Here is a 57671-nt window from a genome sequence, read left to right on the forward strand (position 1 = left end):
AGCGAAATAGCGATTTGCAAAAAATGTGGCGGTGGCAAACGATGCCGATAGTTTATGATGCCCTGCGAGGGTAGGAAGGGGTAGTAAAGCTGGGTGGATTCTACGTATTTGCCGCTTTCCACCTCTATTGGTCCCTATGCACTACCCACATTCCTACCTACTACTAGGCGCCTTGCTCAGCCTAGCTGCCTGTGAATCGAATAGCACCAAGCAGCCCGAAACCGCTGCCGCTACTACTACCACAACGGCCGCTGCCGACTCGAGCAAGTACCTGACACAGCCGCTGGTGCGCGACATCTACACGGCCGACCCCTCGGCGCACGTGTTCAACGGCAAAATCTACGTATACCCGTCGCACGATATCGAGACGGGAATGCCGGAAAACGACAACGGTGACCATTTCGCCATGCGTGACTACCACATCCTGTCGATGGATAGCGTAGGAGGGAAAGTGACTGACCACGGCGTGGCTCTCGATGTGAAGGATATTCCCTGGGCTAAGCGCCAATTGTGGGCACCCGATGCAGCCTTCAAGAATGGTACTTACTATCTATATTTTCCTGTAAAGGACAAGCAGGATATTTTTCGCATTGGGGTAGCAACTAGCACTTCGCCTACCGGCCCGTTCAAAGCCGAGCCGCAACCCATCAAAGGCAGCTACAGCATCGACCCAGCCGTGTTTACGGACACCGACGGCAAGGTCTACATGTACTTCGGCGGGATATGGGGCGGACAGCTTCAGCGCTGGCGCACCGCCCAGTACGACTCTACGGTAGCGCCCAGCCAGCCGGCGCAAGAGGTAGCCATTGGTCCCCGCGTAGCCGCCATGAGTGCCGACATGAAGGAGTTTGCCGGCCCAGTGAAGGAAATTCAGATTCTGGGTAAAGACGGCAAGACGCTACTGGCTGGCGACAACGAGAAGCGCTTTTTTGAGGGTGTTTGGATGCACAAATACAACGGCAAGTACTACCTGTCCTACTCCACCGGCGACACGCACCTGCTGGTATATGCCACCGGCGACTCGCCCATTGGCCCCTTCACTTACCAAGGCGTCATCATGGAGCCCGTACAAGGCTGGACTACCCACCATTCCATCATCGAAAAAGACGGCAAGTGGTACATCTTCTACCACGACACGCAGTTATCTGATAAAACTTGGCTGCGCAACGTGAAAGTAACGGAGCTAAAGCGCAATCCGGATGGCAGCATTCAGACTATTCAGCCGATGGGGAAATAGTGAAGTTGTGAGTTTGTAAAGTGTGAAGTGAAAAGCGTCTGTCATCCTGAGCATTCCGCGAATCAAGCGGCGACGAAGGACCTTCTCCCGTAAGAACGAGTCGTTGGTACGCTTGTCGTTCACGCGTGAGAAGGTCCTTCGTCGCCGCTTGATTCGCGGAATGCTCAGGATGACAGACGCTTTTCACTTCACCATTTCCTCCTCTTATTCCTCTTCTAAACTCTCCTTAGTCAAAACGTCAACCAAACCATCTTCACTGACTACAATGGCCATGCAGGGGTAGGGGGAGCTTTGCACGTAGCGGATAGCGGAATTGTAGCGGGCGCCGCGGGTGCTATTGCCGCGCCCCGTGGCCGTGCCATCCAGAATCACGCCGATGGAGTAGCAGTAGGAGTCGGGGTCGAGGAGAACGGCGCCGTCGATGGCCGTGACCAGACGGGTGATGAGGGGCGTAAGCGGCACCGGCTCGATGAGCGTGCATTGCAGCTTCAGGCGGTCGGCTTCGGCCAGGGCCTCGGTGGTGATGACCAGCAGCGTGCCGTGCTTTTGGCGGCTGGCTTCGGCGGCCACTTCCCAAAGGCGTTCCACCTTTTCGGGGTTGGTGAGGTCGAAGGTGCGGCGCAGCTCCTTGCGGAAGCTGCTGCGGTTGAGACGCGCCCGCGCCAGGCTAGGCTGCCCGTAGTGCGTGCGCATCAGCACCTTGCCCGCGTGCTGAAACTCCCAGGCGTAGTGCGTCACGAAGCTAATAACGAATAAATCCTCGCGGCTAGCGTCGTACTGACCAATTTGCCGGCCCAGGGCGTACACGTTTTCACCGTCGGCGAGCAGGCTCACGTCGGGGGTAGTCATTTCCAGCAACTTGCGTACGGCCCGGTAGTCGCTGAGCGGGGTAGGGCAGGTGAGGGCAAACACTTCTTCGAGGTTGGGATGGTGCCGGGCCGCCAGCATCATTTTGCCTACCCCCTCCATGCCCTCGTAGCGCAGCGAGGAAATGGTGTTGAGCGTAGCGTAGAGCTTAGCCTCGGCCTTGCTGATACCCAGGTCCTGGGCAGGCGTCTGCATAAACAGCGTGCCGGCGGCGCGCACCAGCTCGTCGGTTTCGCGGGGGCGCATCAGCAGGCCTGCGCCAGGCTCCGGCTCGCTCAACGACTTGGCACACTCCTCGTGAAAGCGAATAATAGCCGCCTGAATCAGCGACGGTATCACCGGCCGGCCGTTGGTATAGAACCGATCGGGGCGCAGGGTAGGGTGGCGCCGAACGGTCTTGCGATTTAGTTGCAAGATGGGCAGCACATGAAAGCCGTTGATGAGCACTGGCCAGCCGGCAAAAGACGCTCTGGTATGGTGAACCTTATCATGTTCATCCAGAATCTCCTGAATGGCCAAGCGCAGCACATAGCCCTCATAGCGCCGCCGTACGGGCTCCTCGGGCGTCTGCTCGGTGCGCTCGGTCAGGATCCAGCTGCCCCGGTCGTGCAGGCGCTGGCAGCGCGTATGCGCATCGGCAAACGTTACGGGGTCGTAGTCAGAGGTATCGGAGCCGAGCAGGGAGGCCAAGCCAGTGGCGTTATCAATAGCCGGTAAGGCCAATAGCTGCACACGGGGCTGCAAATCTTCGTCCAGTGCGTCAAATACGCCATCCGCAATAGTCTGTGCGGCCTGGCGGAAGTGCGCCTGGTAGGGCCAGATGAGGGTAGGGTCGGGGCTGGGGGTAGGAAGACCTGGCGCGACGGGCGGAGCGGCAAGCAAGGGGAGGGTCGTCAGCATACAACAGCGGGGCAAAAGCGCCGCCTGATACGTAACGGGCAGCGCCCACCGCAGGGAAGCGCGGCAGTTAGATAGCAACCGCCAAAAGCCCCTTCTGGTTGCGCCTATAGCTGAAATACTATGGGGAGTACCATTTTCTGGCGCATGGGCTTGCCCTGAAACCGGGCCGGCTCCCACTTGGGTGCGACTTTGATCAGGCGGATGGCTTCCTCATCTAGCCCCGAGCCCAGACGTTTAGCCACCTTCACATCGGTGAGCGAGCCGTCGGGCTGAATCAGGAACTCCACCATTACCCGGCCCTGAATCTTGCGCTGCCGGGCCAGGGCAGGGTAGCGCTGGTTTTGCTGCACCCACTCAAAAAAAGCATCGGTGCCGCCCATGGGTCGGGCCGGCGAGTCGGGCTTCACAGTGATGGGGCCACCGTTGGGATTGGGGGTAGGAGCCGCGGCCCCCGTGGCATCCGTCGGAATCTGGAACATAACGGGTACCGTGACACGCTGGCGCACTTTCTGGCCTTTGTGCTCGGCGGGTGTCCAGCGCGGGGCGGCGGCAATCAGCCGCATGGCTTCGGCATCTAGGGCCGGGTCTACGGGCTTCTCTACCTTCACCTGCGAGATGCTGCCCGTTTTTTCTATCACAAACGACACCGGCACCGTGCCTTGCTTGCCCGCCTGCAACGCCTGAGTAGGGTATTGCTGATGCTCAGCCAGGTACTGCGCGTAAGCCTCCACGCCCCCGGCCGGAATGGCGGGCTTCTCTACTTCATCGTAGATTTCCTGCGGGTCAGCTTTCGGGTATTTCAGCTTTTGCTGGGCTTGGGTGGTGAGGCTGGCGGCGCTAAGGGCTACTATAAAAGCGAAGCGGGGTAGGAGGCGAGGCATGGGACAAGCAATGAGAAACCAGGTAGGGCGGGCAACAACCGCACCAGCCATCCGGCACGGCGCACCCCGTATCTTTGAACAAAACCTGCTCCCATTACCGTGCCCGAAACCAGCTTCCGCCCGCTTACTGTTGCCCCTGTTGATGTTTTCACCGAGAACGTAACCACGCACGCCGCCCGCGAGGCCTACTTCGCCGGCCGCCACCGAGTAGTGGCCTGGGTGCGGGTGGCGGCCTTTGCAGCCGCTGGGGTAGGGGCCTACTACTTCCTGTCGGAAGGTAAATTGGTACCGGCGCTAGCGGTACTTTTTGCGCTGTATCTGGTGTTTCTGGCCCTAGTACGCTGGCACGACACAGTAGGCTACCAGCGTGAGCAGCACCGCCTGTTGGCCCAGCTCAACCGTAATGAGCTGGCCCGCCTGGACGGCAAGCTCGATAAATTCGACGCGGGCCTGCGCTACCTCGACGCCGTCCATCCCTACGCCGCCGACCTTGATGTGTTTGGCGCGCATTCGCTCTACCAGCTGCTCAACCGCGCCACCTCCCGCCTGGGCCACGACTGGCTGGCCGGCTGGCTGCTCGCGCCCGCGCCGGCTGCCGAGGTGGTAGGCCGGCAGCAAGCCGTGGCCGAGCTGGCACCCGATGTGGCCTGGCAGCAGGAGTGGCAGGCGCGGGCGCGGCACTTCCCTCAGCAAGAAACGGATCCGCGCACCTTCACAGCCTGGCTCCGGCAGCCCGATTTCTTCGCTGGCCGGGCCTGGCTGAAACCCCTGTTGGTGCTGCTGCCTGCGCTGGCCGTGGGTAGCATAGTGGGCTGGCTGCTGGACTACTGGCCAATCTGGCCGCCGGTAGCTGTTGTTGGTCTGATTGGCTTATTGAACGCCCAGTTCCGCGCCGCTCGCGACGAGTATTATCAGCACAGTGCCACCGTGCGCGACGCCTTGCGCGCCACCCGCGACCAGTTGCCGTTGTTTGAGCAACGCACCTGGCAGGCGCCTCGGCTGCGGGCACTGCACGCTACCCTGCACGCAGGCGGCACCGCCGCATCCCAGCAGATTGGCCAGCTGGCGCGCATTGCCGGGCTATTCTCAGCCCGGCAAACCCCCTTCGGTAATTTGTTTATGAATAGTCTGTTTGCCTGGGACTTACAGTGCATGTGGCGTCTGGAAAACTGGAAAGCCCAGGCCGCTACCAACCTCGATGCTGTGCTAGAAGCCAGCGCCGAACTGGAGGCACTGGTGAGCTTGGCCGGTTTCGCTTTTGCCAACCCTACCTACGTGGTGCCCGAACTGAGCCCGGCCGAGCTGGAATGCACGGCCACGCAGTTGGGCCACCCGCTCATCTTCGCCCGCCAGCGCATCACCAACAATTTCAGCATGATGGGAGTAGGGCACACCGCCGTGATTACCGGTTCCAATATGTCGGGCAAAAGCACGTTTCTGCGCACCGTTGGGCTCAACATGGTGCTGGCGCAGGCCGGAGCCGTGGTATGCGCTGCCGGCATGCGCCTGAGTTCAGCGCAGGTGTATACGGCCATGCGCACCCAGGACAATCTGGCTGAAAGCACCTCGTCGTTCTACGCCGAGCTGAAGCGCCTGCGCCTGCTACTGGAGCTGACCAGCACCGGACAACCCGTGTTCTACCTACTCGATGAGATTCTGCGTGGCACCAACTCGCTGGACCGGCACCGGGGGGCGCACGCCCTCATTCATCAACTGCACCAGCGCCGGGCTAGCGGCCTCATTAGCACCCACGATCTGGAGCTGGCCGCCCTTGCCGATGAGCTGCCTGGCGCTGTGCAGAACTTCAGCTTCAATAGCACGATCGAAGGCGACGAAATTCGCTTCGACTATCAGCTGACGCCAGGTGTGTGCCGGGCCTTCAACGCCAGCAAGCTCATGCAACTCATGGGCATAGCCGTTGGGGATGAGAAATAGAAGACGAAAGCGTCTTAATCTATGCAGTAGGGTAGTGTAGTTTGCTTGTATCTACGCAACTTTCGGCAACAATACCGGTAGAAGACCAGTGCGTGGGCGCACCGGTGTGTAGCCTGTATAAACCACTGCACTACGCTGGAAAGACGTCTGCTGTCTATCTTGCTTTCCCGCGGCCCTATCCTCTCCTATGTATATTCGCGAAAACCTACGCTGGCGCGTCATCTGGAAATACGCCTGGCCGAGCCTGCTGTTCTTTACCATCTACGACACAGCTATCTGCTACCTGTACGGGCCACTAGGGTTCCGCTCGCTGGATATTCCGTGGCAGCCGGTGGGTACGCTGGGGGTAGCAGTGGCGTTCTACGTGGGCTTCAAGAACAACGGCTCCTACGACCGTTTCTGGGAGGGGCGCAAGATGTGGGGCGGCATTGTGAACTACAGCCGTACCTGGGCCATTGAGGCGCTGGAGTTTGTGACATCGGTGGTCGATGCACCCGATGTGCAGGCGCCGCCCGCCTCGGGTCAGGAACTAACCGAGCGGCACCGCCGCCTGGTATACCGCCATATTGCTTGGGTGAATGCCGTGCGCCTGAACTTGCGTCGCCAACCGGAGCTGTGGGACGAAGCCGTAGCCCCATTCCTGGAGCCGGCCGAGTCGGAGCAGATGCGCCAAACGTCCAACCCGCCCACGCACATCCTGCGGGCGCAAGCCGCCGAAATGCGCGTGCTGCGCGAAAGCCGCGGCCTGCTCAACGACTTTCAGCACGTGACCATGATGCGGGTGATAGAAGAACTGTTCAACCTGCAAGGCGGCTGCGAGCGAATCAAAAACACACCTTTCCCGCGCCAGTACGCCTATTTTAGCGCCGTTTTTGTGTGGTTGTTTGCGTTGTTGCTGCCGCTGGGCCTCATCGGCGAGTTTGAACACATGGGGCCAAGCCACTTCTGGCTCACGGTACCGTTTTCGGTGCTGGTATCGTGGGTGTACTATACCATTGAGTGGGTAGGGCACCACAGCGAGGACCCCTTCGAGAATGAGATGAACGACGTGCCCATGACGGCCATCTGCCGCAACATCGAGATTGACTTGCGCCAACTGCTAGGCGAAACCAACATGCCGCCGAAGATTGAGCCAGTAAACGATATTCTGTACTAAGCCACATTGGCTATGGTGCATAGTCAGAACGTCATGTCGCACGCTGCGGCATGACGTTTTGCTTTTAGGCCCCGACTTTGCAGGTTGCCGTTGCGTATAGGCAACGCGCTGCCTGTGCTACTGCCCTATGTCTACCTTTTTTCGCAATCTGCATTACTTTTTTGCCAGCCAGGATTTCTCCGATGGCTTGCGTACCACCGTGGGCATCCTGACGCCGGCACTGGTATGCGCTCTACTCGGCCACCTCGAAATAGGCATGACGCTCTCGCTGGGTGCAGTAGGCGTGAGCGTAACCGATACGCCCGGCCCTGTGAAGCACAAGCGCAACGGCATGCTCTACGGGGCACTGTTTGTGTTTGTCACTACCCTGCTCACGGGGTTGGCCCGCCTGCATCCGGTTACGCTGGGCATAGAAATTACTGTGCTGAGCTTCTTCTTCTCGATGCTGCTGGTGTACGGCGCCCGCGCCGGGGCTGTGGGCACGGCCGCGCTGCTGCTCATGATCCTGCAAATGGATAAGCCCCTGGCGCCGGCCCAGGTGCTACCCAATGCCCTGCTGGTGCTGGCCGGCGGGCTATGGTATATGGCATTGGCACTGGCCTTTTTTCGGGTGCTACCCTACCGGGCGGCCCAGCAGGCACTGGGTGAGAATATCCACGCCGTGGCCGATTTCCTGCGCATCAAGGCCGAGTTCTACCGCACCACTACCAACCTCGACGACGACTACCGCCGCCTGGTGGCGCAGCAGGTAACAGTAAGCGAAAAGCAGGATGCCACCCGCGAAATTATGTTTAAAACCCGGCGGCTGGTGCAGGAATCGACGCGTACGAGTCGGCGGCTGGTGCTCACCTTCGTGGACATGGTGGACCTCTACGACCACATCACGGCTACGTATTTCGATAATGCGGCTATTCGGGAGAAATTCGGCCCTACAGGAATTTTGGAGGAAATAGCTACAGTGATTGAGCGCCTGGCCGATGAACTGGACGCCATCAGCTTCGCCATCCAAACCAACCGCACGCACCGTCGCACCACCGACCTCACTGCCCAACTAGAACATCTCAAAACCCGCATCGATGCCCTCACCGGCGACGAGCAGGTAGGCAGCACACTAGTACTGAAAAAAGTGCTGGTGAGCCTCCGCAGCCTCACGCAGCGGGTGCAAGACATTGTGAAGTATTTCCACGCCGATGCCGAACTGCCCAAAGTGGCGCGGGCAGCCAACGCCCGCGAATACGCCCGTTTTGTGTCGCCGTTGCGCTTCAGTTGGGAGGCCCTACGCGACAACCTCACGCTCAGTTCCTCCCACTTCCGCCACGCGGCCCGCGTGATGCTGGCCTGCGTGTTCGGCTTCCTGGTTTCGAAACTGTTCTTCACCGGCCACCATAGCTACTGGGTGCTGATGACCAGTACGCTCATGCTCAAGCCGTCCTTCAGCCTTACCAAGCAGCGCAACTACCAGCGCATTTTGGGTACAGTGGTAGGAGGGGTGATTGGGGTGGCCGTGCTGGTGCTGTTGCCTACCCACCCGCGGGTGCAGTTTGGGCTGCTAGTGGTGTTCATGCTCACGGCCTACAGCTTCCAGCGTCGCAACTACGTGGTGATGGTCATTTTCCTGACGCCCTACCTGCTCATTCTCTTTAGCTTCTTGGGCTTGGCCTACTTTAACGTGATTGAGGAGCGCGTGACCGACACGGCCGTGGGCTGTGCCATTGCGCTGGCAGCCGCCTACCTGCTGTTTCCCAACTGGGAGTCGGAGCAGTTGCGCAACTACATGCGCGCCGTGTTGCAGGCCAATATGGCCTACCTCCAACAAATTGCCCAGCGTCTCGGCGGCCAGCCACCCTCCCTCACCGACTATAAACTAGCGCGCAAAGACGTGTATATCAGCTCGGCCAACCTAGGGGCAGCTTTTCAGCGTATGCTTTCGGAGCCTAAGAGCAAGCAGCGGCACAGTTCCGACGTGCACCGGTTTGTGGTGCTCAACCACATTCTATCGTCCAATATGGCCACGGTGGCGGCTTCCCTGGAAAACGGGGTGCCCCAACACGCCCGCGACGGGTTGCGGCCGGTGAAGCAGGCGTTGTCGGCGCTGCAACGGAGCGCGCAGCAGCTAGAACCGACAATGGCGGCTACCACGCCTACCCCAGCTGTTGCCCCCAGCTTGGCTGCCACCGCTGCCGCTACCCTCACCGCCGACGACCGGCTGCTGCTCGATCAGCTTGAGTTCCTGCAGAAAGTCAGCAGCGATATTGGCCGTACCACCGAGCAGGTACTGGCTGAGGACGAAGCACCAGCCTACCCAAACGGCCAGGCAGTGGCCGGGGGCTAAGGCAATTTCCAGTATCTTCCGGAGCCTACCCTCTGATAAAGACTCTGTGAAGCATCTGGTTCTCCGCGAAAGCGCGGGCTTGCGGTATTTTACCTTTTTCTACCTGTATGTGATGCAGGGCATTCCGGCGGGTTTTGGGCTCACGGCCGTGGTAAATTACCTGATAGGTAGGGGACTGAATGCCGAAACAGTTGCCTCATTTGGAGCTATTGTGGGCCTGCCCTGGACCATCCAGTTTGTGTGGGGGCCGCTCATCGACAAGTACCAATACTCTGTGATTGGGCACCGCAAGCAGTGGGTGGTGCTCACGCAGTTTGTGGCATTTCTGGCCTCGCTGGGGCTGCTGACGGTGCGGCAGCCCGCGGCACAACTGCCGTTGCTGGGAGCGTTGTTTTGCCTGCACAGCATCTTCGCGTCTATTCAGGATGCCAGCGTCGATGCCATTGCCATTTCAGTGGTGCCCGAGGCCGAGCGGGGTAGGGTCAATGCGTTTATGCGCGGAGGCTTTTTGCTGGGGTCCTCGCTGGGGGCCGCGGCACTTTCCACGGTACTGCACCGCTATGGGTTCTTCTGGGCGGCCCTGGCGCAGTCGGCCACGCTGCTGCTGCTCACAATCCTCACGTTCTTCATCCGCCTCGACCACGACGACCAGCTGATTCCCCGGTTCGGAGCGCGGAAGGTGGCGCCTACCCAGTCCAACGCCGATAACCCATCGATAGCTTGGCTGTTCAGGGAGCTGTGGCGGGCCGTGCGGGAGCCACGCTCTTTGCGGCTATTTGGCATTATTGCGGGGGCCTACCTGTGCGCCGGCGTGTTTGGCTGGGCCTACAACTACCACCTCATCCATACCCTGCGCTGGTCCGATGCAGCCGTGTCAGTGCTGCAAGGCAGCTGGGGCAGCATCGCTACGATGGTGCTCATCACCGGTGGCGGCATCCTGGCCGATCGGATTGGGGCAGCTCTACTCCAGCGCCGGGTGTTACTGGCGTTGGGTGCGTTTCTGCTGCTATTTTGTGGGCTAAGCTACTTCTGGTCCTACCCGGCGTTTGCCACCGTGGGCTTGCTCGTCTGGAACATGGCCGACCCCAGCATCAGCGTGGCCGCCATGCCGCTGTTGATGGCCCTGTGTCGCCCCCAGATAGAAGGCTCACAGTTCACGACCTATATGGCTCTTGTCAACCTGTCGGGGGTAGCGGGCTCATTCATGGCGGGGTGGGCGCTTAGTGTGGTGTCGGCACCGATGCTAGGAGGGGTGTGCGCTATTACGCTGCTAGGGCTGCTGGTGGCGCTTCAGCGGCAGAAAGAGCCAAAGCCCAACTTGGTGGTAGTGGCTGCCGAGTGATTTCACACTTTATTCTCCCAAAACAGACGTGTTTGCGTATAGCTTGAGACACGTCTTTTTTAGCACTTCACTGAATGCAACTCAGTTCAATTTACATTGTGATGGGGGTATCGGGTAGCGGTAAAACCACGGTAGGCAAGCTGCTGGCCGAGCGGTTAGAATTACCCTTCCACGACGCCGATGATTTTCACCCCGCCGCCAACATCGAGAAGATGAGCAACGGCATCCCGCTCGACGACGCCGACCGGGCCGGCTGGCTGGCCGATATGGCCAAGGCTATTACCAAGTGGGAAACCACCGGTGGCGCCGTATTGGCGTGCTCCGCGCTCAAAGAAGCCTACCGCCAAACATTGCAAGGCGGTGCCCGCCAGCCCCTGCGTTGGGTGTTCCTGGACGGCTCCCGTGAGCTATTGAGCGACCGAATCGAGCACCGCAAAGGTCACTACATGGCCGTCGATATGCTGGACTCGCAGCTGGAAACGCTGGAAAAGCCGGCCTATGGTCTGCATATCGAATTGCGTAACGATCAGACGCCCGAGCAGGTGACCGAACAGATTGTGCATGCAGATGCTGCGGCTGAAACTAAGCCTGCGTAGGCGTACTGTGCTCGGCTGGCGCTAATCAGGCAGGGGCTTCCTCACAAAAAGAACGCCGTTACTCTATTATATATAGTTATGATAGAGTTAAGCTACCAGTTACTCCGATTTTTTTCGGCCAGAGCCACTTTTCTTGCCGCCGCCGTCTTGTTTGTTCACGGTGGCCCAGGCACGTTTCTCGACTTCTTCTTCCGATACGCCGCGTTTCTCGTAGCTTTCTTCAATGTGTTCGGCCTGCCGCTTCTGCTTGTCGGTGTAGGCCGATTTATCTCCTTGTGGCATGATGTGAGGGCATTAGGTGAAAAGGAAACGAACAACTTACTATACGCACTGCCTACGTGCACGTTATAGACGGGCTTCCACCTAGCTTGAGACACACTGCGTATCTTCGCGCCTCATTTACGCTACCTGCTATGCGCCAACTTGCCGTCGTTCCGCACCCCGAAGTCAAAATCACGCTCTTTGCCTGGAATGGTAAATACCTGATTAAGCTGGAAAAAGGCATGTTTGAACAGACCTATAAGGTAAGCGAAATGGACATCACCAGCGAAGATGATGTGCACGCGCTGCTCGATCAGGAGTTTCTGCAAGCAGCTATTGCCCGTTTTGCGGGTATGCGCACCGATTTGCAGTCGGCATTCGACCGGCACGACCTGTAAACGCTGCATCGCAAGGAACACTCTCCCGTATGACTTCTAAATCTCTTATAGTATTGCTGCTAGTCAGTAGCATATATGTCCTGCGGCCGCAGTTTGCTGCCGCCCAACTCTACGAAGCGCGCAATGGCTCTGTAAGCGTAGATGGCCAGGCGCGCGATGCTGTGCAGGTACAGACTGACGGCTCGGCGCAATGGTTGCGCGACTTCTGGCAATCCTGGCTGAAAGACACCTACAACATCCGGCTGAAGGGTAACGGTATGCTGGGGGTAGGGAAAAAGGCGGTGCTGGAAGCGCAGCAAGTGCCCGTGTCGAGTGTATCGGGTAAGCTGTTGAACTTCTACTCCACCATCGTAGCGCCTACCGACTCTACGGCCGAGCTAGCCGTGTACGCTGCTTTCGATAAAACGGCATACCTCAGCGCTTCCGACACACCTACTGAGTACGCTGCCCTACGCAATATTGCGCAAGGCTTTGCCACTGCTGCCCGACAAAAAGCCTACCGTGAGCAGCTTGCGGCGGCGGAAGAGCAACTGCGCACCACCGAAAAGGAAAAAGAACGCCTTTCCAAAGACGTCACCAACCTGCAAACCAACACGGCGGCCAACCTTCTCAAGATTGCTACCCTGCAACAGCAAAACGAGGCCAACGTGTTGCAAGCCCGCCAGGACTCCGTGAAGCTTGTGCGCAACGCCCAAGAGCTGGAGCTGTATAAGCAGCGCGTGCAGCGCCGCCGCGACCAACTATCTGCTCTCGGTCGTAAATAGCTGATGGCGTAGCCGTCACATATAGTTTTTCGTACTGCCTTCTATGGAAAAAGACCCCTCACCGCTCGACACGCTCCGCCAGCTCAAAGAATGGTTGGATGCCGGGGCCATTACACCTCAGGAGTTTGAAGCGCTGAAAAGTAAGCTGGTGTTCAACCAAGGCACTCACCACGAAGGGTTACCGCTACCAGGCACGCCTTCTGTGGAGCCCGTAGAGCCGGCGGCTGAGTCAGAGTATACTCCGCCGCCGGCTACCCAACCGCCTTACGTAGCACCGGGTGCCGCTGCGGGACCGGCAGTGCCACTAACCACCCCCGTCACCCCCGACGTACCATCGACGTCGGCTGGCCTCGATCCGCTGGCGCCTAGCGTAGGGCCGGTGCCTGAAGCGGGCGAGTCGCGCAGTCCGTTAGGAATTATTCTGATTGTGGGAGGTATCGTGTTGCTCTTAGGGCTGATGGCTTACCTGGTATTTGGTGGGCGCGAGTCGGAGCGCCTGACCAGCACCTCTCAAACTGCCGCCGATACAGTAGCCGTGCAACCAGAGGTAGGACCCCAGGCCGAGCAAATTGAGCTGCCGCCTGTTGTCGCGCCCGAAACTGTGCGCGTAGAGCCGGCTCAGCTTCCGGCCGCCCCCGCCCCGGTTACCGATTCCACGACAACTGCTACTGTGCCTACCCCTACCATCGCCGATGACAAAGCGGTACGCACTCGCGTGCAGCAGGCTCTTACTGCGTATTATGCTGATTTACAAGCCCCGCCATTTGCTGCCGAAGACCATTTTGCCCCAAGCGTAGAGCGGTTCTATACCTTGCAGAACACTACCCCAGAAGCCATCGGCGCCGACTTGACGGCCTCACACTTTCCTGAGTTTACGGAGGAGCAAACACAAGTAGTGCCGGGCAGCCTAAAAGTAGAGCCCGCTGCCGAAGACGGTACTCGCACCGCTACCTACCTCGAAACCAGCACATCTTTCCGGCAGTCGCGTCAGCAGCACCAACAGACGAAAGCACAAGTGCGTGTGCGCTTCGATTCGGACTATAAAATTGTATATCTGCGCCAAGAGCGCCTGTTGGAAAACAAATTTACAGAGTAGCGCTCTGCATCCCTTGCTTATCTACTCTGCGTATGACAAATCATAGAAACCTGCGCCGAGGATTTGGGGTAAGCCTGTTGCTGCTGATGGGGGTGCTTTCCTCGTGCCTGAAGTTGCTGAAACCGGGACATCCAATCAGCAAAGAGACGCCTCCCAGCCCCCCTATCTATAGCGACTCGGCTGCGTGGGCCGCCTTACCCACTCGCCCCGACTCGGCAGATACGGTGCCCTATGGCTCCGACTTGCGCGACCAGCAGCAGCAGGCCAGCGCCGATGTGTTTTTCGTGCACCCTACCACCTACTACGGCCGCAAAAGCTGGAATGCCGCGCTGGACAATGACTTGGTGAATAAGTTTACGGACCGAGAAGTCATCCGCAAACAAGCGAGTGTGTTTAATGCTGCCGGCCGCATCTATGCGCCCCGCTACCGGCAGGCAACGTTGTATGCCTTCTTCGAGAAGAAAAGAAAGCACAATGGGGAAAAGGCTTTAGACCTAGCCTATACCGACGTGAAGGCATCCTTCGAATACTATCTGGCTCACTACAACCAAAACCGACCAATTATTCTGGCCAGTCACAGCCAGGGTACCGTACTAGCCACCCGGTTGCTACGCGAGTTTTTTGACCAGGATCCGGCATTACGTCGCCGGTTGGTGGCGGCTTATCTGATTGGGTATAAAGTGCCTGCTACCACCTACCAAGTACTACGGCCATGTGCCGATTCCACCCAAACTGGCTGCTATGTAAGCTGGAATGCCGTAAACTGGCGAAAACCATTTCCGCGGTTCGAGGGCGGGGTGGCAGTGAATCCGCTTACCTGGACCACCGATACCGCCTATGCGCCTGCTACCCTTAACCAAGGCAGTGTGCCCCAATCCTTCGACCGCATCGACCGGGGGGTAGCAGATGCCAAGGTACATAACGGCCTCCTGTGGCTTCACGACCCAGCTGCCAACGGCTACACTCGCGTGCGGATATTTGGCCACCATCAGTTGCACTACTCTTTCCACTTAGTGGATTACGGCCTGTACTACATCAACTTACGTCGAAATGCCCAGACGCGGGTGCGAGCCTGGGAGCTAACGACCGAGCAATAAATGGTGCTAGTGTCTGCCTAGTATAAAGCCCAAATCCCTGGTATCTATGAAGATGCCAGGGATTTGGGCTTTACAACGAACAGATTAGCTTAATACATCCGTGTACTTCTTCAGTACTTGACGTGCTACCGCCAGGTTGGTATCGCGGGAATTCACTGCCAGGTAGATAAACTTTTGCGCGTTCGGCGATAGTTTCAGCAGGTGCAGCTGATCCGTTAGCGTCAGCAAAATATCCTGTACTGTTTGGTTCAGCTTCAGTGCCGAAATAGCCTTCAGCTTTTGCTTGATTACTTCGGTATTGTATGCCGCTGCAGTTTCAACATCGAAATCGGCGCTGTTTGAGTGAGCTGCCAGGGGCATACCCGTCTCTGTTTCAACCACTGCCACTGCTACCAGTGAGGGCAGGTCTTTCATAATTTCCTTAACCGTTTGATCAGGAGTAATAACGCTCATGGCACTAAAGAGAAAAGTGAGTGAGAAAATGAGATGAAAAAAGATGTATTAGCTGGCATGCTGGCGCAGTATTTCACGCGCTAAAGCCAGATTGGTATCGTGTGTGTAAACCAGCAGCAGGCAACCCAACTGTTGGTCCGCCGTCAACCGAAAAATGGCTAGCTGCTCATCAAGTACTAGCACCAAGTCCTGCAACTCTTGTGTGGTTAATCCTGGCTGATTAGGTAGCCGGGCCAGATGTCGGGCAGTAGCAACGGTGTAAGCTGTTATCTTATAAGGATCCGACTGCGCCTGTTTGGTGTAAGCCGCCAATAGCCGTCCAGAGCTCAGGTCTACAACGGTGGCAAGGAGCAGTTCAGGTAGTTCCTGTAATATTCCTTCCAGTATTCCGGTTGCCCGTTCACGAGCAGCGCCCGTAGCGTCGCTTGTAACTTTCCTGACAGCAACTTTTTGCAGAAATGGAATTCTCATTTGGATAGAACTCTATCTGATTCCGGCAGGTAGAGATAGTAAGAACATCAGAGAGGTAAGCTGCTACACGGTAAAAAATAAATGCACTACCTGCGTAGCATTTGATAGCTAACCGGACAAATAAGAGGGTAAGATTTTGTCTTCTCTTTATCCTGTTCAATAAGCTTTCGTGAGAACTATAGGCCAAATAGAATGCCAAAAATACAATTGTGATTCCCGTAGATAAAAAATAAGCGGTGATATAAGGAGCGGTAAAATATTCCTTTGAATAGTAGTATATGCCCTGCATTATAGTGCAGCTTGTGCAAGGCATCATACTGTCATCAAAAGAATAATCCACCCCTTATACCACCGCTGTAACCTGTGCTACTTAGCTATTAAAAGAACAGCCAGTGACGCTTCTGCTTTTTCGCTTTTTCCATGTTGGGCAGCAGGGTCATGTTTTCTACAGCGCCGCCTTTTACCTGAACTTCATCGTCGTTGTAGCCAGCATAGCCATATTGCAGCGTTGCCGCACGGCCAGCTGGAACCCGTAGTGAGTAGTTGCCCTGTGCATCAGTGCTAACACCCCGGCTAGTGCCTTTCTGTAGAACTGTAGCACCTACCAGAGGGCGGCCGTTCTCGTCTAGGATGCGGCCGCGCACCACCACGGTTGCAGCATTCATTGAAGCTGCTGAAGCTACTTCTGCTGCACTAGTTTCCGAAGCTACTACAGCTACAGGAGCAATAGCTGTATTCTCAACCGTGCGCCCAGAGTTAGCAAATACAGCGCCGCCTACTAGTACGCTGCCTACCAGCATAGAGGCAGCCCGACGACGAAAACGTTGTGGCTCCGTCCGGATCAAATCAAATTGCCGCTGTACCCAACCAACAGGCTGCACCTTATGACCCTGCTGCTTCATCTCATAGAAGCGACGCAAGGTAGCATCGGCATGCATGCTGTTGGCTTTAATGTAAGCGTCAACAAGGGTAGTGTTTTCAGTCGATAAGTCGCCACGCAGATAAGCATCGCGGTATACCGGTAATAGGTCTCCCGAAATGGGATGAAATGGGTTGGCGCTGAGTTTCATAATAAAGAGTTTTACAGTAGAAGTGCTATTGCTTTGAGTAATACAAATTTCAGTAAAAAAATGGATATTATCTATTTTTAAAATAGTGATAGTAAAGGTTTTGAACTATTGTCTTCTTCGATAAATGCAGTTGAATAACCGGTAAACGGCTCAATTTACCAACTAAACGACATAAGCAAGTGTGATTTTGTTAACATTTAATTCATAATTTTATTATAAAAATTATAAACTTTAATGATATATTCACACATAATTTCTTCATATTAGAATGATTTTCCTGTTTTGGGAATGATTTAGTGTCTGTTTCATGATTTCTACATGTGAGATAGTCCAAAGCAAGGAGATATATAATTATTTATGGTAAATTGTATTATATTAATTATAATTATAATATTTTTTTATTTAATGTTAAACGAAAAATGAAATAAATCATACTCATTCGATATGTTACTATTAGGCTCCCCCGTTATAGTTAGTGTCCTTGTTGAAGTATATTGAGTGAAGACTATACTTTAGCAGCTTTACTGTATGCCTTTGCCACGCCTGCTTTACGTCAGGTTGTATCGCTCATAGAGCATAATTCTTCAGGTATAAACCTCATCCAGCTATGCTAGGTGAGGGCAGGTGTAAGGCCTAAAGACAAAAAGCCCGCTACATGTAGCGGGCTTTTTGTCTTTAAGGATAAGCTATGCTAAACGCAACTAGGCAATAGCAACACGCTTGAAATCTGTTACAGTCATACCCTTACTAGTCTTATCGAGCAGTTGAGCAATCGTAACCGAGTTGTCTTTCACGAATTCCTGGTTGAGCAAGGTATTCTCTTTGTAGAACTTATTGAGCTTGCCTTGGGCAATCTTTTCCAGCATAGCCTCGGGCTTACCTTCAGCGCGGGCTTGCTCTTTACCAATCTCAATTTCACGTTCTACCGTAGCGGAGTCTACACCGTCTTTGTCAACGGCAACAGGCTTCATAGCTACAATCTGCATTGCTACGTCGCGGCCTACCTCGTTGGTATTGGCGTCGCCTACATTTTTCAGGCCTACCAGTACACCCTTCTTATTATCAGAGTGGATGTAAGAAGCAACTTTCTCAGCAGTCAGCGTTTCGTAGGCTACTACGTCCAGCTTCTCACCAATTTTGCCCATCAAGTCGGTGATGTGCTCCTGCAGCGAACGGCCATCGTCTTGCTTGGCGGCGAGCAGATCTTCTTTGGTACCAGCGTTCGACTGTACAGCCGAATCCAGTACTTGCTGGGCCAGCTTACGGAAGTCTTCTACCTTGGCAACTGGTTCGGTTTCGCAGGCCAAGGCTACCAATTTGCCGGTAGTACCATCTTCGCTTACGCTTACCAGCACTACGCCTTCAGCCGTAGCATTCTCGGCACGCTTATCCGCAATTTTCTGACCCTGCTTACGCAGAATGTCGCGGGCGGCTTCGAAATCGCCGTCTGCTTCGGTCAGTGCTTTTTTGCAATCCATCATGCCCGCGCCGGTCATAGCGCGCAGCTTGTTCACGTCTTGGGCGGTAATTGCTGCCATTCTTCGTGTATGTTTAGGAGTTGGGGTATGTTAAAGTAACTGAACAGCGCACGAGGTGCACGTTCTAAAACAGGTAGTACAAAAGTCTTGCGAAGGCTATTGGGTCTGCCATATCGGCACACATACCAGCCGCCTACCTGAATAAAAGAAAGAGGGAACACCGGAGCCGAGTGCTTCGCATGTTCCCTCTCACTCAATCAATGGGCTAGAGCCTATTCGTCGGCAGCTTGTTTTTCCTGGATGCCTTCGTCTTCCGACTGCTTCCGGTCAGACTCTTCTTTGTCTACCTTCCGTTCCGACAGACCATCTTCGATGGCCTTACCGATAACACCGATGATCAGCGATACTGATTTCGAGGCGTCGTCGTTAGCCGGAATTGGGAAGTCTACCAGCTCGGGGTTGGAGTTGGTGTCCACGATAGCGAATACCGGAATGTTCAGCTTTTGAGCTTCTTTCACAGCAATGTGCTCACGCTTTACATCTACTACGAACAGCGCAGCAGGTAGGCGGCTCAGGTCGGCAATGCCGCCCAGTACACGCTCCAGCTTCTCACGCTCGCGCGACATCATCAGCTTCTCACGCTTTGCGAGGGCTGCATAAGCCGTATTTTCCTTCACCATCTTATCGATGGTGCTCATTTTCTTCAGCGACTTGCGTACAGTAGCGAAGTTGGTGAGCATGCCACCTAACCAACGGTCGGTTACGTACGGCATTTTGAGGCGCTTGGCCTCTTCCGTTACGATTTCCTGCGCTTGCTTTTTGGTAGCTACGAACAATACTTTCCGGCCCGATTTAGCAATCTGACGGATAGCAGCCGCGGCCTGATCCAGCGAAACGAGGGTCTTGTTCAGGTCGATAATATGGATGCCGTTCTTCTCCATGAAGATATACGGCGCCATTTTCGGGTCCCACTTGCGCGTGAGGTGACCAAAGTGGGCACCTGCATCAAGCAGTTCTTTATATGTGGTGGTCTGAGCCATGATAGGAATTCCTCTGGAAGATTAGCGTTTCGAGAACTGGAACGAACGACGAGCTTTGCGCTTACCGAATTTTTTGCGTTCCACCATGCGCGGGTCGCGGGTCAGGAAGCCTTCTTTCTTCAGCGCCGGACGAACCTCAGCATTGTCGCCTACGAGGGCTTTCGAGATGGCCAGACGGATAGCTTCAGCCTGAGCTGAGATGCCGCCGCCGCGCACGTTCACCTTAATGTCGTACTGACCGACTTGCTCGATCGTCGCCAAAGGCTGGTTCACGATGTTTTCCAGGAGCTCGTTACCGAAGTACGATTTCATGTCCCGGCCATTGATAGTGATATTCCCTTGCCCGGCTTGCATGTAAATGCGCGCCACCGAGGTTTTTCTTCTACCAGAGGTGTTGGAAATTTCCATTAATAGAATGCGATTAGAGAAAAAGGAAAGCCTTGTATGGCTTACAGGTGCTTAAGATCAACAGCTTTGGGCTGCTGTGCTGCGTGGGGATGCTCGGCGCCAGCATACACGAACAGGTTGCGGAACTGCTCCGAACCCAGACGGTTGCCTTGCAACATGCCTTTCACAGCGTGCTCGATTACGCGAGTCGAGTCTTTGGCTTTCTTGTCACGCAGGTTGATGCGCTTCTGGCCGCCGGGGTAGCCCGAGTGTGTGAGGTAGATTTTGTCGGTCAGCTTCTTGCCCGTAACGCGCAGCTTGTCAGCGTTAACAACAATAACGTTGTCGCCGCAGTCCGAGTTGGGCGTGAACGAGGGCTTGTGCTTGCCGCGCAGGATGTTGGCAACTTGGCTGGCCAAACGGCCTAGCGTAGCGTCACCAGCATCAATCACGACCCAGCCCTTATTGGCGTTGGCTTTGTTGACGGAAATCGTCTTGAAGCTCAGATGATCCATTGATGAGTTGAGTAAACGTTTGAAAATGAGGCATGAACCGGATACGGTTCGGGAAAAACGGACACAAAGTTACCGCTTTTCCAGCAGTATGCAAATGATGCTATAAAGTTTTGTGTGTGAAAGCCATAGCGTTGCACACAAGACCACTTTTTAGGAAGTGCACGAAGCGGCTGATGGCTACTGATACTGACGCAGCGTATCCACTAAAACCCGGAAATCTTTGGGGTAGGAAGCCTCGATGGTTACCTGTTCGCCGTCCATCTTTGCAAAGGTGAGCTGCCGGGCATGCAAGGCAAAACGTTTGATAAACGGCTGTTCTTCCTCGCCTTCTTTCACGTTAAATTTGCGCTTGAGCGAGGAAAGGTAGAATTCCTCGCCACCATATAGGCCGTCGGCTACAATGGGCGCCTGCAGAAACATCAGGTGCAGGCGAATCTGGTGCATACGGCCGGTGACGGGTACGCACTGCACCAACGTATGCCGGGCGAAGGCTTCGAGGGTAGTGAAATACGTTTCAGCGGGCTTGCCTTTGAATGCTAAGCGAGCTTTGCCTTTCGAGGTGGTTTCGATCTTGCGGTCTACCAGCAGGTTGTCGAAGTGGTGCACGCCCCAGGCTACGGCGTGGTAGAGCTTATTCACCTCTCGGTTTTCAAACTGAATGGAAAGGTGGCGGTAAGCCGCTGGGTTCTTGGCCAGCGCCAGAGCGCCCGACGTTTCTTTATCGAGGCGGTGGCAGGCCTGCACATCGTCGGCGTACTCGCGGGCCATGCGCAGAATGTTGTTGGCCCCGCCAAAACGCTCGTCGAGGGTAGCCAGAAAAGGTGGCTTGTTGATGACGATATAATCTTCGTCTTCAAACAGAATCAGGTCTTGGAAATCAATATGCTTCATTACACTACGAAGGTAGCGGGAAGCGCGCACATGCGTATCAGCCTGCCGGCTCTGAAGGTCTTATGGATTGCTGCTTAAGCTTAGGCTTGGGTAGTTTAAACTCAAAAGTGGTACCCTGGCCCGGCTCACTGTGCAGGCGCAAGACAGACTTATGGCCTTCTACAATGTGCTTGCTGATAGCTAGCCCCAAGCCCGTGCCGCCCGAGTTGCGCGAGCGGCTTTTCTCGATACGGTAGAAACGCTCGAAAACGCGGTGATGGTGCTGCTTGGCAATGCCTTCTCCATCATTGTGTACGGCTATGCGCACCGCTTTGGCAGTCTCAGTGAGGTGCACGGAGACGTGGCCTCGCTCCTGTCCATACTTGATACCGTTGTCGATGAGGTTGATGAGCACTTGCCGGATGCGGTTGCGGTCGGCCAGCACCAGTAGCTCGGCATCGGCGAGGGTAGGGGGGAGCAGTTCCAGCGTTACGCCGCGTTGGGCAGCAGTCAGCTCCAACTGCTCCAGAATATCGAGTACCAGCCGCACTACGTCGAAGCGCTGACGACGTATCTGCACTACGCCCTTCTCCAACTGCGAAATGGTGACTAGGTCTTGCACCAGATCATTAAGAGCGTCGAGGCTGCTGGCAGCTTTGGCCAAAAACTTCCGTTGGGTTACTTCATCTATGTCCTCGTCGTCTAAGATGGTGTGCACAAAGCCCTGAGCGGCGAAGATGGGTGTCTTCAACTCGTGCGATACATCAGCCAGAAACTCGCGTCGCAATACTTGCAGGCGTTTCAGTTCGTCTATTTCCTGCTGCTTGCGGGCGGCCATCTGCAAAATCTCGTCGCGCAGGCGCTTGAGGGGCTCGGGCCGAAACAGGAATTTATTAGACAGCTTGCGCAACTCCTTGCGCTTAATCATCTCTAAGCCCGAATAGATTGTGTTGATTTCCCGGAAAATCAGGGCTTCAAAGGACAAGTAAACAAGCAGAAAGCATGCGGCTACTGTAATGCCCGCTGTCAAGAAGGCATCCTGAAACTCCATCTGCGGCGCATAAATGGCCAAAGCCGTAAGCACACCAGCTACGAGCAGAGAGATAAGGATGGCAATAGTGCGCGAGGATAAATGGATTCTCAAAAGAAAAAGGAAAGAAGCTACAGGGTGAAAACAAGGTATGCTGAGTGCAGCGTAGCGGAGCCGAAGCGGCCCTCTGTCAAGATAATAATTCCTGTACTCTGAATTACTACCAGTAGAGACACTTCAGCTCCGCTACGCTGCACTCAGCATGACGTTCTAAAAACTAGGGTAGGACTAGTCGGCGTTAAACTTATAGCCTACCCCTTTGATGGTTTGAATGTGGTGGTCTCCTACCTTCTCGCGCACTTTACGCACGTGCACGTCTACAGTGCGGGCCAGCACAAATACATCATTGCCCCAGATGTTCTGAAGCAGCTCGTCGCGGTTGAACACTTTGTGGGGGGAGGCAGCCAGAAACGCCAATAACTCAAATTCCTTTTTAGGCAGAATGATTTTACGGCCATCCTGGTACACGGCAAACCCCGTGCGGTCAATGGTCAGGCCGTTGATTTCGATGGAGGCGCTGGCCTGCTGCGGATCCTGGTCGCGGCGCACGAAGGCGGCTAGGCGGCTCATCAGAGCACGTGGCTTGATGGGCTTGGTGATGAAGTCATCGGCACCAGCTTCGAAGGCAGCTACCTCTGAAAATTCCTCGGCGCGGGCCGTTAGGAAAATGATGTAGGCATCCTTGAAGCGAGGCTGCTCGCGTAGCTGGCGGCACGCGTCGATACCATCTAAGTGGGGCATCATCACGTCGAGCAGGATGATGTCGGGGCCGAAATCGGCTGCAATTTCCAGCGCTTGGCGGCCATCGGCGGCCGAGGCTACTTCGTACCCTTCTTTGCGTAGGTTATACTCCAGTAGCTCAACAATGTCGGGGTCATCGTCGACAACGAGAATTCTATAGGCGTTGGAAGCAGGGGTAGCGTGCACGGAGCGAGGCGGTTTGGGGTAGAACAGAACGCGGGCTGATAGGCCAACGCGACGATGGGGAGTGGTAGGGGTAGAAAGAACGTTTTTGCGAGCTGGCAGTGTCTTAACCGTTGATGCCAAGGGAGGGGAACGTTTGGAGTGAAACAGAAGGTGCGGGCCGTTTGCGCCGCCGAATTACAAAAAAAGCGACCCTCACGGAGTCGCTTTTCCTTACAATCAATTAGAGGCCACTAAATTCAGTCGATTTTTAAGGCCCTGATATTTATACATGTCCACTTTCACGGAGCCAACAAACATTTCGGCCTGAATCAGGACCGGAATCTTGTTGCGGTCATCTGACAGGTACACCGAAATAGCATTTTCGCCGCGGAAGAGCTTGTTGCTAGGCATCTTGGGCACTAGGCGAAGCGCCCGCACAATGCCTGCTTTGGTTTCTACCGTTTCGCGCCCTTTGTAGATAACGTCCATGCTGAACACTTCGTCGTCAAAAAAGCCCTGCACCCGGATAACCTCACCGGGCCGGCGCTGGTCAAAATTAATAGTTCGCAGGAAATAAACCCCACTCACAATATCCTGCACATTGCTTGGCACCTTAAAGGTACCGCGTTTTACGTCGTTTTTATTCTTTTTATACGACTCGACGGAAGCAGTGGCGCGGGTGTGGTCGAAGTCCACCGTCTCACGCTTGCGATAGTGATTCTCCTCAATGTTGCGGAAAAAGCGTTGGGGCCGGATGGTAGCCGTGTCGATGTAGGAGCGCCACGTGTCCCGGATGCGCAGAAAAAAATCGAAGGACCCCAGCGTACGGCCCGTAACGGTAGCCTGGTAGCACGGCCGGTTGTTCACGCGGTGAATATTGTCGGAAAGTTCAATAGTAGCCTCCGCGGCGTTTATCAGGCCGTAATGCACCTTATAGCTGAGCACTTCACCATTAGTGAAGCTGTCGTTAGACACCACACGGGTAGCCTCTGTCGGCTGAAAGGCAGAAAGGCTTGCACCAACGAAAAGCAGCAGGAAAACGTAATAAAACCAGCGACGGGACATACGGAACGGCGGGGTTGTTTCAGCTGATACGTATTCAAAAGCGGTGCCAGCAAAGCTACATAACATACGAATGTGCCGCCAGCTTAGTGCACTCAGACTTAGACAGTATAACAGAAAGCACGCAGGATACAAGAAAGCCCCATAGCCAATGGCTATGGGGCTTTCTACATATAAGCCAGGGTAGGAAAATGCCTACTCAGCTAACACGTCGTCGTCCTCGTCCACCGAGCGGTCTTCGGGGATGGCAGCCAGCGCGGCTTCAGGCTCACCCTTCACCATCTGACGAATCTTGTTTTCGATTTCGTTAGCCAGCTCCTCATTGTCGTGCAGGATGGTCTTCACACCTTCACGACCTTGGCCTAGCCGGTCACCGTTGTAGGAGAACCACGAGCCCGACTTGGCGATGATACCCATGTCTACGCCCAGGTCCAGAATCTCACCGATTTTGGAGATACCCTCGCCGTAGATAATGTCAAACTCAATCACCTTAAAGGGTGGCGCTACTTTGTTCTTCACCACTTTCACCTTGGTACGGTTACCAGTGATGTTGTCTTTGTCCTCCTTGATCTGGCCGATACGGCGAATATCAAGGCGTACAGAAGCATAAAACTTTAGAGCGTTACCACCGGTGGTGGTTTCGGGGTTGCCGAACATCACACCGATTTTCTCACGCAACTGGTTAATGAAGATGCAGCAGCAGCCGGTTTTATTGATGGTACCGGTGAGCTTACGCAGTGCCTGCGACATCAAGCGAGCGTGCAGACCCATTTTCGAGTCGCCCATGTCGCCTTCCAGTTCGCCTTTGGGCACCAGGGCAGCTACGGAGTCAATTACACAGATATCAATAGCGCCGGAGGAAATCAGCTGATCAGCAATTTCCAAGGCTTGCTCGCCGTTGTCGGGCTGGGCGATGAGCAGGTTCTCAGTGTCGATGCCCAGCTTCTCGGCATAGCTCTTATCAAAAGCGTGCTCGGCGTCGATGAAGGCCGCGATGCCGCCTTTCTTCTGCGCTTCGGCAATGCAGTGCATTGTGAGGGTAGTCTTACCCGACGATTCGGGACCGTAAATCTCGACAATACGACCTTTGGGCAGGCCGCCAATGCCCAGTGCAATATCCAAGCCCAGCGAACCAGTGCTGATGGCCGGAATGTCGACAACTTTGTTGTCGCTGAGCTTCATCACGGTGCCTTTGCCGAACGACTTGTCCAGCTTTTCCATCGTGAGTTGCAGGGCCTTTCTTTTTTCAGCGGCCGGATCGGCGACGACTTTCTCTGTGGTTGCAGCCATTTGAGGGTAGGTTATAAAAAGTACTTACGTTTGATGAAAATTACGCTTTTTCCGGCTGCCCGACAAGCTCGGCACTGCACGTTGAAACATGTGGCAGCGCTCATCTGGGGCAGCTTTTTCTAACACCCGACCCTGGCTTTTCGTGCCACCGCGCCGATAAATATATGAGAAATTATTTACTAAATATATTAGCCGTTGGAAGCCTGTTAGTTAGCACAAACGTAGCGCAGGCACAGATAGATAATCGGGCGTTTACAAATACTACACCAGGCAAGAAAGAGGCGTTTACTTTCAGCCAGCAAGTTTCTCCGGCCACAGAAGAAAACGTAGCTGGCGACTTACATCTGTCCCTGCGTTCATTCACGTTTTTCAAAGACAACGAGTATTTTAACCCTATTATCGAGGGATATACGTTGTTCGGCACGCAGTTGAACCCACAATTGGTTTATTATCCCACGTCCAATCTACGGCTGGAAGGGGGCGTGTTCTTGTGGAAGGATTTTGGCAACGCCCGGGTGCGGCAGGTACGGCCTACCTTTCGGGCTACCTATACCAAGGGCAACAGCGAGTTCATTTTTGGAAATATCCGGCCGCATCTGAACCACGGGTACATCGAGCCGCTGTTCAATTTCGAGCGCGTTATTCTAAAACCATTGGAGGAAGGATTGCAGTATCGCTATGCTTCTGATATGGTAGGGCTGGACGTGTGGGTGGACTGGCAGCGGCAGCAGTATCGGTACAGCAACTACCAGGAGCAAATTGCGGGCGGCCTCAGCGGCTCCGTGCGCCTCACTGGCAATAATAGCCCCGTAGCGGTTTCCCTACCCCTGCAGTTCACAGCTACCCACCGCGGCGGGCAAATCGACACGATTAACCGGCCGTTGCAGACGCTGTTCAATGGGGCTACGGGTATAGAGGCGCGCTACCCGCTGCCTACCCACCCCACCACAGCATTTAGGGTGCAGGCCTACGGTACAGGCTACTTCGACAAGTCGTTTACATACCAACTGCCCTACCGACGTGGTAGCGGCCTCTACCTCAATGCCACAGCCGAGACGCGCTACCTCAACGTGATGCTGAGCTACTGGCAGGGCCAACGGTTTCTATCGCCACTGGGAGGCGATTTGTATCAGTCGGCTTCCCGTTCAGTGAATAGCCCAACGTACACAGAGCCGCACCGTCGTATTCTGCTGCTGCGCCTGATGCGGGATTTTTCACTGGGTGAAGCGGCGGCTATTACCGTGCGTGTGGAGCCGGTGTACGATTTTCAGGAAAGAGAAACTGATTTTGCGGCGGGTATCTACCTAAACTTTCGGCAGGAATGGCTACTGGGCAATATCAGCCGCCGCGTGCGGGTAGGAAAATAGTAGTCATAGGCGAAGCTTGCGCTGCTCGGTAGCGTAAGAATGAGGAAAGCCTGGGACGCGACTTTGTTGCCAGTATCGTTTACTGAGCAGAACTGATCGGCCGCGTCAGCGCGAAATACAGAATTTCTTCTTCCGCATCATGCCTGCGCAAGGGCCACAGTCGGCTGCGGGTAGGGAGCTGCCGAAACCCGACTGCTTTGGCCACAGCGCAGCTACGAGGATTGTTGGCCCGGCAGCGAATAGAAAGAGTAGCTACCTGCAGAATGTCGAAGCCAAACTGCCCGGCCGCGGCCAGCGCCTCACGAGCGTAGCCACAGCCCTCGGCTGAACGCGCAAGGTAGTAACCAATTTCTGCCGTGCGGGTGCGGCCCGACTGCGGGCGTAGGCTGATATCACCAAGGTAGGCTGCGGTAGCGGTGTGCCAGATACCGAACACGTAGAGCCGGTCGGAGCGCCAATCGGTTAAAAACGTGGCTAACACCCGAGTAGCGTCGGCAGGCGTGGTAGTAGCTGCTACGCGGGCAGGAAAAGAAGGACGCAGGCGGTGGCGTTCGTGGTCGAGCAGCGCAAAAAAGTCTTCCTCGTCGGCGGGAGCGTATGGGCGTAGTGTAAGGCGCGCGGTGGTGAGGGTAGTAAGGGGCGGCGCAACAAACAGCGAAGCAGCAACGGGCATAGAAGGAAGAGGAACGCTGAGGAGCTTACGTGAAACCCGGTGAATTTGATGACAAAATGTTTTGCTAGCGCACACTAACCTCACGAGTAACGGGGCGTTTTAGAAAAACAACTACATCATTAATACACCCGCTGGTAGCTATGCTTATCAGCTTTACTTTACGAAAATGACAGGAAGACTGGCAGGCAAAGTGGCCATCATAACAGGAGGCGGTGCTGGTATTGGCGAGGCCATTGCCAAAAAGTTTGCGAAAGAAGGAGCTGCCGTCGTGGTAGCCGGTTTCGCAGAAGACCCGGTGCGCGAAGTGGCAGAAGAAATTATTCGCGCCGGGGGGCGGGCCGTGGCTTTCACCGGCGACTTATCGCATCCTCAAACCGCCGAGGCCTGTGTGCAGGCTGCCTTGGCAGAGTATCAGGAACTGCATATTCTAGTGAACAATGCTGGGGTATTTCCGGCCACATCTACTATCGATGAGTATCCCATCGAGGCGTTTGAGTACATGGTCAAAAATAACATCTACTCAAACTTTATGATGACCCGTGCTGCCATTCCGCACTTGCAAAAGACGCGAGGCAACATTGTGTCGGCTGGCTCGGAGTCGGGGCACATGGGCGCGCCGCAGAATACGCCTTATGGTGGTACCAAAGGTTTCGTGCACGCTTTTCAGAAAGGCGTAGCCGTGGAGCAGGCTAAGTTTGGCGTCCGCTCCAACATTGTGGGTCCTGGCCCCATCGATACCGCTTGGACGCACAAGGAAACCGGCCCCATGGATTCTAAAATGGAAAAGCTAACGGTACAAGGCGTACCGATGGGCCGGCGTGGCACTACCGAGGAAGTTGCCAATGTGTATGCCTTCCTGGCTTCGGATGAGGCTAGCTATGTTACCGGCTCTATCTACTTTGTAGACGGTGGCGTTACCATTTCCAAAGGTCCCCACGGCGACGAGGTGCCCAGCAGCCTGGCAAAGGAGCCAACTGGCGTTCTTTCCATCGAACATGCTAAAGACGGTAACACCCAAGTGCGTCCGCAAGATGCAGCTAGCATGAACCTATAAAGCATAGGTTTAGCAGATTAATCTGGTTTCGTAGAAACGATAACGGGAATACAAAAGCCTCTGTGTTGGAAGCTTCTGTATTCCCGTCGTTATAAAAAGACGTTCAGCAGAATCTGTGAAATCAACCTAATCCGCCAAAGTTGCGATTAGAGTTTGTATTGTGCCGGGCTACCTAGGGCCTGCTGCGTACGCATGATGTTGACCTGGCGGGCAGCTTCGTTGAAGTATTCCAGCCGGCGAATCAACATTTCCTTGAGCAATACGCGGCCTTCCGGCGTTGCCATATAGGCTTTTTTATCTTCCAACAGGCGCCGCATGGTGGCTTCCGTTTGGTCTTCGTGCTGCATGTATTGCTGCTGAAACTCAGCTAAGCGCCCTACCCCCTCAGTGGTTAGGCGGTACTGGGTACCGCCCTGGTTCAGCACTTCGCAGAGCACATATACTTCCAGCGGCAGAGAGGTAGCCAGCGCCGTAGTGCGCAGATCGAGGCCCGCGGCCAAGGCATCCAGAATAATGGTGACGTTGCGCTCGAACTGCTGGTAGTAAGCGGAGACTTCCATGGTAGAAGTGTTGAGTGGTAAGGATAGAATGTTGAGAGTTGGCCTGCGATAGGGTCTTTGTGGCTATGCAGACTCAAACTTCTACATTTCTAGAGAATTTCTTTGATGATTTGCTCGATGCTAATGCCTTCAGCTTCAGCTTTGAAGTTGCGCACCAAACGGTGGCGCAAGATGGGTAGTGCTACAGCCTTCACATCCTCAATATCGGGCGAATATTTCCCGTTGAGCAAGGCGTTGCACTTTGCGCCCACAATGAGGTGCTGCGAGGCGCGCGGGCCGGCGCCCCATTCCAATAGCTGATTCACGCGGGCCGCAGCCCGGCCCGTATTCGGCCGGGTTTTGTGTACCAGGCCTACGGCATATTCCACTACGTTATCAGCCACAGGCACGCGGCGCACGAGTTGCTGGTATTCTTGTATCTCGCTAGCATGTAATACTTTGCTTACCACAGCTTTTCGGTCACTGGTGGTGTTCTTCACTACCTGCAATTCTTCCTCGTAGCTAGGGTAGCCCAGTTCGATGTTGAACATGAAGCGGTCAAGCTGCGCTTCGGGTAGGGGGTAGGTGCCTTCCTGCTCGATGGGGTTTTGGGTGGCTAGCACGAAGAACGGCCGATCCAACGCGTAGCGCTTGCCAGCTACCGTTACGGCATATTCCTGCATACTTTCCAGCAAGGCCGCCTGAGTTTTGGGCGGCGTCCGGTTGATTTCGTCGGCCAGCACGATGTTGGCGAAGATTGGGCCTTGCACAAAGTGAAAGTCCCGCTGCTGGTTCATCGTTTCCGAGCCCACGATGTCAGATGGCATCAGGTCGGGCGTGAACTGGATACGGTTGAATGACAAGTCCAGCGACTCAGCAATGGTATGGATGAGCAGCGTTTTGGCGAGGCCCGGCACGCCCACCAGCAGGCAATGGCCCTGAGCAAATACGGCGGTGAGCACCAAACGCACCACCTCATCCTGCCCAATAATCACCTTGCCGATTTCCTGCCGCAGCTTGTGGTACGATTGCGCCAGCGCGTCGGCGGCTTCTTTATCGGAGGCGAAAGGCATAGATTGATTTGCTGATGTATGGATTATTGATGTGCTAATGCTTTGATGTGTTGGTTACTGGTAGACTGATTGACGATGATTGAATGAAGTACATATGTAGTATATCAACCATCAACCCATTAGCAATCAGCACATCAACATATCAATCATTAGCACATTGCTATAGCGTTCTTTGCAGCAGTCGGCACTCGTCGTACTGCGGGTCTACGTCGATGAATACAGTGGTGCGGTTTTTCTCAAACCACTCATCCAGCGCCTTGTTTTTCTTTTCGTTGAGGGCTGCTTGCGCAATCTTCTGATAGTCGTCCTTGAGGTTGGCCTGATGGGGTGGGGTGTTCGACTTTAGCCAGATCAGGCGCATGGCGTCTTTGCCGTCCTCGGTGCGGTAGGGTAGGGGCTGCGAGATGCTGCCTACCTTCATCGTGTCGATGGTGAAGAAGATGGCGGGGTCAATCTTATCCAGTGGGATGTAGGTGCTACCGTTCTGCTGATTCTGAATCAGCCCGCCACTGCCGCTAGTGGCTTTGTCATCCGAGTCGTCTTTGGCGGCTTTGGCGAAGGTGAGGCTGTCTGCTAGGATGCGGGTGCGCAGTTTGCTTAGCCGAACGGCCGCTACGCTCACGTCCTTCGAGCCGGTTTCGGGCTTCAATAGAATGTGACGCGTGCTGTAGCTGTCGCCTTTGCGCTCAATCAGCTGAATAAGGTGAAAGCCGAACTGCGACTCCACGACCGGCGACAACTGCCCTGGCTCCATGCGCAGGGAAGCTGCTTCGTACTCAGGCACCAGTTCCTTGCGCTTAAAAAAGCCCAGGTAGCCCCCCTGCACTGCAGAGCCGGGGTCTTGCGAGTACTGCTTGGCTAGTTCCTCGAAGCTCTCACCACCTTGAATCCGGGCGCGCAAGTCGTTGAGCTTGGCCATGGCTTCCTGCTTGGCTTTGTCGTTCACCTGGGCCAGCTTCACAATCTGCCCTACCTCTACTTCGGTAGAAAAATAGGGTAGGCTGTCTTTCGGGATGCGGTTGAAATACTGCTTCACCTCGCGCGGCGTCACAGTTACTTTACCTGCAATTTGCTCCTGCATCTTCTGCTGCACCAATTGGTCTTTCACCTGTTGGCGCAAATCATCTTTCAGGGCTTTCAGAGGCTTATTATAGTACTCTTCCAGCTTCTTCTCCGAGCCAATCTGCTGCACGAAGTAAGCCATACGGCGGTTCAGTTCGCTGTTTACTTGGCTTTCTTCTACTACCACCGAGTCGGTTTCGGCTTTGGCCAGCATCAGCTTGTTCATCACAATGCTTTGCAGGATTTTGCAGCGCAAATCGAGTGGTAGGGCTTTACCCTCAGCGCGGGCTTCCTCCTGCGCATACACCAGATCTAAGTCTGATTTCAGGATAATCTGGTTGTCTATCTTGACAATGATGCCATCCACCACCGTGCGGCCTACGGGCCGGCCGATGCCCAATTGAGCAAACGCAGAGGTGACAAAGACTGTCAGCAAACCGAGGCTAAGCAGCGCCACGCGCATCGGAAAACGAAAAAAATGAGTCATGCAGCAAGTAAATAGGTCTGGTGTCGGCACTTGCCGGTCAGACAACACTACCCAGCAACGCAAAAAGTAGCGCGTAAATTTCAACATAAATCACGGATTTTCGGATGAAACGGATTTCATAAGTGGAGCTACCAGTGCCGCACAGTAGACTCTACTGGTTGCGGATACCACAAGGGTGGGGCTTCGTTGCATACACTGCCCCGAAATCCACTTTCATCCAGAAAAATCGGGTTTATTTAGTCACCAGCTTGTCAATTTCCTGCTGATTGAGCTGTACTGGATACTGGGCGCGTAGTTGCTCAATCCACTGCTGCTCTAAGTAGTTCTGGTAGTCGGAAGTGGCCTGACCGCGGGTTTCGCTTAGTTTCTTAGGGCCAGCAGGTAGCTGCTCTTTGATGATAACGGAGTAGTAGCGGCCATCCAATTGCACGGGATAGGTACCGGGGCCGCGCTGCCATACCTGGTCCACTGCTTTGTTGTCGCCCTGCTGGAACGTGCGCTGTTGGATTTTAACGGCTAGCGGGCTTTTCTCGTTGAAGCGCTGCTCAATGGTAGCCAGGTCACGGGTTGCGCCCCTCAGATAAACCGCATTGGGATCCAGATTTTTAGCCTTATTTCCTTCGACTTTGGTACCCGTCATGATACGGTTGGCCTGAACTCCCTTTGCTTCTAATGAGCTTCTAACCTGCTGAATACGCTTTCTGGCAAGTGTACCTTCTGCCGAGGTCCGCAACCGACCGCTTACCGATACAATCAGCGTTGTATCCGTGGCCATTTGGTCTGCCAACGCCTCCAGCGTTGGCTGGCTGGCTGGTAGTAAAGTGGCCGTGCGCGGCTGAAATCCGATGGTAGCCGGAATGCCTTTTGTAGTTGGCAATAGACCAAGTGCTATTCCGGTACCACCATTCTTAGTCACGGGCTTCGAATTATCTACCACTAGTGGTAATACTTCCTTTAACACCTCCGGCGAAGCTGCATTCACAACCGTGGCTTGCACGCGTGGTGCCCACTGGTAATTCTGTTGGTGCTCCGTGAAGAACTTTTGCAGCCCTACCGAGTCGTCAATAGCCTTGGACCAGACTTTCTCATCCATTAGCTGAAACAGCAGAATACCATCGCGGTATTCCTTCACCAGCATCCGGTAGTCTTCGTATTTGCCTTCCAGGTTATCGCGCTCGTAGTTGGTCAGGCTCTGGTCCACGTATTGGTCGTAGAGCACCTGCATGGCGTGCTGGGGCTCGTCGCCTGGGCGGGGGCGCTGGCTTTGCTCCACGTAGGCTAGGAAATCAGTGGCAGGGTAGGTTTTGCCATTGATGGTGAACAGGGTAGGGTTAGCCGCTGGCTTGCCTTTCCCCTTGGTCACTTGCATACCTGAATACTTGAAGCGCCCATTCACTAGGGCTGTGTCAGCCTTCGAGAAAGCATACTCTTTCCCCGCTTTATTTTCTTCGAATTTATTTTCTGCTTTCACACGCTTGAGAAAAGCGGCGTGGTTCAGCTCGGAGCGTGAGTCCTTGGCCACCTTACTTTTTAGGGTAGGCTGCATGGCCTCAAACGAAGGCACCGACATTTTTTCAATCAGCTTGATAACGTGCCAGCCGTAGGGAGTTTGCACGGGGCGCGACAAGTCGCCGGGCTTCTGCAGCTTGAAAGCGGCTTCCTCAAAGCTCGGAATCATGCGGCCCGCGCCAAAAGCGGGAATCTCGCCGCCGTTGGGCGCCGAGCCGGCATCTTCCGAAAACTGCGCTACCAGCTTGTCCCAGTTCTCGCCGCGCTGAAGGCGGCTATACAGCTCGTCGATTTTCTTTTTAGCAGTAGCCGAATCGGCAGCGGGCATGTTGGGCGTGGCCCGAATCATGAGGTGGGCTACCTTGATTTCGCCCTGCGCTGCCCGGGTGTCGTTCACCTTGATGAGGTGGTAGCCGAAACGCGTCCGCACCGGCTCCGATACCTGCCCCACCGGCGTTTTATAGGCTGCCGACTCAAACGGGTACACCATCTGCATGGAGGTGAAGTACCCCAGCCGGCCGCCATTTTCGCGGGCCGAAGGGTCTTCTGAGGTTTGGCGGGCTACCGTTTCAAAGTTCTCACCGCCGCTGGTCACGCGCTGGCGCAGGGCCTGCGTTTTCTGATAGGCAGCCAGCGTGTCTTTGGGCGAGGCATCGGGCGCTACCCTAAGTAGGATGTGCGAAGCGTTGATTTCCTTGCTCAGGCGGTCGTAGGCCTCCCGCACGAGCTGGTCGGTTACGCTTTTCTCGGTGAGGTAGGGCTGGGCCAGCTGCTGGCGGTAGCCGTCCAGCTCGCGCCGGAACGCTTGCGTGGTATCCAGGCCGCGCTGCTCGGCATCCAGTACTTTCAACTTGAAGTTGGTATACAGCTTCAGGTACTCATCCACGCCGGCACGGGTACCAAAATCGGGGGCAGTGCTGTTGTTTTTCCGATATACATAGGCAAACTCCGATGCAGGTACCGGGTGCGTACCCAGGGTTTCGACGACGGGCTGCTTGGTTGCCGATGGAGATTTGGTAGACTGGCAGCCGGCCAGTAGTGCCAAGGCAGCGCCGGCGTACAGAATGCGTTTAGGCATAAAACAATAAATCTTCTAAAACAGACGCCCTACGCCGTTGCGCAGGAAAGGACCGATGCAATTTTACGGATTTTTTCCCGCCCAGCCCGTGGAGAGCGGCACCCGCGGGCGCAAAACAAAAGGCACCCCGCGAAAGGTGCCTTCTTGTACCAAACTCAACTGATTCTATTCAGGAAACGCGCTTGTGCAGCCGGCAAACGTTGTGCGCGCCGGAAGTAGTGAACTCCACGCTATCCATAATGCGGTTCACCAACGCCATGCCTACCCCGCCTTTTTTGCCCAGGCGCACGTGCTCATTCAGGTCCGGCTCACGGAAGGTAGCGGGACGGTAAGAAACTGGGCTGCTGTCTTCGATGGCAATATCTACGGCATGATTTACGAAATTGATACTCAGGCACAAAGAGCGGGATTCGTCTTCCCCGTTGGCATGAATTATAAGATTCGCCACTACCTCGTCGACAGCCAGTACAATTTGATTGAGCTGCAGATCCGACAAGTTGTGAGTTGCCAGATAGTCGTTCACGAAGTCGCGTACCACTTTCAGGTTTTCTCTGTTACAACTAATACGGATATCCTTTTTCATGGAAGCAGCGTCCGCCGACAAAAGAAATTAAATAGCAACGGCTTCTGCCTGCGTGGGTACTATCGTCATCAGCGAGTCGAGCCCGAGAATCTCAAATACGTTGTGCACCTTTTCCTGCATGTTGTAGAAAATGAGCTTCACATTAGCATCCTGCAACCGTTGCAGATGGGAAATAAAAACGCCCAAGCCAGCCGAAGAGATATAGTTGAGGCGCTGACAGTCAATTAATATTTTTTGGTAGTCCAGAACTTCTGGTTTCGATAGCTCCGTATCCAGAATCACAGACGAGCTGGCGTCCAGCTCACCGTCCAGACTGAGGGTGAGCGATGTATCAGTGGCTTGTTGTGTTATTTTCATGCCTCGGCTCTACGTTAGGAGTGCAAGTCAGGTTGAACTGCTTTGAATTTAATCACCAGCAATGTCTGATCGTCGTGCACAGGCTGTCCATGACTGAACTCGGATAAGTCGCTCAGAATCTGTTGTTTGATTTCTTCTGCTTCCAGGTAATAAGTGCGCTCCAGCACGCGCTGCAACCGTTCCTCGCCATACTCCTCCTGCTGGGCCCCACGCGCCTCCACAATACCATCCGTATACACTACCATCACATCGCCGGGGTTGTAATCGTAGAACTGGTTTTTGATGTGTTTCTCGTAGGAGTCGTTGCGGATAATACCCAGGCCTAGCCCCGCCGTGCGGAAATACGACACTTCTTCCTTGATGGAATGGTAATAAAGCGTGTGGCAGTGCCCGGCGCGGGCAAATACAAAGCCACCATGCTCGTAGTCAATGATGTAGAGTGAGGCGGTGATGAATGATGATTTCTCCAGGCAGTGAACCAAGGCCGTATTGGCCTGTGCCATAAAGCGGCTAGGCACCGGAAACTTCTCCCGGTCGTTACGAGCCAGGGGATTTTCCTGCATCAGGGCGTGAAAGATGCCCTTCATCTGCGCTACGTGGAAAGCGGCCGTCACGCCCTTTCCCGATACGTCGCCTACCAGAATGGCTAGGCGTCGGCCCGGTAGGTGCAGAAAGTCGTAGAAGTCGCCGCCTACCTCTTTAGCAGCCAGCGCGTAGGAGCTGATTTCAAACCAGTTATCGGTGGGTAGGGTTTTCGGAATGAGGCTGTCCTGCACGGCTGAGGCAATCTTCAACTCCTCCTGTACCCGCTCGTTTTCGATGGAGGCTTGCAGCAGCTGCAAGTTCTCAATGCTGAGCACGGTTTGGCTGGTGAAAGTTTGCAGAATGCCTAGGTTCTCGCGGTCGAAACCGTGGCGCTGGTCCTTCAGCATGTACAAAGAGCCATAGCGCCGTTTGGTGGAGCGCAACGGCATTACAATCATCGACGAAAACGGCAGCTTCAGACTGCGAAATCCGCTGCTATTATCGAGGTCGTTGTTGAGGTACTCGATATGGCCCAGATTATAGTCGGTGAGCAAACTATGAATGGCCGCGCTCTGCTCGGACTCTATGTTGAAATACTGGCCCGAGTAGCCATCCACGGAAGCGTCCAGGGTCAGCCAGGCGGCATCGGCACCTACTGTCTGCACGGCCGAGTCGAACAGCGTGCTGTAGATTTCCTTTTCGGTCTGGCCTTTCTGAATCAACTGCGTCAGGCGCTGAAGGCTCAGGATTTCTTCGCGCTTCTGCTCAAACACACCCGCCGTGGGTAGGTTGAAGAACGTGACCAGTAGGCCCACCAGCGAGTAGAAAGTAGCAAAGAACACCGTGAGCAGCAAAAACGCGTGCTGGGGTGCGGGGGCCACTAGTTTGGGGTCGTGTTCGATGCGAAGAAAGTACACCACAAACACGCCCATGCACAGCAGCAAGCCCGCCTGCAGCAGCACTACCTCCCACTTCTGGCGGCGGTTGAGGTAGGCCACCCATTTCTGGTTGCCGCTAAGGTAAATGCCAAATAGGGCCAGGGCCCCCATCATGGGATAGGCCAGCAGGCCCGTAGGGGCCCAGTTTAGTAAGCGAAATAGTAGGGTAGCACCCAGCAGCAGTTCAAACCAGAGCCACTCGCGCCGCAGGTGGGTAGGCGCCCGAAACAATACCAACGACCGCCACGTGTAGTTGGTGCTGGCCAGAAAGATAATGAACAGCGCCAGGTTGATGGTGTAGATAACCGCGAATAAAACCCGGTCGTTGCTCGGTGCTTCGGCCTGTATAAAGCGCTCGAGCAAGTGCAATCCCACGCACACGCTGGCCAGCACACCCGGCCCCAGCAACAGCCGCCGCAGCAGCCCCGTGAAATCGGTGCCGCGGAGCGGGTCGGGGCGGTTACGCTGGTACAGAAATACGCCCGCCGCAAAGCATGCCTGGGCTGCCAGCGCCACCCAGGCAGAAGGCTTTCCCAGCTGCTCGGCTAGGGTAGGGCTGGCTGCCAGCAGCGTACAATACAGCAGCACAAACCAGCTCAGAATCGTGAGAGGTAGGACGGCAGTTTGCAGCTTCTGGCGAAGGGACATACGAGAGCAATACGAGGAAAAAACCAACAACCAGTCTATAGTGAGCACAGAGCAGCGTGGCCGAAAGGACGGGCAAGATACGGAGCTAGCCGAAAACTGCTAACCACTCTCGCGGTAGCAACTAAAATCGTTAGTGATTTTCGGTACAAGTATAGAAGCTCTGCCTGAGATGAGAAAACTCGTTCGGAATAGTTTGCCGGGCGCTGTCGACGCCGTGTTGTATTCAGCTTTAAAAATGGTAGAGACTCGTTAGTAAGCGGTTATCCACGAGCCTTGAACTTGTTGAGCAATGATGGCTGAGAAGCCGAAAAGGCAAAAGCCCGTTGTGCTATGCGGCACAACGGGCTTCAGATAAGCAGCCATGTAGTACGTTAGCGGCTGCTATAGTTGGGAGCTTCGCGGGTGATTTGTACGTCGTGGGGGTGCGACTCGCGCAGACCGGCACCCGTGATGCGCGTGAACCGGGCTTGTTGCAGGGTAGCAATGTTAGGGGCACCACAGTAGCCCATACCGGCCCGCAAACCGCCAGCCAGCTGGTAAAGCACCTCGGCAGCCAGACCTTTGTAGGGCACGCGGCCCACGATACCCTCGGGCACCAGCTTTTTCACGTCGGCCTCGGCGTCTTGGAAATAGCGGTCTTTCGAGCCTTCTTCCATGGCTTCCACCGAGCCCATGCCGCGGTAGCTCTTGTATTTGCGGCCTTCAAACAGTGTCACTTCGCCGGGGGCTTCCTCGGTGCCAGCCAGCAGAGAGCCTACCATGATGGTAGAAGCGCCGGCGGCCAAAGCCTTCACTACATCACCCGAAAACTTGATACCACCGTCGGCAATCAGCGGGACGCCAGTGCCCTCCAGGCCGCGAGCCGCTTCTAGCACGGCCGAGAGCTGTGGCACGCCAATGCCGGCAATGATGCGAGTGGTGCAGATAGAGCCAGGACCCACGCCTACCTTCACGGCATCGGCGCCTGCGTCGGCCAGGGCACGAGCGCCCTCGGCGGTAGCCACGTTACCGGCAATAACTTCCAGGGTAGGAAACTGCTGCTTGATGTTGCGCACAGCATCCAGCACTCCTTTGCTGTGGCCGTGGGCCGTATCTACGCTCACCACGTCTACGCCGGCTTCCACCAGCGCGGCAATGCGGTCCAGCAAATCGGCCGTGACGCCTACAGCGGCGCCTACCCGCAGGCGGCCGAACTCGTCTTTGCAGGCGTTGGGCGAGCGGCGGCGCTTGCGGATGTCGCGGTACGTAATCAGGCCTACCAGTTTGCCATCCTTATCCACCACGGGCAGCTTCTCGACTTTCGAGTCTTGCAGAATTTCTTCGGCAATGCTGAGGGCAGTGCCAGCGGCGGCCGTTACCAGCTTCTCGCGGGTCATCACCTCCGATACCGAGCGGCTCATGTCTTTCTCGAAACGCAGGTCGCGGTTGGTGAGGATGCCCTTGAGGCGGCGCTGGTCGTCAACAATCGGAATGCCGCCAATCTTGTTGTCGCGCATCATCTGCTTGGCGTCGCCGAGGGTAGCAGTGTCTTCCAGCGTGAAAGGGTCGAGAATAATGCCGCTTTCCGAGCGTTTCACGCGGCGCACCAGCTCGGCCTGCGCCTTGATGCTCATGTTTTTGTGCACCATGCCAATGCCGCCTTCCTGGGCCATGGCAATGGCCATTTCGGCTTCGGTAACGGTGTCCATAGCTGCCGAAATGAAGGGCAGGTTCAGGCGGATGTTGCGGGTAAGCTGGGAGCTGGTGTCGGCGTCGCGGGGCAATACTTCGGAGTAAGCCGGAAGTAGCAGGACGTCGTCGTAGGTGAGGGCCTCGAAGGCAATTTTGGCAGCGTGGTCGGCCATGGCAACAAGAAGGTTAGGTGCTACTTATTGCCGGACAAAGCTACGACGAAAAGTTGGCTTCCGTGTTATCAAACCATGAAAGATGCCTTACAAGTCCACTCCGAATAAGAGGCATGAGTGCAAACAGACCGCCCGATTTCCCCTACCTTGCGCTACGCAAACGTTTGTCTAAACCGACTTAGTCTCTATGCCCCGTTTTCATTACCCCGCTTTCGCAGCGGGTTTTGTGTTGCTGTTTGCTTCCGCATCCGTCACCGGTTTTGCCCAAAGCCACCAAGACTACCTGCTCACCGACAACTGGAAATTCACGAAAGGTGAGGTTGCCAACGCCGCCGCCCCGGCTTTCCGGGATGCGAAGTGGCAGACCGTACGCGTACCGCACGACTGGGCCATCTACGGCCCGTTTGGCGCCGACAACGACAAGCAGCAGGTGAAGATTGAGCAGAACAAGGAGGAGCAGGCCACTGTGAAAACCGGCCGCACGGGCGGCCTACCCTTTGTGGGGGTAGGGTGGTACCGGCGGCAGCTGGAGGTGCCGGGCTTTGGGGCGGGCAAGCGGGCGGTGCTGGTGTTCGACGGTGCCATGAGCGATGCCCGCGTCTTCATCAACGGCAAGGAGGTAGGCCGCTGGCCCTACGGCTACAACTCGTTTCACTTCGACATCACTGATTACCTGCAAGCCAGCGGCAACAATACGCTGGCCGTGCGCCTGGAAAACCAGCCGGAGTCGTCGCGCTGGTACCCGGGGGCGGGGCTGTACCGCAACGTACACCTCATCGTGAGCAACGACGTGCACATTCCGGTGTGGGGTACCTACCTCACCACACCCGAAATCAACACCGAGTTTGCCAAAGTCAGGCTGAAAACCAAGGTAGAAACGCCCGGCAACACCTTTCAACCGCTGCGCTTGGAAACTGAAATCCGCGATGCGGCCGGGCAGGTAGTAGCCACTACCTCGTCTACCCTGGCGGCTACCGATCAGCAGGAGTTCGAGCAAAACCTGATTGTGAAAGCGCCCAAGCTTTGGTCGCCCGAAACGCCTACCCTCTATACGGCCACCTCCAAGCTCTATGCGGGTGATGTGCTGAAGGATGAATACAAAACACCATTTGGTATCCGCTCCTTTAAGTTTGAGGCTGGCAAAGGCTTCTCCCTGAATGGGCAGTCGCGCAAGTTTAAAGGCGTGTGTAACCACCACGACCTGGGGCCCCTGGGCGCAGCCGTAAACAAGGCCGCCCTGCGCCGGCAGCTGGTGCTGCTGAAAGACTTGGGCTGCGACGCCATCCGGACCACCCACAACATGCCCGCGCCGGAACTGGTGAAGCTCTGCGACGAAATGGGCTTTATGCTGATGGTGGAGTCCTTCGACGAGTGGAAAACGCCCAAGGTGAAAAACGGCTACAGCCAGTATTTTGATGAGTGGGCCGAGAAGGACCTCGTGAACATGGTGCACCAGTACCGCAGCAACCCCTCGGTGATTATGTGGAGCATCGGCAACGAGGTGCCCGACCAGAGCGCGCCCGGCGGCAACAAGCTCGCCAAGCGTCTGCAAGACATTGTGCACCGCGAGGACCCTACCCGCCCCGTAACGGCCGGCATGGACCGCATCGGCGATGCTATCAAGAATAACTTCGCCTCGGTGCTCGATATTCCGGGCTTCAACTACAAGCCGCAGCTCTACCCCGATGCCGATAGCAAGCTGCCCCAGGGCTTTTTGCTAGGCTCCGAAACGGCCTCTACTGTTAGCTCACGCGGGGTATACAAGTTTCCGGTGGAGCTGGCCAAGCAGAAAAAGTACCCCGACAACCAGTCGTCTTCCTACGATGTGGAATACTGCGTGTGGTCGCAGATTCCGGATATCGAGTTTGCGGCGCAGGATACGCTACCCTACGTGGCCGGCGAGTTTGTGTGGACGGGCTTCGACTACCTGGGTGAGCCTACCCCCTATGATGAATCGTGGCCCTCGCACAGCTCCTACTTCGGCATTCTGGACCTGGCGGGCATGCCTAAAGACCGGTATTACCTCTACCGCGCCCGCTGGAACACCCAGCAGCCTACCCTGCACGTGCTGCCGCACTGGACTTGGCCCGGCCGCGAAGGTCAAACCACGCCCGTATACTGCTACACCAATTCGCCCTCGGCCGAGCTGTTTGTAAATGGCAAGAGCATGGGCCGCCAGACCAAATCCAACACAGCCGACCTACGCACCCGCAACCGCCTGATGTGGAACGACGTGCAGTACCAACCCGGTAGCATCAAAGTAGTAGCCTACGATGCCCAGGGCAAAGCCGTAGCCGAAGAAACCGTACGCACCGCTGGCAAACCTCACCACATCCGCCTAGTAGCCGACCGCACTCAGCTAGCCGCCGACGGCCAAGACCAAGCCTACATCACCGCCCGGGTAGAAGACGCCCAGGGCAACCTCTGCCCCGACGCCACCGAGCAGCTGCGCTTCAAGGTAAGCGGTGCGGGCAGCTTCCGGGCCATCGGCAACGGTGACCCTACCTCCCTAGAGTCGTTCCAGGCGCCACAGATGCACGCGTTTCATGGGCAGCTAGTGGCCATTGTGCAAACCACCGGTAAGCCCGGCGCCGTGCGCGTGCAAGCCACCGGCAAAGGGTTAAAAAGTGGGGAAGTGACGTTGCAAACGGCCGCAGAGAAAGTGCGGTAATTGAGTAGTCATTTAATACAGAAGCCTTTCACACGGATGCTCGTTGGGTCGGTGTGAAAGGCTTCTTTGTTTGTTAATATTTTGCTAATATTTCTATTGTAGAAGTATTTTGTTTATGGTAAGCAAGGATTATTTATTGTTTAGTTTGATGATATTATTGTTTTTGATAATAATACTATCTATAAGAGATGATTTATAAACACTATTATGCTGCGTAATTTATTTAAGAAAATAACTTGAAAATAAAATAAAGATATTTAGTATTATAACTCATAGAAAAAAACTTCATTCCCTCATGGGTTGCTACAAAACCAATTTTCTCATAAAATCGAATAGCATCAGGTCTTCTTTTATCTGTCGTTAATTGTAGTAAAAAACAGCCTTCTTTTTTAGCTCTTTTTATCGCATACTCAAAAACTCTCTGGCCAATTCCTTGCCCTCTATAGCTTGAATTCGTTCAAACGGCTTCAATCTGTGCTCTGCGGCCACCGTGATGAGTCAGGTATTGAATAAAGGTTAGATGGAAAGTGGCAACTTTATTTCCATTTAGTTCTGCAATGGTTAATTCATGGTTAGGATCAGCACTAATTATTTCAAACGCCTTGCTATAGTTAAGGGAAAGCGCTTCTAATGATTTCTCTCTTGCTGCTCCAAGTTTGTCATCAGCCAGCATATCTATGATATCTGGCAGGTCGTCTTTTGTTGCAAGTCTAAACGTGAGTTCGTGCTCCATTGATAGTTGACTTTTGTTTACTGTTTGGGTCTATATTGGTAGTTATTAATGCTGCAATACACTGTTTGTGCATCGCTATTGTCAGCTACCACAAGATACATCCTTATCTGCGTCACTTTACCGCGTCCATCTCAGACTGTTAAATAAGGGTATCTGGTGCATTGTTTCACGTAAAGGTCACTATGCTAGAGCTGACGCTTCAGCTACAGATTGAACCGCCTTATTGAACAGAACTTTGGCCCGGCCCAACCTTCTGCCGTGCTTTGGAGTTGAAAAGTCAGTCGGGCGCAATCTAATGGCGTCTGGCTGACTTTTTACTTACAACTCCACCCCTCATGGCAACTTCCAAAAACTGGTTTATAACCGGCGTGAGCACCGGCTTCGGTGCGTCGCTGGCCGATTTGCTTCTCGAAAAAGGCGATAAAGTAGCCGCTACCTTCCGCAAGCAGGAGCAGGTAGACGAATTCACCAAGAAAGCCGGCGAACAGGGCATTGGCGTGCTCTGCGACGTATCAGACGAGGCGCAGGTAAAGCAAGCTATCCAGCAAGCCATTGACAAGTTGGGCCACATCGATGTGGTGGTGAACAACGCGGGCTACGGTTCCCTGGGTAGCATCGAGGAAATCGACGACAAAGAAGTGCAGCGTCAATTCGACGTGAACGTTTTTGGCCCCCTGCGCGTGCTGCGCGCCGTGCTGCCCCACCTGCGCGAGCGGAAAACGGGCCACGTGATTAACATCACTAGCATCGGCGGCCTTAAGACCTTCCCTGGGGTAGGCGTTTACAACGCTTCCAAATTTGCCCTCGAGGCCATTGGCGAAAGCCTGGCGCAACAGGTGAAGCCACTGGGTATTAAGGTAACCAATATCGAACCCAGTGGCTTTCGCACCGAGTGGGCAGGCGGCTCGGCTACCTATGTGGATACCAACATTGAGGACTACCGCGCTACGGTAGGCGAAAATCTGAAGGGCATCCAGAGCTATAGCGGCAAGCAGCCTGGCGACCCCGACCGCGCTGCGCAAATCATGTATGATCTGGTGCGCGAAGAAAACCCACCCCTACACCTGCCCATCGGCAAAGCAGCCGTGAAAGGCGCTCGTGAGAAATTTACCCAGCTTGTGCAAGAGTTGGAGCAAGTAGCTGATCTGGGCAATTCCGCTGATTTTCCCGAGGAAAAGTAAACAGCCTCTTTCGTAGATAATACCCAAAAAGGCCCTGCTGCTTGATGTAGCGGGGCCTTTTGGGTATTTATTGGTAAGAGTAGCGTCTTAGTCCGCTGTGGTACGGCGCCAGTCGGGGTTATAAATAAGACCAAGCTGGAGGGTGTGATTATGCTCAAAAACCTGCCCATTGCGCTGCTGTAGTACCTGATACAGGTAGCCGGTTTCCACGGCTGTAGCCGCCGAAAGCTGATACCCAAAGGCGAAATAAGTACGGTTCTGGTCGAAGACATTGCCCGTGACATTACGGCCAAACCCGACAAACACCTCGTTGTAGGCGGCCAGGTAGGGCGTTTGTGCCTGTATAATGGTGCCCGTGAGCGGTACTGCCAAGCGAAGCTGGTACCGGGAGCGGTTGAGATACGAATACGCGTCATCTCCGGCAAAACGTACCCAGCGCTGCTCCTGGCGGTAGCGATGCTGTAGTTGCACTCTCCCCAAATTATCGCGTAGCAGCACCTGCTGATACAAACGGTGTTCAGGAAACCGGCTGGCTGCCGGGTGCTCTCCGTAGCGGTGCGTGAGGGCGTAGGCATAGCCAGCCGAAAGCATCAAAGCGTCGTTTACGTAATAATTGGCAGCGGCTCGTACAAAATCCTGTTGCGGACGGCGCACCCCCTGGTAGCGCCGCCATTGCGCTTCGGTATGCACTCCCCACCGCTGGCTCAGGCGCGCATCGCTGAAAAACATCAGCCAAGCGTTGAAGTTGGGGTCGTTAAGGCGGGTTGGGGTAGTCGGCACCTGGCCAAAACTGGTAGTAAGGCCGCTTAGTAGCATACTCAAAAGAAGGAGTACGCTGCGGGAAAGGCGAATAGAAAGCTGCATTAAGTAAAGGTTACGCAAATATTTCCTATACGTAAACTTCGTAAGATGATTCCTGGGCAGGCTGTTCGCGTTGGCTAAAAAGGTAGTTGGAATGATGGAGAGACGCACGCATGCGCCTCTACCATATGCAGTAGGTGACGCAAACAGCGTCCTTCTAAACAGCGCAACCACGGTAGCACGGAGGTACAACTATCGCGCGGCGCTACTTCCTTAGGGTAGGAATAGGTTAAAACTTCGCGCCAACGCTCAATTGAAACTCCCGGATGCGGTATTCTGCATCATAAGTATAAGGACCATTGAGCTCACCTTCGAAGCGGGAGGCGCCCGGAATCAGCACGTTGTAGGGCGTATCGGAAACAGTGGCCGACAGCAGCAGCCGGTTGTTGGTGAAGTAGAGACCGGGTTGGATAAAGGTGTAGCTGTAGCCATCCTGACTGAGGTTGACCATTTGCCCCACCGCTACGCCGGGCATCAGGTGGGCAGAGGTACCTAAATTGAACCGGTAGTAAATGCCCCAATCGGCGCGGGCGCGGGTGAGCAGGCGGCTGATGTGCTCCTGTTCGTAACTCGTTATGTAGTCGTTGATTACCGTTTGAGTATAGCCGGTTTTGTAGTTCAGGTGCTGCATATCCAGCCCCAGCGTACCCGCCAGTACTATGCGTTCCGATAGGGGTTTGAAGGCCTTCACTTGCATGAAGCCCGAAAACGTATTCCGTACCGTTATTTTTCGATCTGCATCCGAAAAGATAGGCGAAGCGGACTGTGGGCTGTATGTACCACCGTACGCCGTCGTGCGGAAGTCGCTGATTTTGGGACCAGCCTCAAAGTAAAACTCCCATTTGGTGGGAGTGTACTGCGCAACGCTCTGGCGACTCAGTAGGGCGGCGGCAACTGTTAGCAGAAGGGCGGGTACGTAAGATTTAAACATGCGAGAAGATTGGAAAAATGGAGAGGTCAATCAAATCAGCAAGTTCAACTGTAATGCCAAAATATCTGGTTTAATTAATATTATTCACATCAAGTTGAGGGAGAGCCGCATAGCGGTTCCACGACTTGCGTTGAGTAGCATCACTTCCAACGTTTCTTGCTATACCATGTATCTACCTGGCGTCGGGACAGTAAGCCGCAAACGTATTGAACTATAGTCCGTTCTGTTTCTTGGTGCCACGGATGGCCTGTGCCTCCAAAGGGTTTTCGGGCCAATAGTGCTTGGGGTAGCGGCCACGCAGCTCCTTGCGCACCTCAAAGTAGCTGCTGGTCCAGAAGCTGCGTAGGTCGCGCGTTACCTGGGCCGGGCGGTAGCCAGGGGAGAGTAAATGCAGCGTAAGCGACACCGCGCCGCCGCCTACCGTAGGGGTATCGAGCAGGCCAAAGACCTCTTGCAAGCGCACAGCCAGTACCGGCGCGGCGGCGTCGTGGTAGTCGAGGCGGATGCGGGAGCCGGTGGGCACTTCCAGGTGGGTAGGGGCGAGGCGGTCCAGCTCCTGGCGTTGCGCCCAACCATCGGGCAGCCAGCTCAGTAGCGCTTCGCCGAGGTCTAATTTATTGATATCGGCGGTGGATCGCACGCCATCCAGAAACGGCCCCAGCCACTCGGGCAGTGCTTCCAGCAACGCCGTATCTGATACATCAGGCCACTGCTGCGGCCGTAGGTGGTGCAGAAACGCTAGCCGCTCCCGCACCTGCGTAGCCGCCTCGGTCCATGGCAACCGGCTGATGCCCTCCGCCCGCAAATGGTCGAGCACGACAGCGGCTACCGTTTCAGGAGCTGGTTGGGGTAGGGCGGTTTCGGCTAGCACCAGAGCGCCCATGCGCTGCGTACGGCGGGCCACCACGCGGCCGGCGGCATCGTCCCAGCGCACTTGCTCCCGCGTTTCGAGCAGGTAGGCGAAGTGCTGTTCCAACTCGGCACGACTGATGGGCGCGGCCAGTCCGGCCCGCGGCTGAGCGGCCACGCCATCCAGGGTAGCCACGGCAAAAAACGCGTCGCTGGCACTGAAAAACTCGGCTGGCAACGTGGCTCGCTGGCCTGACACCATGCGCACGCGCTCGGGCGTCTCGCGCTGGGCGAGGCGGTCGGGGTAGGCGAGGGCGGTGAGCAGGCCGGCCGCGTCGGGCTCCAACGGAGCGGCTTCTACTCCGGCGCGGCGGCGCAGTACCGTAGCAGCTTCGCGTACGCGGCGCAGTGTGGCGTGGTCGGGGTGCAGGCCAGGAAGGGGCGCCCGTCCGGTTTCCAGGGCTTCCAAGCGCAGGCGCACATCGGGCGGACCAAAGGAGCCGTCGGCGGGGCGTAACAGGTCGCGCTCGGTGAGCAGGGCAGCCAAGGCGCAGGCAGTAGCGCCTTGTCCTACCTCTTTGCCCCGCACTACCAGGTGCGCCAGGCGCGGCACCAATCCAAGCCCTGCCAGTGCCCGCCCGTGGGGGGTAGGGCGACCATCGGGCAGTAGTGCATGAAGGCGTACCAGTAGCTCGCGGGCCAGAGCCAGCGCGGCGGCGGGCGGCGCATCAAGCCAGCGTAGGGCTTGGGCATCGTGGGCACCCCAGAGTGCCAGTTCCAAAGCCAGAGCGCTCAGGTCGGCCGTCAGGATTTCGGGGGGAAGGTAGGCGGGTAGCTGTGGCTGGTCGGCGGCAGTCCAGAGGCGGTAGCAGGTGCCCGGGCCAAGGCGGCCGGCGCGGCCCCGGCGCTGGTCGGCAGCGGCCTGGCTTACAGGCTGGGTGGTGAGGGTAGAAAGACCTGTGCGCGGCTCAAACTGCGGCACGCGGGCATAGCCGCCATCCACTACAATCGTCACGCCCTCAATAGTTAAACTGGTTTCGGCAATGCTGGTAGCTAGCACCACTTTGCGCCGGCCAGCCGGCGCCGGCCGTAGGGCAGCATCTTGCTGCTCCAGAGGTAGTTCGCCGTGCAGGACGTGTACATCAACGGTAGGCGCAAGGGTAGGGGCCAGGCGCTCAGCCACGCGGCGCTGGTCAGCGAGGCCGGGTAGGAACGCCAACACGTCGCCGGTAGCGTGCGCGGCCAGGGCTTCGCGGATAACGGCGGGCATCAGGTCTTGCAGCCGCTCGTGGGGCCTACGACTGGCACTGCTTACCCGCGCCGGTGTGAGGTAGTGTGTCTCCACTGGGTAGCTCAGGCCGGCACTGCGCACCACGGGCGCGCCCAGCCAAGCACCCAGCCGCTCAGCATCCAAGGTGGCCGACATCACCAGCAGCCGCAAATCGGGCCGCAGCACGGCTTGGGCATCCAGGGCCAGCGCCAGGCCAAGGTCTGCTTGTAGGCTGCGCTCGTGAAACTCGTCAAACAGCACCGCCGCTACACCTTCCAGCGCGGGGTCGTCCTGTAGCTGGCGCGTCAGAATTACTTCCGTAACTACCTCAATCCGCGTTTTAGCCGACACCTTGCTTTCCAGGCGCATGCGGTAGCCCACGGTTTGGCCTACTGGCTCGCCCAGGAGCTGCGCCATGCGCGTAGCCGCCGCCCGTGCCGCCAGCCGCCGCGGCTCCAGCACGATGATGCGCCCGCCGGGCGGCATCCACTCCGCTTCGAGGAGGGCCAGCGGCACCAGCGTAGTTTTGCCCGCACCGGGCGGCGCCTGCAACACCGCGCAGGCGTTGTGGCCGAGGGTAGCAACTAGCTCGGGTAGGGCCGCGCGGATGGGGAGGTCGGGGAGAAGCACGGGATGCTAATAAGGTAGTTGATAGAGTTTGATTGTCCTCCCGAGCTTGCGAAGGACCTTATGCCTGCAGAACGAGTCGTTAATACGCTTGTCGTTCTGCAGGTATAAGGTCCTTTGCAAGCTCAGGAGGACAGACGGGTTGATTCACAACTTCTAATATACTGGCACCTCGGGGTCTACCTCGCGGCTCCAAGCGTCGATGCCACCTTTCAGATTGAGTAAGTTGCTGAGGCCGTGGCGGTGCTGCAAAAACGCCAGGGCCTGCATGGAGCGTACACCGTGGTGGCAGATGAGCACCACGGGCCGGTCGGTAGCAATTTCGGCGGCGCGGCGTGGCAGCTCGCCCAGCGGAATCAGGTGGCTACCCTCGATGCGGCAGTAGTCGTACTCCATCGGCTCGCGCACGTCGATGAGCTGGAGATTTTCGCCGCGTTGCTGGCGGGCGTGTAGGTCGGTGGGCGTAAGATCAGGGAGCATGGGCAGCGGGGAAGGTAGGGGGCAAAAATACGGCGCCATCCGGTAGCTTTCGGTAGCTTTGGCCGCGCCCGGTTGGGTGCTCACTCAAACACGCGTTGTTTTGCTGCATTCTCTCTACGAGTTCTGGACGGCCGCTGTCGGCAACACGCCGCTGGAATGGGTAGCCGTTGTCACGGGGTTTCTGTGCGTATGGCTGGCAGCCCGCGAGTCGCTGTGGAATTTCCCGGTGGCCATTGTAAGCTGCGGTCTTTACATTGTCGTCTACTACCAGAGTGCCCTCTATTCTGATTGCCTGTTGCAAGGCTTTTTCATCGCTCTTAGCTTGTATGGCTGGTACGAGTGGCTCTACGGCGGCGCCCGCCGCACCGAGCTAACGGTGTCGCGCACGCGCGCCCACGAGTGGCTGTGGCTTACAGTCGGCGCGGCCGTTTTCACAGGTGGCTTTGGCTACTACCTGCAACACTATACCGACGATACCATTCCCTACCTTGACAGCCTAACCACGGCCATCAGCCTGGCAGCCCAGTACCTGATGATGCGCAAGCGCTTGGAAAACTGGTGGCTATGGATTGGGGTTGATGCGCTGTACGTACCTATTCTGTGGCACAAGCAACTCTACCCCACCAGCGGACTTTATGCTGTGTACCTCGGGCTGGCAGTATATGGCTACCTAGAATGGAAACGCGCTGCCCAGGTAGCGCAAGCCACCGGCACCACTAATCCTGCCATCTGATGCTACGCGTTGCCCTCACCGGCCCCGAATCGACGGGCAAAAGCACGCTGAGCCGCCTGCTGGCCGCGTACTACGGCACTACCCACGCGCCCGAGTATGCCCGTGCCTACCTCGACCAACACGGCCCTGCCTACACGCTGCCCGACTTAGAGGCTATTGCCCGCGGCCAGCTCGTCGCTGAGCAAGCAGCCGCGGCCGAAGCAACGGCGGCTGGTAAGTCGGTGGTATTTTTTGATACAGATTTACTGGTGATAAAAATCTGGGCCGAGCACGCTTTTGGTCATTGCCCAGCCTGGATTACTGACCACCTCCACCAACACCCGCACAACCTCACGCTCCTGCTCGATGTGGACCTACCCTGGGAACCCGACCCCCTGCGCGAACACCCAGACCCCGCGCAACGTCAGTATTTTCATGCGTGGTACCAGCGCGAGCTGCGCGCCCTACCCGGCCGATTTGCGGAAGTAAGCGGGCCGCCAGCTGAGCGGCTGGCTTGCGCCGTAGCGGCGGTGGATGCGCTGCTGCAGAGCGCTAGCTCAACCCAGTAAGAAAGTCCTCACTGCGAAATACTGCGTAAACACCGCGAGACACTACGAGAAAAACCATGCAACATACCCTTACCAACGCCCATTGCCGCGTCACCATCAATACCAAAGGAGCTGAACTGGCCAGCTTCGTCCGCATCGACAATTCACCGGAGCTGGAATATATGTGGCAGGCCGAGCCGGCCGTGTGGGGCCGCCATGCGCCGGTGCTGTTTCCGATAGTGGGCAAGCTGCCGCAGGACACCTATCTGCATCAGGGCAAAGAATACAAGCTGCCCCAACACGGCTTCGCCCGCGACCGGGAGTTTACACTCATCGAGCAGACGGAAACGGAGTTGGTGTTTGAGCTGCGTGCCGACGAACAGAGCAAGCAGGTGTACCCTTTCGATTTTGTGCTGCGGATTTCCTACTATCTGCACGAGTTAACCCTAGAAATACGCTGGCAGGTATTGAACCCCACTGCCGATCAGGAGTTGCTGTTCAGCATTGGAGCACACCCGGCGTTCCGGTGCCCGCTGCTGCCCGACGAAACGTTTGAGGATTATGCCTTCCACTTCGATCACCCCGTAACGTTTGAGCGGTATCTGCTGCAAAGTGGCCTGCTCTCCGGCGAAACGGAGCCCGTAATGAACAACCAATCGAAGCTGCCGCTCACCTACGACCTGTTTAAGGACGACGCGCTGGTCTTGAAGCACTTCGATTTCTCGGCTATTGCGGTTCGTAGCAACCGCTCCGACCGCGCCGTACGCCTGCGCTTCGACGGTTTTCCTTACCTCGGCCTCTGGACCAAGGGCCCCGGCGCCGAGTTTGTGTGCGTGGAGCCCTGGCAAGGCATTGCCAGCTCGGTAGGCGCGCCCGTAGAACTGGCCGAGAAAGAAGGCATCCTGACGCTAGCACCCGGCCAGGAATTCAACGCGGCCTATTCTATCGCGGTAGAGTAGAATATTCATTTTTTATCTTCTCTTCTCTGTCATCATGAGCGCAGCGAAGGACCTTATGCCCGCAGAACGAGTCGTTATTACGTCGGTCGTTCTGTGGGCATAAGGTCCTTCGCTGCGCTCATGATGACAGTAGAAAAATGACTACTCTCTCCTCCATGCACATCCTACCCATCACCCCCGAACAAACCTACCCGCTGCGCCATCAGGTGCTGTGGCCTGATAAACCGTTGGTGTATGTGCAGTTGGCGGAGGACGCTGAGGGGTACCATTTCGGGGCGTTTGTGAACGAGGAGCTGGTATCGGTGATTTCGTTGTTTGTGAATACGCAGGGCGAGGCGCGGTTCCGCAAGTTTGCTACCCATCCCGACTGGCAAGGCCGGGGCATGGGCACGGCCCTGCTGACGCGGGTAGTAGACGAGGCTACACGCTTGGGCGCCCACACGCTCTGGTGCGACTCGCGCCAATCGGCCGCCGATTTTTATCGGCGCTTCGACATGCAGCCTACGGGCGAGGTTTTCTACAAAGGTCCCATTCCGTACGTGCGGATGCAGCGCCGCCTGCCGTAGTCCTTTCCAAACGGCTTATATGCAAAGAACCCCTTCGGAGGGTAGGCTCTCTCTTTCAGCCACGAATTGAGAGAAAGCCAGCCCAATAGAAGGGGTTCTTGTTTTTCGGAGGAAAGACCAGCCGCTACACCAACGGCGCGGTCGGGCGCGTGGGTACGCCCCGGTTATAATCGGGCTCCCAGTCGTTGATGGGGCGAGTGATGCCAGGTGGCAGGTCCAGGTCGGGTAGGCCGTCGTCGAGGGGCTCGCCACCTTCGTCGTCATTATCGGGGTAGGGGGGGCGCTGGAAACGCCGCTTGGGCATCACCAGAAAATACGCCAGTACGGCAAAGACCAGAAGAGTATAGATCAGGCTGATCATGGCGAAAGCAGGTGGGTAAATCGACGGAGAAAGGACGACGAAAGACTACTGTCAGTCAAGTAACTAACGGCAGTTAGGACAGAGTTGTTTTCGGAGAAAGCTACTTTTTCGACCCCTCTGCCCACGCCTAACCAAGATACACAGTTCTGCGAGGAAAGAAAAATCGGTGGGCGCTTCTGTTTGTAACTGGCCGGGGTAGCGCCTACTTTTGCTGCATAGTTTAGGGGTGCCAACCCGCCACATGGCGGCCAATGGCTGAGATCATACCCATTGAACCTGATCCGGGTAATGCTGGCGAAGGGAACAGACGATCCGCGAACGTGAAAACCCGAGTGGTGCCGACCCCTGGCACCGGGGCCGTTCCACTTTTCTGCTTTTGCATTCTTGAAAAATGTATTGGTTTTGGGCACTGCGCTACTGGCGCTGCCTGCGGTAGCCTGGGCGCAAGGTCCCGTGTCTGGCGTCATTACAGATGCCCGCACTGGCACCCCGCTACCCGGCGCCACCGTACTACTCGACGGCACGCCCAGCGCTGCCACCGACGCGGCTGGCACCTTCTCTATTGCGACCGTGCCTGTTGGCTCGCACACACTGCACATCACTTTTGTGGGCTACGACCCCATTACGCGCACAGTACAAGGTCAGCCTACCGAACAACGCCTCACAGTGACACTGCAGCCGGGTGGCGTGCTCACCGGCGAAGCTCTCGTAACGGCCTCTCGTGCCAACGAGCGCACCGCCACCGCCTACACCAACTTAGGCAAGGAGGACCTAGCTAAGCGCAACTTCGGCCAAGACCTGCCCTACCTGCTCGACCAAACGCCCTCCGTAATAGTGAATTCCGATGCTGGGGCGGGCGTAGGCTATACCGATATTCGTATTCGGGGCACAAGCAACACGGGCATCAACATGACCATAAACGGGGTGCCGTTGAACGATGCGGAGTCGCACGGCTCATTTCTGGTGAATTTGCCGGACTTGGCCTCGTCGGTTAGCTCCTTGCAGGTACAGCGGGGGGTAGGCACCAGCCAAAACGGCGGCGCAGCCTTCGGGGCCAGCATCAACATCTCTACCCTGGATGTGCGCCGCGAGGCCTACGCCGAGAGCCAGAATACCTACGGCTCCTTCAACACCTGGAAAAACAACGTGCAGTTTGGCACTGGGCTGCTTAATAATCACTTCACGGTAGACGGGCGCCTGTCGCGTATTGCTACGGATGGGTATATGAACCGGGCCTCGTCGGATTTGAAGTCATACTACTTTGCGGCGGGCTACCAGGGCAAGAACACACTGTTGAAGTTCATCACCTTCTCGGGCCGGGAGAAAACATACCAGGCCTGGAACGGCGTGCCCGAACCAGCTATTACCAGCAACGAAGCGCTGCTGGAGAACTACATTGCCAATGGTGAGCTGAGCGAGGCCGATGCCGAGCGCGTGCGCCGCGAGGGTAGGCGCTATAGCTACTACACCTACGACAACCAAACCGACAACTACCAGCAAAACCACTACCAGCTACACCTGTCGCAAGGACTGGGGCAGGACTGGAATGTGGGCGCCGCCTTGCACCTCACCCGTGGCTTTGGGTATTATGAGAACTATCGTACCCGCCGCCGCTTCACCGACTATGGCCTGCAAAACGTCATTATCGGCGGCGACACCATCACGCGCACCAATCTGGTAGACCGCAAGTGGCTGGATAACTACTTCTACGGCGGCACTTTCGCCCTTAACTATCAGCCCCGCGACGGTAAGTTTCAAGCCACGTTGGGAGGAGCCTGGAATCAGTTTGATAATGACCACTACGGCGAAATTATTTGGGCGCAATACGCTTCTACCAGCAACATTCGCCAGCACTACTACTTCAACGAGGCTCGCAAAACTGACTACAACGCCTACGCCCGCGCTACTTGGCAGGTGCTACCCAAGCTGGGCGTGTACGGCGACGTGCAGGTGCGCCATATCACGTACACTATTGATGGCATAGAGGACGAGCAAAACGACGTGCGTACCCGTGCCCGCTACACGTTCTTCAACCCCAAAGCCGGCGCTACCTTCGCCTTAGCCGAGGGCCAGCAGCTCTATGCCAGCTTTGCCGTGGGCCAGCGCGAGCCCGTGCGCGCTGATTTCACCGACCGTCCCGCCGGCGACGTGGGTGCCAAAGCCGAGCGCCTCAACGACTGGGAAGGCGGCTACCGCCTCACCCTACCCGACGCTACCTTGCTAGGGCCACACACCGCCTTGCGCCTGGAAGTGAATGGGTTTTATATGCAGTACCGCAACCAACTGGTGGCCACTGGCCAACTGAACGATGTGGGTACGGCCCTGCGTACCAACGTGGCCCGCAGCTACCGGCGCGGTGTGGAGCTAACGGGCTTTGCCTCAGCCAATGACCAAATTAGTCTCAGCAGTACGCTCACCGTCAGCCAAAACCGCATTCTGGGCTATCAGGGCGTGAGCTACGACGAAAACTACGAGCCCGTGACAGAAGCGCCGCGTACCAGCACTATTTCCTACTCCCCTAATGTGGTATCGGCGCACACGCTAGAGGGGCAGCCGCTGCCGGGGCTGCGCTTGGCGCTGCTCTATAAAACCGTGAGCCGTCAGTACCTCGACAATACCACTAGTGAGGACCGGCGCATCAGGCCCTACCAGGTGCTCGATTTCCGGGCGCGCTACACCATTCGTCCGAAGTTTGTGAAGGAAATCGAGCTGGCGTTGCTGGTGAACAACGTCCTGAACCGTCGCTACGTGGCCAATGGCTATACGTACAGCTACCTCGGTGCCAGCGGCGGCCTCGATACGTTCAACTGGTACTTCCCACAGGCCACGCGCAATTTCCTGGCGTCGGTAGGCGTGAAATTCTAGCCCACGGATTCGCTCGGATCTATCGAATGCCACGGATTCTGTGAGCGAGAGCTAGTAGGCCGTTGTCAGCAATAAAAACGGTGTCATCCTGAGCATTCCGCGCATCAAGCGGCGACGAAGGACCTTCTCACGCGAGAACCAACGAGCTTAACAACGACTCGTTCCCACGTGAGAAGGTCCTTCGTCGCCGCTTGATGCGCGGAATGCTCAGGATGACAAATTGTTTAATAGCTCCTACCTACAAAATCCGAAAAATCCGAGCGAATCCGTGGTTTAGATGATTAACCGCACCCCACCCAGCTCAGAAATCTGATAAGGAAACTGGTCGCCGGGCGAACCGATGAACATGAAGTTTTTGGGGATATTCCATTCTCGTGAGAGCTGGTCGATGAGGGCCGGTCCGAACTGTCCTTTCAGCGGCACAAAATCAACAACGATTTCCTCGTAAGCGCGGTCTAATACTTTGATATCACGAAGCAAGGCCTCAGAAAATGACTCGCCTTCCCGCAGTAGCGTTACGATTTTTAGGCGATTGGTAAATTCATTTTCCACTACGTAGGCCATCACTTTGTTGAGGTTCGATACATTGTCGCCCTTCGTAAAGAACACAAACTCCTGGCGGTTCAGCTCGTGTAGCTGCCGCTTAATGGTAACCTGCGTAAGGCGCGACACCCGCGGCGAATGTTTGGCGAAAGACTCGGCGGCGGCCAGAACCAGGTTCAGAATGGCCGTGCGGTTCAGCATAGCTGCTACAATCAGCATGGCCGGCACGAAATATTGCAGGAACACTACCAGGTAATCAGGGCGGATACGGATGTTGCCGTACAACGCCGTGACGACGCCTACCAGTGCCAGCGCTACCGTCACAACACCCGCGTACACCGGCCGGGGCAGTTTGGGCCGCTTGCGCTTGAGCAGGAAGTTGCCCAACGCAAAAAAGGCCATGACCGACAGGAATGAAATGGTATACACACCCGCCAGTGGCCCCAACTCCCCGTTGGTAATCAGCAGAACCGATATACACAGCAGAAAGAAAGTGATGAGAATAAGGTAGTTGCTCTGGCGCTTGTTTTCTTTCAGGAAAAACTGAGGTAGGATACGGTCCAGGGCCATGCGCTTCATCAGGCCGCTCACGCCCACAAAGCTGGTGAGCACGGCTCCGCTGAGCACCGCCACGGCATCCACGGAAATAAGGGTAGCCAGCCAAGGGCCGCCAGTGGTGGTACCCAGGTAGGAAAGCAGGGTTTCGGTGTGCTCGCCTACCTCGCCCAGCGGTAGCGCGGCCACGGCCAACAGGGCCAGCAACGGATTGAACACCGTGACGACCACCCACATGTTGCGCAGCGTTTTTTGAAATACACCTTCAGCCTGCTCCTCCACGAAGTTGGCCGAGCTTTCAAAACCCGAAATACCCAGCATAGCTGCGCTAAATCCCAGGAAAAGCGCCGACGATAAGCTGCCCTGCATCGGCATGTGCCAGTTCTCAGTCAGTGTGCTCAGCCCATGCGTAAACAAATACCACCCCGTAACGCCTACCAGCAGTGTGAGTGAGAACAGGTGCAGCAGAAAAATGCCCACTGCCACCACCGCTGACTCCGAAATACCCAGGATAGTGAGGGCCAGAAAAAAGCCCAATAGCAGTACCGTGGCCGTAATAATGGGTAGGCCGTGCCAAAGCGTGTGCAAATAGTGCATGGCCTCGGAGGCTGATATCACTGCCGTGGCCATATAGGACAAGATAGTGAGGCAAGCGGCCACCGCCGCATTACGCTTGCTAGTAGTGTTGAGCAGCACATTGTAGGCACCACCATTGAGGGGTAGGGCCCCCACCACTTCGCCGTAAATACGCCGAAAAAGAAACAAAACGCCCCCTACCATCAGCAACGCCACCCACGCGTATTGACCCGCGTACGCAATAGCCAGGGCCGATACGTATAGGCAAGAAGAGGAAATATCGTTGCCACAAATAGCGGTGGCTTCCAGTTCGTTTAGTTTTTTTTCGTGGCTCATTAGGTGTAGCGTAGGAGGGGGTAGAAGGTGTACGGGGGGAGGCTGGTAAAGGGTAGGAAAAGCTCGACGGGCAGCTGCTATCTGCTTGGCATGCGGGAACAATCTGCCCTACTTCATTTGCTTATATTTGACAATCAAACCCCACCCCGCTCTTGTTATGTCGTCTCAAGCTGATATTCTCTCGCCCCAGGCCAAAGCCACCCGCGCCCACGGCTCTACCAACGCCGCCGGCTTCACCGACTACTTCGACCTCGATGGGTTGCTGACGGAGGAGCACAAGCTCATCCGCCAGACTATCCGTGACTTTGTGAAGCGGGAGATTTCGCCCAACATCGAGCGGTGGGCCCAGGAGGCACATTTCCCTTCGGAGATAGTGCGCAAGTTTGGCGAGGTAGGCGCTTTTGGCCCTACTATCCCCACCGAGTACGGGGGCGGTGGCCTCGACTACATCAGCTACGGCCTAATTATGCAGGAAATTGAGCGCGGCGACTCGGGCATGCGCTCCACAGCTTCGGTGCAGGGTTCGTTGGTGATGTTTCCGATCTACCAATACGGCTCGGAGGAGCAGAAGCAGAAGTTCCTACCCAAGCTGGCTTCGGGCGAGTGGCTAGGCTGCTTCGGCCTCACAGAGCCCGACCACGGCTCCAACCCTGGCGGCATGGTTACGAAGCTGGAGGATAAAGGCGACTACTACCTGCTGAATGGCGCCAAACTCTGGATTTCGAACTCGCCCGAGTGCCAGCTGGCCGTGGTGTGGGCCAAAAACGAAGAAGGCCGCATCAAAGGCGTCATCGTAGAGCGCGGCATGGAGGGTTT

At 55.9% G+C, this 57671-nt stretch carries 52 protein-coding genes, 1 pseudogene and 1 riboswitch (2 of these 54 only partly in view); of the genes and pseudogenes, 21 read left to right on the forward strand and 32 right to left on the reverse strand.

Annotated features, from left to right (window positions below; genetic code table 11):
• Together MUN82_RS21095 and MUN82_RS21100 are read left to right on the forward strand one after the other, a co-directional pair.
• Nucleotides 1-10, forward strand: the 3' end of a protein-coding gene (locus tag MUN82_RS21095) for a PaaI family thioesterase (protein ID WP_245093568.1). It extends 515 nt beyond the left edge of the window; 10 of the gene's 525 nt are visible here — the last part of the coding sequence; the start codon falls outside the window, past its left edge; it ends in the stop codon at nt 8-10.
• A 126-nt stretch (nt 11-136) separates the two neighbouring features.
• Complete coding sequence (locus MUN82_RS21100) at nt 137-1237, forward strand: glycoside hydrolase family 43 protein (RefSeq protein ID WP_245093570.1); 1101 nt, start codon at nt 137-139, stop codon at nt 1235-1237.
• Nucleotides 1238-1441: 204 nt separating this feature from the next.
• Here MUN82_RS21100 and MUN82_RS21105 read toward each other — a convergent pair whose 3' ends face one another.
• Both MUN82_RS21105 and MUN82_RS21110 read right to left on the reverse strand, forming a co-directional pair.
• Nucleotides 1442-3004: a DNA integrity scanning protein DisA nucleotide-binding domain protein gene (locus MUN82_RS21105; RefSeq protein WP_245093572.1), complete on the reverse strand. Its 1563-nt coding sequence runs from the start codon at nt 3002-3004 to the stop codon at nt 1442-1444.
• Between the two features lie 104 nt (nt 3005-3108).
• Nucleotides 3109-3885 (reverse strand): energy transducer TonB, encoded by a 777-nt coding sequence (locus MUN82_RS21110; protein ID WP_245093574.1) that lies wholly within the window; start codon nt 3883-3885, stop codon nt 3109-3111.
• Between the two features lie 99 nt (nt 3886-3984).
• Here MUN82_RS21110 and MUN82_RS21115 point away from each other — a divergent pair, with 99 nt between their 5' ends.
• From MUN82_RS21115 to MUN82_RS21135, 5 genes are all read left to right on the forward strand, one after another.
• Entirely contained in the window at nt 3985-5820 is a 1836-nt protein-coding gene (locus MUN82_RS21115; RefSeq protein ID WP_245093576.1) for a MutS-related protein, read from the forward strand.
• Nucleotides 5821-6007: 187 nt separating this feature from the next.
• Nucleotides 6008-6976: a bestrophin family protein gene (locus MUN82_RS21120; RefSeq protein ID WP_245093578.1), complete on the forward strand. Its 969-nt coding sequence runs from the start codon at nt 6008-6010 to the stop codon at nt 6974-6976.
• Nucleotides 6977-7103: 127 nt separating this feature from the next.
• Complete coding sequence (locus MUN82_RS21125) at nt 7104-9308, forward strand: FUSC family membrane protein (RefSeq protein ID WP_245093580.1); 2205 nt, start codon at nt 7104-7106, stop codon at nt 9306-9308.
• Between the two features lie 46 nt (nt 9309-9354).
• Nucleotides 9355-10650: an MFS transporter gene (locus MUN82_RS21130; RefSeq protein ID WP_245093582.1), complete on the forward strand. Its 1296-nt coding sequence runs from the start codon at nt 9355-9357 to the stop codon at nt 10648-10650.
• 74 nt (nt 10651-10724) lie between these two features.
• The gene (locus MUN82_RS21135; RefSeq protein ID WP_245093584.1) at nt 10725-11246 is read left to right on the forward strand and encodes a gluconokinase; all 522 of its coding nucleotides are present in this window, start codon (nt 10725-10727) and stop codon (nt 11244-11246) included.
• A gap of 99 nt (nt 11247-11345) precedes the next feature.
• Here the strand turns inward: MUN82_RS21135 and MUN82_RS21140 are convergent, their stop codons facing one another.
• Nucleotides 11346-11528, reverse strand: a complete 183-nt coding sequence (locus MUN82_RS21140) for a hypothetical protein (RefSeq protein WP_245093586.1) — start codon at nt 11526-11528, stop codon at nt 11346-11348.
• A 131-nt stretch (nt 11529-11659) separates the two neighbouring features.
• On the opposite strand from MUN82_RS21140, the gene MUN82_RS21145 reads away from it, so the two are divergent.
• Genes MUN82_RS21145 through MUN82_RS21160 form a run of 4 tightly spaced genes read left to right on the forward strand, consistent with a single transcriptional unit; the run spans nt 11660 to nt 14862 of the window.
• A complete protein-coding gene (locus tag MUN82_RS21145) occupies nt 11660-11905 on the forward strand; it encodes a hypothetical protein (RefSeq protein WP_245093588.1) in 246 nt (81 codons plus the stop codon).
• Between the two features lie 29 nt (nt 11906-11934).
• The gene (locus MUN82_RS21150; RefSeq protein ID WP_245093590.1) at nt 11935-12669 is read left to right on the forward strand and encodes a hypothetical protein; all 735 of its coding nucleotides are present in this window, start codon (nt 11935-11937) and stop codon (nt 12667-12669) included.
• 43 nt (nt 12670-12712) lie between these two features.
• Nucleotides 12713-13765 (forward strand): SHOCT domain-containing protein, encoded by a 1053-nt coding sequence (locus MUN82_RS21155; RefSeq protein ID WP_245093592.1) that lies wholly within the window; start codon nt 12713-12715, stop codon nt 13763-13765.
• A 32-nt stretch (nt 13766-13797) separates the two neighbouring features.
• The gene (locus tag MUN82_RS21160; RefSeq protein ID WP_245093594.1) at nt 13798-14862 is read left to right on the forward strand and encodes a DUF3089 domain-containing protein; all 1065 of its coding nucleotides are present in this window, start codon (nt 13798-13800) and stop codon (nt 14860-14862) included.
• An 84-nt stretch (nt 14863-14946) separates the two neighbouring features.
• Here the strand turns inward: MUN82_RS21160 and MUN82_RS21165 are convergent, their stop codons facing one another.
• From MUN82_RS21165 to recA, 12 genes are all read right to left on the reverse strand, one after another.
• Nucleotides 14947-15315 carry a hypothetical protein gene (locus MUN82_RS21165; RefSeq protein ID WP_245093596.1) on the reverse strand — a complete coding sequence of 123 codons (369 nt, stop codon included), beginning with the start codon at nt 15313-15315 and terminating at the stop codon, nt 14947-14949.
• Nucleotides 15316-15363: 48 nt separating this feature from the next.
• Nucleotides 15364-15786 (reverse strand): hypothetical protein, encoded by a 423-nt coding sequence (locus MUN82_RS21170; protein ID WP_245093598.1) that lies wholly within the window; start codon nt 15784-15786, stop codon nt 15364-15366.
• Nucleotides 15787-16163: 377 nt separating this feature from the next.
• The gene (locus tag MUN82_RS21175; protein ID WP_245093600.1) at nt 16164-16856 is read right to left on the reverse strand and encodes a carboxypeptidase-like regulatory domain-containing protein; all 693 of its coding nucleotides are present in this window, start codon (nt 16854-16856) and stop codon (nt 16164-16166) included.
• Between the two features lie 701 nt (nt 16857-17557).
• Nucleotides 17558-18394 carry a translation elongation factor Ts gene (gene tsf, locus MUN82_RS21180; RefSeq protein WP_245093602.1) on the reverse strand — a complete coding sequence of 279 codons (837 nt, stop codon included), beginning with the start codon at nt 18392-18394 and terminating at the stop codon, nt 17558-17560.
• 212 nt (nt 18395-18606) lie between these two features.
• Complete coding sequence (gene rpsB, locus MUN82_RS21185; RefSeq protein WP_187321275.1) at nt 18607-19374, reverse strand: 30S ribosomal protein S2; 768 nt, start codon at nt 19372-19374, stop codon at nt 18607-18609.
• Nucleotides 19375-19395: 21 nt separating this feature from the next.
• Complete coding sequence (gene rpsI, locus MUN82_RS21190) at nt 19396-19782, reverse strand: 30S ribosomal protein S9 (protein WP_187321276.1); 387 nt, start codon at nt 19780-19782, stop codon at nt 19396-19398.
• 41 nt (nt 19783-19823) lie between these two features.
• A complete protein-coding gene (gene rplM, locus MUN82_RS21195) occupies nt 19824-20276 on the reverse strand; it encodes a 50S ribosomal protein L13 (protein WP_187321277.1) in 453 nt (150 codons plus the stop codon).
• 177 nt (nt 20277-20453) lie between these two features.
• Nucleotides 20454-21167: an RluA family pseudouridine synthase gene (locus MUN82_RS21200; protein ID WP_245093604.1), complete on the reverse strand. Its 714-nt coding sequence runs from the start codon at nt 21165-21167 to the stop codon at nt 20454-20456.
• A 37-nt stretch (nt 21168-21204) separates the two neighbouring features.
• The gene (locus MUN82_RS21205; protein ID WP_245093606.1) at nt 21205-22290 is read right to left on the reverse strand and encodes a sensor histidine kinase; all 1086 of its coding nucleotides are present in this window, start codon (nt 22288-22290) and stop codon (nt 21205-21207) included.
• A gap of 174 nt (nt 22291-22464) precedes the next feature.
• A complete protein-coding gene (locus MUN82_RS21210; RefSeq protein WP_245097618.1) occupies nt 22465-23163 on the reverse strand; it encodes a response regulator in 699 nt (232 codons plus the stop codon).
• A 216-nt stretch (nt 23164-23379) separates the two neighbouring features.
• Nucleotides 23380-24207: a DUF3108 domain-containing protein gene (locus tag MUN82_RS21215; RefSeq protein WP_245093608.1), complete on the reverse strand. Its 828-nt coding sequence runs from the start codon at nt 24205-24207 to the stop codon at nt 23380-23382.
• 192 nt (nt 24208-24399) lie between these two features.
• Nucleotides 24400-25494, reverse strand: a complete 1095-nt coding sequence (gene recA / locus MUN82_RS21220; RefSeq protein WP_245093610.1) for a recombinase RecA — start codon at nt 25492-25494, stop codon at nt 24400-24402.
• A 164-nt stretch (nt 25495-25658) separates the two neighbouring features.
• On the opposite strand from recA, the gene MUN82_RS21225 reads away from it, so the two are divergent.
• Entirely contained in the window at nt 25659-26861 is a 1203-nt protein-coding gene (locus tag MUN82_RS21225; protein ID WP_245093612.1) for a lipid A deacylase, read from the forward strand.
• A 79-nt stretch (nt 26862-26940) separates the two neighbouring features.
• On the opposite strand, the gene MUN82_RS21230 is transcribed toward MUN82_RS21225, so the two are convergent.
• The gene (locus MUN82_RS21230) at nt 26941-27534 is read right to left on the reverse strand and encodes a GNAT family N-acetyltransferase (protein ID WP_245093614.1); all 594 of its coding nucleotides are present in this window, start codon (nt 27532-27534) and stop codon (nt 26941-26943) included.
• Nucleotides 27535-27700: 166 nt separating this feature from the next.
• Between MUN82_RS21230 and MUN82_RS21235 the strand changes: the two genes are divergently transcribed.
• Nucleotides 27701-28588, forward strand: coding sequence for an SDR family NAD(P)-dependent oxidoreductase (locus tag MUN82_RS21235; protein WP_245093616.1), 888 nt, complete (start codon nt 27701-27703; stop codon nt 28586-28588).
• Between the two features lie 146 nt (nt 28589-28734).
• Here MUN82_RS21235 and MUN82_RS21240 read toward each other — a convergent pair whose 3' ends face one another.
• From MUN82_RS21240 to guaB, 8 genes are all read right to left on the reverse strand, one after another.
• The gene (locus MUN82_RS21240) at nt 28735-29148 is read right to left on the reverse strand and encodes a hypothetical protein (protein ID WP_245093618.1); all 414 of its coding nucleotides are present in this window, start codon (nt 29146-29148) and stop codon (nt 28735-28737) included.
• A gap of 89 nt (nt 29149-29237) precedes the next feature.
• Nucleotides 29238-30200: an AAA family ATPase gene (locus tag MUN82_RS21245; RefSeq protein WP_245093620.1), complete on the reverse strand. Its 963-nt coding sequence runs from the start codon at nt 30198-30200 to the stop codon at nt 29238-29240.
• Nucleotides 30201-30360: 160 nt separating this feature from the next.
• Entirely contained in the window at nt 30361-31749 is a 1389-nt protein-coding gene (locus MUN82_RS21250) for a peptidylprolyl isomerase (protein WP_245093622.1), read from the reverse strand.
• 232 nt (nt 31750-31981) lie between these two features.
• Nucleotides 31982-34336: a peptidylprolyl isomerase gene (locus MUN82_RS21255; protein ID WP_245093624.1), complete on the reverse strand. Its 2355-nt coding sequence runs from the start codon at nt 34334-34336 to the stop codon at nt 31982-31984.
• A 169-nt stretch (nt 34337-34505) separates the two neighbouring features.
• Entirely contained in the window at nt 34506-34919 is a 414-nt protein-coding gene (locus MUN82_RS21260) for an ATP-binding protein (protein ID WP_245093626.1), read from the reverse strand.
• 27 nt (nt 34920-34946) lie between these two features.
• Entirely contained in the window at nt 34947-35276 is a 330-nt protein-coding gene (locus MUN82_RS21265; RefSeq protein WP_245093628.1) for an STAS domain-containing protein, read from the reverse strand.
• 14 nt (nt 35277-35290) lie between these two features.
• The gene (locus MUN82_RS21270; RefSeq protein WP_245093630.1) at nt 35291-37387 is read right to left on the reverse strand and encodes a PP2C family protein-serine/threonine phosphatase; all 2097 of its coding nucleotides are present in this window, start codon (nt 37385-37387) and stop codon (nt 35291-35293) included.
• Between the two features lie 371 nt (nt 37388-37758).
• Nucleotides 37759-39231 carry an IMP dehydrogenase gene (guaB, locus tag MUN82_RS21275; protein WP_245093632.1) on the reverse strand — a complete coding sequence of 491 codons (1473 nt, stop codon included), beginning with the start codon at nt 39229-39231 and terminating at the stop codon, nt 37759-37761.
• Nucleotides 39232-39418: 187 nt separating this feature from the next.
• Here guaB and galB point away from each other — a divergent pair, with 187 nt between their 5' ends.
• A complete protein-coding gene (gene galB, locus MUN82_RS21280) occupies nt 39419-41902 on the forward strand; it encodes a beta-galactosidase GalB (protein ID WP_245093634.1) in 2484 nt (827 codons plus the stop codon).
• Nucleotides 41903-42125: 223 nt separating this feature from the next.
• Here galB and MUN82_RS21285 read toward each other — a convergent pair.
• Together MUN82_RS21285 and MUN82_RS21290 are read right to left on the reverse strand one after the other, a co-directional pair.
• A pseudogene (locus tag MUN82_RS21285) lies at nt 42126-42344 on the reverse strand (GNAT family N-acetyltransferase); the annotation flags it as partial.
• A 15-nt stretch (nt 42345-42359) separates the two neighbouring features.
• Nucleotides 42360-42635, reverse strand: a complete 276-nt coding sequence (locus MUN82_RS21290; RefSeq protein ID WP_245093636.1) for a hypothetical protein — start codon at nt 42633-42635, stop codon at nt 42360-42362.
• Nucleotides 42636-42970: 335 nt separating this feature from the next.
• On the opposite strand from MUN82_RS21290, the gene MUN82_RS21295 reads away from it, so the two are divergent.
• On the forward strand, nt 42971-43816 hold the full coding sequence (locus tag MUN82_RS21295) for an oxidoreductase (RefSeq protein WP_245093638.1): 846 nt from the start codon (nt 42971-42973) through the stop codon (nt 43814-43816).
• Between the two features lie 87 nt (nt 43817-43903).
• Here the strand turns inward: MUN82_RS21295 and MUN82_RS21300 are convergent, their stop codons facing one another.
• From MUN82_RS21300 to MUN82_RS21315, 4 genes are all read right to left on the reverse strand, one after another.
• Nucleotides 43904-44680: a DUF2490 domain-containing protein gene (locus MUN82_RS21300; protein WP_245093640.1), complete on the reverse strand. Its 777-nt coding sequence runs from the start codon at nt 44678-44680 to the stop codon at nt 43904-43906.
• Nucleotides 44681-44906: 226 nt separating this feature from the next.
• Nucleotides 44907-45608: a hypothetical protein gene (locus MUN82_RS21305; RefSeq protein WP_245093642.1), complete on the reverse strand. Its 702-nt coding sequence runs from the start codon at nt 45606-45608 to the stop codon at nt 44907-44909.
• A gap of 211 nt (nt 45609-45819) precedes the next feature.
• Nucleotides 45820-48357, reverse strand: coding sequence for an ATP-dependent helicase HrpB (gene hrpB, locus MUN82_RS21310; RefSeq protein WP_245093644.1), 2538 nt, complete (start codon nt 48355-48357; stop codon nt 45820-45822).
• A gap of 153 nt (nt 48358-48510) precedes the next feature.
• Complete coding sequence (locus tag MUN82_RS21315) at nt 48511-48834, reverse strand: rhodanese-like domain-containing protein (RefSeq protein WP_245093646.1); 324 nt, start codon at nt 48832-48834, stop codon at nt 48511-48513.
• A gap of 100 nt (nt 48835-48934) precedes the next feature.
• On the opposite strand from MUN82_RS21315, the gene pnuC reads away from it, so the two are divergent.
• The 4 genes from pnuC to MUN82_RS21335 all read left to right on the forward strand — a co-directional run bounded on the left by pnuC (nt 48935) and on the right by MUN82_RS21335 (nt 51619).
• Nucleotides 48935-49567: a nicotinamide riboside transporter PnuC gene (gene pnuC / locus MUN82_RS21320; protein ID WP_245093648.1), complete on the forward strand. Its 633-nt coding sequence runs from the start codon at nt 48935-48937 to the stop codon at nt 49565-49567.
• A complete protein-coding gene (locus tag MUN82_RS21325) occupies nt 49567-50115 on the forward strand; it encodes an AAA family ATPase (RefSeq protein ID WP_245093650.1) in 549 nt (182 codons plus the stop codon). Before pnuC ends, MUN82_RS21325 begins: the two co-directional genes overlap by 1 nt.
• Nucleotides 50116-50171: 56 nt before the next feature.
• A complete protein-coding gene (locus tag MUN82_RS21330) occupies nt 50172-51053 on the forward strand; it encodes an aldose 1-epimerase family protein (RefSeq protein WP_245093652.1) in 882 nt (293 codons plus the stop codon).
• 137 nt (nt 51054-51190) lie between these two features.
• Nucleotides 51191-51619, forward strand: a complete 429-nt coding sequence (locus MUN82_RS21335) for a GNAT family N-acetyltransferase (protein WP_245093654.1) — start codon at nt 51191-51193, stop codon at nt 51617-51619.
• A gap of 124 nt (nt 51620-51743) precedes the next feature.
• On the opposite strand, the gene MUN82_RS21340 is transcribed toward MUN82_RS21335, so the two are convergent.
• A complete protein-coding gene (locus MUN82_RS21340; RefSeq protein ID WP_245093656.1) occupies nt 51744-51980 on the reverse strand; it encodes a hypothetical protein in 237 nt (78 codons plus the stop codon).
• Between the two features lie 212 nt (nt 51981-52192).
• A riboswitch (TPP riboswitch) is annotated at nt 52193-52302 on the forward strand.
• Between the two features lie 62 nt (nt 52303-52364).
• On the opposite strand from MUN82_RS21340, the gene MUN82_RS21345 reads away from it, so the two are divergent.
• The gene (locus MUN82_RS21345) at nt 52365-54845 is read left to right on the forward strand and encodes a TonB-dependent receptor (RefSeq protein WP_245093658.1); all 2481 of its coding nucleotides are present in this window, start codon (nt 52365-52367) and stop codon (nt 54843-54845) included.
• A 273-nt stretch (nt 54846-55118) separates the two neighbouring features.
• On the opposite strand, the gene MUN82_RS21350 is transcribed toward MUN82_RS21345, so the two are convergent.
• Nucleotides 55119-56855: an APC family permease gene (locus MUN82_RS21350; RefSeq protein ID WP_245093660.1), complete on the reverse strand. Its 1737-nt coding sequence runs from the start codon at nt 56853-56855 to the stop codon at nt 55119-55121.
• 157 nt (nt 56856-57012) lie between these two features.
• Here MUN82_RS21350 and MUN82_RS21355 point away from each other — a divergent pair, with 157 nt between their 5' ends.
• A protein-coding gene (locus MUN82_RS21355) for an acyl-CoA dehydrogenase family protein (protein ID WP_245093662.1) crosses the window boundary here: on the forward strand, nt 57013-57671 show its 5' portion. Its footprint extends 574 nt past the window's final position; the window shows 659 of its 1233 coding nt (coding positions 1-659); it begins with the start codon at nt 57013-57015; the stop codon falls past the right edge of the window.

This window comes from Hymenobacter aerilatus (assembly GCF_022921095.1).
Lineage (GTDB): Bacteria > Bacteroidota > Bacteroidia > Cytophagales > Hymenobacteraceae > Hymenobacter > Hymenobacter aerilatus.

Excerpts from the sequence above, each read along its gene's own strand:
- MUN82_RS21100 (WP_245093570.1), top strand. The coding sequence starts at position 137 with ATGCACTACCCACATTCCTACCTACTACTAGGCGCCTTGCTCAGCCTA.
- MUN82_RS21105 (WP_245093572.1), bottom strand. The coding sequence starts at position 3,004 with ATGCTGACGACCCTCCCCTTGCTTGCCGCTCCGCCCGTCGCGCCAGGT.
- MUN82_RS21110 (WP_245093574.1), bottom strand. The coding sequence starts at position 3,885 with ATGCCTCGCCTCCTACCCCGCTTCGCTTTTATAGTAGCCCTTAGCGCC.
- MUN82_RS21120 (WP_245093578.1), top strand. The coding sequence starts at position 6,008 with ATGTATATTCGCGAAAACCTACGCTGGCGCGTCATCTGGAAATACGCC.
- MUN82_RS21125 (WP_245093580.1), top strand. The coding sequence starts at position 7,104 with ATGTCTACCTTTTTTCGCAATCTGCATTACTTTTTTGCCAGCCAGGAT.
- MUN82_RS21135 (WP_245093584.1), top strand. The coding sequence starts at position 10,725 with ATGCAACTCAGTTCAATTTACATTGTGATGGGGGTATCGGGTAGCGGT.
- MUN82_RS21140 (WP_245093586.1), bottom strand. The coding sequence starts at position 11,528 with ATGCCACAAGGAGATAAATCGGCCTACACCGACAAGCAGAAGCGGCAG.
- MUN82_RS21145 (WP_245093588.1), top strand. The coding sequence starts at position 11,660 with ATGCGCCAACTTGCCGTCGTTCCGCACCCCGAAGTCAAAATCACGCTC.
- MUN82_RS21150 (WP_245093590.1), top strand. The coding sequence starts at position 11,935 with ATGACTTCTAAATCTCTTATAGTATTGCTGCTAGTCAGTAGCATATAT.
- MUN82_RS21155 (WP_245093592.1), top strand. The coding sequence starts at position 12,713 with ATGGAAAAAGACCCCTCACCGCTCGACACGCTCCGCCAGCTCAAAGAA.
- MUN82_RS21160 (WP_245093594.1), top strand. The coding sequence starts at position 13,798 with ATGACAAATCATAGAAACCTGCGCCGAGGATTTGGGGTAAGCCTGTTG.
- MUN82_RS21165 (WP_245093596.1), bottom strand. The coding sequence starts at position 15,315 with ATGAGCGTTATTACTCCTGATCAAACGGTTAAGGAAATTATGAAAGAC.
- MUN82_RS21170 (WP_245093598.1), bottom strand. The coding sequence starts at position 15,786 with ATGAGAATTCCATTTCTGCAAAAAGTTGCTGTCAGGAAAGTTACAAGC.
- MUN82_RS21175 (WP_245093600.1), bottom strand. The coding sequence starts at position 16,856 with ATGAAACTCAGCGCCAACCCATTTCATCCCATTTCGGGAGACCTATTA.
- tsf (WP_245093602.1), bottom strand. The coding sequence starts at position 18,394 with ATGGCAGCAATTACCGCCCAAGACGTGAACAAGCTGCGCGCTATGACC.
- rpsB (WP_187321275.1), bottom strand. The coding sequence starts at position 19,374 with ATGGCTCAGACCACCACATATAAAGAACTGCTTGATGCAGGTGCCCAC.
- rpsI (WP_187321276.1), bottom strand. The coding sequence starts at position 19,782 with ATGGAAATTTCCAACACCTCTGGTAGAAGAAAAACCTCGGTGGCGCGC.
- rplM (WP_187321277.1), bottom strand. The coding sequence starts at position 20,276 with ATGGATCATCTGAGCTTCAAGACGATTTCCGTCAACAAAGCCAACGCC.
- MUN82_RS21200 (WP_245093604.1), bottom strand. The coding sequence starts at position 21,167 with ATGAAGCATATTGATTTCCAAGACCTGATTCTGTTTGAAGACGAAGAT.
- MUN82_RS21215 (WP_245093608.1), bottom strand. The coding sequence starts at position 24,207 with ATGTCCCGTCGCTGGTTTTATTACGTTTTCCTGCTGCTTTTCGTTGGT.
- recA (WP_245093610.1), bottom strand. The coding sequence starts at position 25,494 with ATGGCTGCAACCACAGAGAAAGTCGTCGCCGATCCGGCCGCTGAAAAA.
- MUN82_RS21225 (WP_245093612.1), top strand. The coding sequence starts at position 25,659 with ATGAGAAATTATTTACTAAATATATTAGCCGTTGGAAGCCTGTTAGTT.
- MUN82_RS21230 (WP_245093614.1), bottom strand. The coding sequence starts at position 27,534 with ATGCCCGTTGCTGCTTCGCTGTTTGTTGCGCCGCCCCTTACTACCCTC.
- MUN82_RS21235 (WP_245093616.1), top strand. The coding sequence starts at position 27,701 with ATGACAGGAAGACTGGCAGGCAAAGTGGCCATCATAACAGGAGGCGGT.
- MUN82_RS21240 (WP_245093618.1), bottom strand. The coding sequence starts at position 29,148 with ATGGAAGTCTCCGCTTACTACCAGCAGTTCGAGCGCAACGTCACCATT.
- MUN82_RS21245 (WP_245093620.1), bottom strand. The coding sequence starts at position 30,200 with ATGCCTTTCGCCTCCGATAAAGAAGCCGCCGACGCGCTGGCGCAATCG.
- MUN82_RS21250 (WP_245093622.1), bottom strand. The coding sequence starts at position 31,749 with ATGACTCATTTTTTTCGTTTTCCGATGCGCGTGGCGCTGCTTAGCCTC.
- MUN82_RS21255 (WP_245093624.1), bottom strand. The coding sequence starts at position 34,336 with ATGCCTAAACGCATTCTGTACGCCGGCGCTGCCTTGGCACTACTGGCC.
- MUN82_RS21260 (WP_245093626.1), bottom strand. The coding sequence starts at position 34,919 with ATGAAAAAGGATATCCGTATTAGTTGTAACAGAGAAAACCTGAAAGTG.
- MUN82_RS21265 (WP_245093628.1), bottom strand. The coding sequence starts at position 35,276 with ATGAAAATAACACAACAAGCCACTGATACATCGCTCACCCTCAGTCTG.
- MUN82_RS21270 (WP_245093630.1), bottom strand. The coding sequence starts at position 37,387 with ATGTCCCTTCGCCAGAAGCTGCAAACTGCCGTCCTACCTCTCACGATT.
- guaB (WP_245093632.1), bottom strand. The coding sequence starts at position 39,231 with ATGGCCGACCACGCTGCCAAAATTGCCTTCGAGGCCCTCACCTACGAC.
- galB (WP_245093634.1), top strand. The coding sequence starts at position 39,419 with ATGCCCCGTTTTCATTACCCCGCTTTCGCAGCGGGTTTTGTGTTGCTG.
- MUN82_RS21290 (WP_245093636.1), bottom strand. The coding sequence starts at position 42,635 with ATGGAGCACGAACTCACGTTTAGACTTGCAACAAAAGACGACCTGCCA.
- MUN82_RS21295 (WP_245093638.1), top strand. The coding sequence starts at position 42,971 with ATGGCAACTTCCAAAAACTGGTTTATAACCGGCGTGAGCACCGGCTTC.
- MUN82_RS21300 (WP_245093640.1), bottom strand. The coding sequence starts at position 44,680 with ATGCAGCTTTCTATTCGCCTTTCCCGCAGCGTACTCCTTCTTTTGAGT.
- MUN82_RS21305 (WP_245093642.1), bottom strand. The coding sequence starts at position 45,608 with ATGTTTAAATCTTACGTACCCGCCCTTCTGCTAACAGTTGCCGCCGCC.
- MUN82_RS21315 (WP_245093646.1), bottom strand. The coding sequence starts at position 48,834 with ATGCTCCCTGATCTTACGCCCACCGACCTACACGCCCGCCAGCAACGC.
- MUN82_RS21325 (WP_245093650.1), top strand. The coding sequence starts at position 49,567 with ATGCTACGCGTTGCCCTCACCGGCCCCGAATCGACGGGCAAAAGCACG.
- MUN82_RS21330 (WP_245093652.1), top strand. The coding sequence starts at position 50,172 with ATGCAACATACCCTTACCAACGCCCATTGCCGCGTCACCATCAATACC.
- MUN82_RS21335 (WP_245093654.1), top strand. The coding sequence starts at position 51,191 with ATGACTACTCTCTCCTCCATGCACATCCTACCCATCACCCCCGAACAA.
- MUN82_RS21340 (WP_245093656.1), bottom strand. The coding sequence starts at position 51,980 with ATGATCAGCCTGATCTATACTCTTCTGGTCTTTGCCGTACTGGCGTAT.
- MUN82_RS21350 (WP_245093660.1), bottom strand. The coding sequence starts at position 56,855 with ATGAGCCACGAAAAAAAACTAAACGAACTGGAAGCCACCGCTATTTGT.